The following is a 55,925-nucleotide window of genomic DNA, read 5'->3' as shown; positions in this document are numbered from 1 at the left end:
CTGGAGGCGTTTCGCGGCGTGCTCGACGCCTGGCGCCCGCAGGCGGTGCGCGTGGTGGCGACCTCGGCCCTGCGCATGGCGCGCAACGCTGCGCTGTTCCTGCCCGCGGCCGGCAAGGCGCTGGGCCGGCCGGTCGAACTCATCGCGGGTGACGAAGCCGGTCGCCTGGTCTACCTGGGCGTGGCGGCCACGCTCGGTGCGCAGGACAGCGGGCCGCGGCTGGTGGTGGACATCGGCAGCGGCTCGACCGAGCTGGTGCTGGGGCAGGGCGCCGCGATCCGGCGCATCGAATCGTTCGCCGTGGGCGCCGTGCGCCAGAGCCTGACCTTCTTCGCCGATGGGCGCCTGGACGCCGCCGCCTTCGACGCTGCGGTGCGTTCGAGCCGCAGCCGCTTCGCCGAGGCCAGGCTGGGCGCGCAGCGCTGGCAGCAGGCGGTCGGCGCCTGCGGCACGGTGCGCGCGCTGGCCGAGATCGCGCAGCTGCACGGTGAGGAAGGCGTCTTGGGCCGCGCCGGCCTCGAACGGCTGCGCGCCCACTTCGTCGGGATCGGCCACCTGGCCGGCGTGCGCCGGGCCTATGCGGCGGCCGAACGCGCACCGCACCTGCCGGGCGGGCTGGCGATTCTGATCGGCTTGATGGAAGAACTCGACATCGGCGAGCTGGCGCCGGTGCGGGCCGGCCTGCGCGTGGGCGCGCTATGGGATTTGCACCAGCGGGATGTGCACCAGCAGGACTTGCAGCAGCAGGCGGCGGCGGGCGCCGCCGCGTTGATCGACCCGCTAGCGCGTTCGCTCGGCGTCGCCTGACGCCTCGGCGACCGGCTGCCCGGGCGGCGGCACCGTCAGCAGCGCCGTGCCCGGCGGCTCGTCGCGCAGCCAGCCGAACAGGATCGCCATCATCAGCGGGCCGACGAACAGGCCGATCACGCCCATGGTCGAGACGCCGCCCAGCAGGCCGAACAGCACCGCCAGGAACGGCAGGTTGACGCGCTGCCCGATCAGTTTCGGGCGGATGAATTTATCGACCAGGAACAGCTCGACCGCGCCCCAGGTGAACAGGCCCAGCGCCTCGGCCGAATGGCCCTGGCCGAACAGCAGCAGCGAGACCACGGTGAACGACAGCGGCGCGCCGCCCGGGATCAGGGCCAGGTAGCCGGTGATCACGCCCAGCAGCACCGGGGCCGGGGCGCCGGCCACCCAGTAGGCCACGCCCAGCACGATGCCTTCGAGGATCGCGATCGACCCCAGTCCCAGCGCGGTGCCGCGCACCGACAGCGGCAGCACGCGCCGCAGCTTGGTGTACTGGTCGGGCAGCAGGCGCGCGCCGGCGCGGTCGATGTAGTGCATGACGCTCGAGCCGTGCACGTACAGCACGAACAGCGTGAGCATGGTAAGGAACAGATACAGGGCGTTGGCCAGGATCGTGGAGCCCCAGACGCGCGCGGTATCGGTCAGGTGCGGCATGAAGTCGCCCACCGTGGTGCGCACCAGAGCGTTCAGTCCGCCCGGCACGGCGAGGTGCTCGAGCCACCACTTGACGGCCGGTTCGGCCACCAGCGGCAGGTTGGCCAGCCAGCTCGGCACCGGCACCCCGGTCTGGTTGAAGCTGACGAGCATGCGCTGCAGGCTGGCCAGCTCGTAGGTGAGGGTGTGGAACAGCAGCACCGACGGTCCGACGAAGCTGACGATCAGGAGCAGCAGCATGAAGCTGGCGCTGGCCAGCGGCGCCCAGCCGCGCCGCAGCAGACGCTGGTGCAACGGCCAGGTGATCACCGCGAGCAGGCCGGCCCAGGCGATCGAGCCGAGAAAATGTTGCAACAAGAAGGCCAGGGCGATGGCGAACAGCACCGGCAGGATCAAATGAGCTTTGTTGCGCATACTGGCCCGGATCGAATCACGTTTTCCTCAAAAAATTTCTGCGTCGCGCGGAGTTTACAGCAGAGTTGTCCGCTTGAAAGAATAATACAGGATGCATTCCCAAAAAAGCGGAGTTTACGGAATGAATTCTTCTGAAAAACAGAAGGCCGCCCCTATGGGAATAATATTGTGACACCGATCGGCGCCGGTGGCGACAGGCGCGCGGTATGTACGGCGCGCTGCGGGAAGCGAGTAAATCGTTTATACTGTTTTCCCACTCAACGATGGAGCAGCACCCATGCCACGCAAGCCGGCGGCCGCGCCCGAACCAGCAGCGCGCGCGCAGCGCCCCAGGGCGAACAGCGCCCACCCTCGACCGGCGGCCAGGACCGTGGCCGGGTCTGTGACCAAGCCCGCGGTCAAGCCCGCCGTCAAGCCTGCGGCCAAGCAGATGCCCGCCGCCGCCACACCGACGAAGGGCGGGCTCAGGACGGCGGTCAAGTCGGCCGCCAGGGCGCTCGCGCATCCCCCGCCCAGGAAGTCGGCGGCAAAGTCGGCAGCGAAGCCGACCACGAAGCCAACCACGAAGCCAACCCCGAAGCCAACCCCGAAGCCAACCCCGAAGCCAACCCCAAGGGCCGTGGTGCGCGCGCCGGTCCAGGATGCGCGTCCGGTGCTGGTGCGCGACAGCTTCACCATGCCCGAGCAGGAATACGCGGTGCTGCTCGACGTCAAGCAGGCCTGCCTGCGGGCCGGCATCGACGTCAAGAAGAGTGAACTGCTGCGCATCGGCGTGGCCCTGCTGGGCCAGCTCGACGTGGCCACCCTGCAGGGCGTACTGGCGGCGCTGCCCCAGCTCAAGACCGGGCGACCGCCGCAAGGCTAGGAACCTACCGGGATAGGTTCTAAGTGGCGCCGGGCGCTAATGGATCGCCGACGCGCTGGTCAATTCCTTGAGTTCGCGGATCGGGATGTTCGACTTTTCATGCATGCGCAGCAAGATGGTGGCGCCGACGTTGAGCTTGCGGTGGCGGATCTTGCTGATGATCGGCGGCTGCACTTCGAGCACGCGGCACAGCTCCGCGTCGTTCTTCAGTTGCAGGCGCTCGATCAGGGTGTCGAGCAATTTATTGGGCACGAAACTCGAGGGCTCGAGGGCCCGCGCCCGGTGCATGGCCTCGAGCATTTCCTGTTTTTTCTGTCGTACGCTCATGTCGATTCTCCAATATGAAAACATGATTCAAGACAGATCGACTGTTCTGGAAAATTAGCCCTACCTATTGTGTTGGATTATTCGTGGCGGGTCGTTGTGATAATACTACGATTGTGTTGCGCACGATTCATGAAATTTAACTAAAAATGGCGCAATTGCAGGTTTCTTGCAGGAACTTATGCTAACTTCAGTCCCGAATGCGTCAGCAGCAGCACCTTGTCGGCCATGGCGGCCGCGGCGTGCGAGTGGGTGACCATGATGGCGCCGGCGCCGTGGGCACGGGTTTCGTCGCGCAAGAGCCGGAGGATGCCATTGGCAGTTTCCGGATCGAGATTGCCGGTCGGCTCGTCGGCCAGCAGCAGGGCCGGGCGGTGCACCAGGGCGCGCGCGATCGCCACCCGCTGCAGTTCGCCGCCCGAGAGCTGCCGAGGGAAATCGTCGCCCCGTCCCTGCAGGCCGACGGCGTCCAGCATCGCGGCAGCGCGCTCTGCCGCATGCGCGCCGCGCTCCTTGTTGAGCAGCAGCGGCAGCGCCACGTTCTGGCGCAGGGTCAGGTGCGGCAGCACGTGGAAGGCCTGGAAGATGAAGCCCATGCGGGTGCGCCGCAGGCGCGTGGCGGCATCGTCGTCGAGGCTGGACATCGGCGCGCCGTCCACGATCACCTGGCCGGAGTCAGGGCTGTCGAGGCCCGCGATGAGGTTGAGCAGGGTGGACTTGCCGACGCCCGATTCGCCCATGATCGCCACGAACTCGCCGGCCTGGAACACATGCGACAGCTGGGCGAGCACCGTACGGCCGCCGTAGGATTTGGTGAGCTGGTCGAGTTCGAGCATGCGGATCGTGGATTTGAATAACGGGGCTTGAATAACCGCGGCTTTATCGGGTCAGGGCGCGCCGCAGCAGGTAGCTGGCCGCATCCACCAGCGCCACCAGCACCAGCATCGCGATCACCACGGTGGCCGCGCTGGGCATCTGGAACAGCGACAGGTGGTACTTCAGCATCTGGCCCAGGCCGCCGGCCCCGACCACGCCCAGCACTGCCGCGGCGCGAATATTGTTTTCCCAGCGGTACAGCGTGTACGACAGCATCTGCGGCAGCGCCTGGGGCAGCGTAGCGTACAGGAAGGCCGCCAGCGGCCGCGCGCCGTTGGTGCGCAGGGTCTGCTCGGCATGCGGTTCGACGTTTTCCAGGGCGTCGGCGAACAGCCGTCCCAGCACCCCGGCCGTGTGCGCGGCCAGCGCCAGGGTGCCGGCCATCGGTCCCAGGCCGGCCAGCACCAGCAGCACCGCGGCCCACACCAGCTCCGGAATCGAGCGCAGCATATTGAGCACCAGGCGCGTCGCCAGCCGCGCCGCGCCCCCCAGGCGCCCGGCGCCGGCCAGCGCCAGCGGCAGGCCGACGATGGCGGCGAGCAGGGTGCCGACGGCCGACATGGCCAGCGTCTCCCACAGCGCGCCGAGGGTCTTCAGGAGGAAGGGCGCACTGGTCTCGGGCGGTGCGAAGCCGGCCAGGAATTCGCGGCTCGAATCGATCGCCTCGGCGCTGAAGAAGGCGCTCCACTGCAGCGGCAGCGAGGCGAAGCTGGCCACCACCAGGGCCAGCAGGCCGAGCAGGATCAGCCATGCGCCGGGGTCGCGCGGCGGCGCCGGCGGCGCCTGCGATTGCGTGGATGGCGTCATCCCAGCCTCCGGCGCAGCATCTTCGACACCAGGTCGGCGGCCGCCACCAGCAGCACGAACACGATCAGCATGGTGGCGACCTCGCCGCCGGCCATCATCTTGGTCGATTCGTCCAGGCGCTGACCCAGGCCGCCGGCGCCGACGAAGCCCATCACCGCCGAGCCGCGGATCGCGCACTCCCAGCGGTATACGGTGTACGAGACCAGTTCGGCGCTCGAATCGGGCAGGGCGCCGTACAGCAGCGCCGGCAGGCGGCCGGCGCCATTGGCGAGCAGCGCGTCGGTGGCATGGGCGTCGCTCGACTCGAGGATTTCGGCGTACACCTTGGCCAGCATGCCGCTGTACGACAGGGCGATCGCCAGTACGCCGGCGGTCGGGCCCAGGCCGACGATGCGCACGAACAGCAGGGCCCACACGAGTTCGGGCACCGAACGCAGGATCATCAGGATCCAGCGCAGGCCCTGGCGCACGAGCGCCGCGAGCGGATGCACGCGGCCGGTGCCCAGGCGCGAGATCGACAGGCGCTCGGTGATGACGACGGTGGCGGGAACGGCCACCAGCAGGGCCAGCGTGAGGCCGGCGGTGGCGATGGCCACCGTCTGCCAGGTCTCGCGCAGCACCATGGCCAGGAATTCAGGATCAACGGCCGGCACCAGGAAATCGGACAGGAACATCCCGGCCGCGCGCAGGCTTTGCGCATCGAACAGCAGCCAGGGCTTGAATTCGGCGCCGGCCAGCAGCGGGTACAGCAAAACCGCGAAGATCGCGGCCCACGTGACGCGCGCGCGCCACGCGGGGTCGCGATGAGGCACTGCAATGTCGCTCATCAGAAACAGGTGCTCATCAGAAGCAGGCGCCGACGGCGATCTGGCCGGGTGTGGGGTGCGGGGTATCGGATGCCGGCTCGACCTGCTCGTTGGCGTACAGCTCGGCGATCATGGCGTCGCTGACGTCCTCGCGCGGCGCATCGAACACGATGCGGCCGTCGCGCAGGCCGACCAGGCGCGCGAACTGCTCGCGCGCCAGGTCGACCTGGTGCAGGCTGCACACCAGGGTCGCGCCTCGCTGGCGCGCTTCCTGGCGCAGCGTGGCCAGGGTGTGGCGCGCCAGCGCCGGGTCGAGCGCCGAGATCGGCTCGTCGACCAGCAGCGCTTCGGCGCTTGACAACAGCAGGCGCGCCAGGCCGCAGCGCTGGCGTTCGCCGCCCGACAGGCGGTCGACCCGCGCATACAGCTTGTCGCCCAGCGAAAAGCGCGCCAGCGCGGCGTGGGCGGCGTCGGGATCCTGCGGGCGCACCAGCGAAGCCAGGGCGCGCCACAGCGACCAGTGCGGCAGGCGCGCGGCCAGCACCGCCGTCACCACGCGCTGGCGCGGCGGCAACGGCGGCGCCTGCGGCGCCAGGAACAGGCGCGAGCGCAGGTGGTGGCGCTCGGCCCCGCTCAGCCGCCAGGGATCCTGGCCGAAGACTTCCAGGGTGCCCGCGGCCGGCCGGTGGGCGCAGGCGAGGGTGGCCAGCAAGGTGGTCTTGCCGGCCCCGGAAGGACCGATCAGGGCGACCTGCTCGCCGGCGCGCACCGTGAGGTCGAGCGCGTGCAGGGCCGGCGCGCGGCTGCCGGCCAGGTGGCGCACGGTCAGGCCGTGCAGGCGGTAGGTCGCCATGGCGAAGCGCTTTCCCGGATTACTTCAGCAGGCCCGCGTTGCGTGCGGCGGCTTCGATCGCGCCGTAGTTGGCGGTCTTGGTCGGCACGAACCGGGTGGCGCGCTGCAGGTCGAGAATCTGCTTGCCTTCGGCGGTCGAGCCGTCCAGCGCCAGGAAGGCATCCTGGATCTTCTTCTTGAGCGCCGGGTCCATGTCGCTGCGCACGGTCCAGTTGTAGTCGAAGTAGCCCGGGGTGGTGTAGAACACGCGCACTTGTTTCGGATCGACCTTCTTGCTCTCGACGAGCTTTTCCCAGACCGAGATGTTGAGCGCGCCGGCATCGACCTTGCCGCCGGCCACGGCCGCCACGGTCGCGTCGTGCGCGCCCGAGAAGGCGACGCGCTTCAGGTCGGTGTCCGGGTCGATCTTGGCGGCAAGCAGGAACGAGCGCGGCATCAGGTGGCCCGAGGTCGAGGATTCCGAACCGAAGGCCAGGGTCTTGCCCTTCAAGTCTTCCAGTTTGGTGATGCCCGGCGCGGTGGTGATGAAGACCGAGCGGAATTTCTCGTCTTCCTCGCGCTGCACCAGCGGGGTAACCTGGCCCTTGCTGCGCGCATTGGCCTGCACGAAGGTGAAGCCGCCGAACCAGACCATGTCGATCTTGCGGTTGATCAGGCCTTCGACCGAGGCGGCGTAGTCGGTCACGGGTGTGAACTCGACCTTGAGGCCAGTGGCCTTGGCCAGGTATTCGCCCAGCGGCTTGAACTTGCGCTGCAATTCGGTCGGCGCTTCGTCGGGGATGGCCGAGACGCGCAGCACGCCGTTGCTCTGGGCGGAAGCGGCGCCGGCGAACAGCATCGTGCCGGCAACGGCTGCGCACAGGGTTTTCAGGACGTGACGGCGGAGGGACATGGTCATGACTGGCTCTTATGATGGTGGATTAAATCAGGATACGGATTATAAGTGCTTCACCACTGCAAGTAACTATTCCACGCGGCAAAAGCAGTATACAAATTGCTGTGTCGTGCCGAAGGGCGTCCGGTGCAGTTCGGTGCGGCTCTCGACCAGGCGGAACGCCGGGCCGAATTCGTCATGCAAGCCGTCGGCGTCGTAGCGCACGATGTCCAGGCCGCTGCATGTGGTGGGCCCTTCCGGGCCGAAGGTGGCGACGATCACGCTGCCGCCCGGGCGCATGGCGCGCGCCACCTGGCGCACGTAGGCCGCCCGTTGCGCCGGCTCGAGCAGGAAATGGAACACGGCGCGGTCGTGCCAGACGTCGTAGCGCCGTTCCGGCAAGGTCGTCTGCGTGATGTCGGCGACCAGCCACGCGACCCGGTCCGCCTGCGCGCCAAGACGCGCGCGGGCGACGCTGATCGCCTCGGCCGAGATGTCCAGCACCGACACGTCCGTGCAGCCGCGCGCCAGCAGGTCGTCGACCAGCGTGGCCTGGCCGCCGCCGACGTCGATGATCGCCGCCGAGCGCGCGCCGGCGCTGCGCTCGATCAGGGCGAGCGAGGTGTTCAGGTGCGGGGCGTACCAGCTCACCGCATCCGGCGCCTTGCTGCGGTACACGGTTTCCCAATGAAGTCGCTGGTCCATATTTCAACTTAGAAAGATCGCAGGGCAGGCCCTGCACGCTTGAATTGTCGTGCGCACGACGAAATGGGGGAATCCGCTATGATGGCAAAAACGGCAACGAAAGCGACAACCTCATATGCCATCTCGCATGGTGCGGCGTGGCGGCACGAATGATAAACCTTATGCTGACATCCTGCACATTCGACCCGCAGATGGCCCCCGTGGCCAATGCCCACGACGCGCAAGAGCTGCATGCCGGCCTGCGCGCCGGTGAAGCCTGCATTTCGCCCAAATTCCTGTACGACGCGCTCGGTTCCAAGCTGTTCGAGGCCATCTGCGAATTGCCCGAATACTATCCGACCCGCACCGAGGCCGCGATCTTCGAACGCCACGGCGCCGAGATCGCGCGCGTGGCCGGCCTTGGGGCCACCCTGATCGACCTCGGCGCCGGCAATTGCGCCAAGGCGGCCAGGCTGTTCCCGCTCCTGCAGCCGGCGCAGTACGTGGCGGTCGACATCTCCAGCGAATTCACGCACGACGCCCTGGCGCGCCTGCGCCAGCGCTTCCCGCAGATCGCGATGGAAGCGCTGGGCATGGATTTCTCCAACCGCTTCGAGCTGCCCGACGTGGTGCGCGCCGAGCGCCGCCTGTTCTTCTATCCCGGCTCGTCGCTCGGCAATTTCACGCCCGAGGATGCAGAGGCTTTCCTGGCGCGCCTGCGCGCGCAGTGCGGACCCGATGGCGGCATCCTGATCGGCATCGACCTGGCCAAGGACAAATCCACGCTCGACGCCGCCTATGACGACGCGCTGGGCGTGACTGCCGCCTTCAACCTGAACATCCTGCGCCACGTGAACCGGCTGGTCGACGCCGACTTCGACATCCGCCAGTGGCGCCACCAGGGCTTCTACAACGCCGCGCGCGGCCGCATCGAGATGCACCTCGAGGCGCGCACGGCGCAAGAGGTGCGCTGGCGCGGCGGCGCGCGCCGCTTCGAGGCCGGCGACTGCATCCACACCGAGAACAGCTACAAGTACCAGCAGGCCGACGCCATCGGGCTGCTGGAGCGTGCCGGTTTCGAAGCGACCCGGGTCTGGACCGATCCCCAGCGCTGGTTCGCAGTGATCCACGCACAGGCTATTTCCCTATGAATATGCTGCGCGACGAGGGGCTGCCGCGCACCTTCGCCAGGGTGCGCGGCCGTTCGCTGCACCTGGCAGACAGGCTGTCCGACGAAGATTGCTGCGCGCAGTCGATGCCGGACGCCAGCCCGATCAAGTGGCACCTGGCCCACACCACCTGGTTCTTCGAGACGTTCATCCTCGAGCCGCGCGAACCGGGCTTCGCGCCGTTCCACCCGGCGTTCCGGGTCATTTTCAATTCCTACTACAACGGCGTCGGCGACAAGCATCCGCGCCCGCACCGGGGCCTGCTCACGCGGCCGTCGCTCGGCGAGGTGAAGGCCTACCGCCACGACGTCGACCGCCGCATGGACGCGTTGCTGGAACGCGGCATCGACGACACGCTGGCGGCCCTGGTCGAACTGGGCCTGCAGCACGAGCAGCAGCACCAGGAGCTGATGCTCACCGACGTCAAGCACCTGCTGGCGCAAAGTCCGCTGTATCCGGCCTATGCGGCCGATCCCCTGGCGCCATCCGGGCCGGCGGCGCAGCCGGACTGGCTCGCGTTCGACGGCGGCTTGACCGAGATCGGCCACGCGGGCGCGCTCTTTTGCTTCGACAACGAACTGCCGCGCCATCGCACCTACCTGGCGCCGTTCGCGCTGGCCACGCGCCTCGTCACCAATGGTGAATACCGCGCCTTCATCGAGGCCGGCGGCTACCGCGACCCGAGCCTGTGGCTGGCCGAGGGCTGGGACCGGGTGTGTGCGGGCGAGATCACCCGGCCGCTGTACTGGATCGAACGCGAAGATGGCTGGCACGAGTTCACGCTGCACGGCCTGGCGCCGCTCGACCCCGAGCGTCCCGTCACCCACGTCTCGCTGTACGAAGCCGACGCCTATGCGCGCTGGTGCGGCGCACGCCTGCCGACCGAGGCGGAGTGGGAATTCGCCGCGCTCCAGGCCAACGTCAAGGCGCCCGGCCTGGGCGCGCTGCCGGCGCCTCATTTGGCGCTTCATCCGGCGGCGGCCGGTGGCGCCGGCCTGCAGCAACTGTTCGGCGCCTGCTGGCAGTGGACCAGCAGCAGCTACGCACCCTATCCCGGCTATGCGCCGGCGCCGGGCGCCATCGGCGAATACAACGGCAAGTTCATGGTCAACCAGTACGTGCTGCGCGGCTCGTCGTGCGCCACGCCCGAGGGCCATGCGCGCGCCAGCTACCGCAACTTCTTCCCGACCGGCGCGCGCTGGCAGTTTACCGGCATCCGGCTGGCGCGATGAGCCGCCGGCGTGACTGGCGCGCGCGCCTGAAGGACCAGCGCGCCAATATCTACATCCTGTCGCATCCCCTCAAGTTCGCCCTGCAGGTGCTGAGGGGCTTTCGCGCCAACCAGGGCCTGCTGCTGGCCGGCGCCGTCGCCTATTACGCGCTGCTGTCGATCGTGCCCTTCCTGATGCTGGTGGTGGTGGCGCTGTCGCATTTCATCGACCCGGTGGAATTGCTCGACACCTTGCGCCGCTACCTCGAACTGCTGGTGCCGGGCCAGTCGCGCCCGATCGTGACCGAGGTCGCCAACTTCCTGCAGGATCGCCAGATACTGACCTGGGTGCTGGCGCTCACCATGCTGTTTTTCAGCTCGCTCGCGTTCACCGTGCTGGAAAACGCGATGAGCGTGATCTTCGTGCACCGGGTCGCGGTGCGGCGTCGCCATTTTCTCGTCTCCGCGGTGCTGCCCTATTGCTACATCCTGGCGCTGGGCATCGGCATCATGGTGGTGACCCTGGTTTCCGGCGCGCTGCAGGTGTTGGGCACCGAGAGCGTCTGGCTGTTCAACTACAAGTGGTCGCTGGGCGGGGTGTCGGGGGTGTTGCTGTATCTGCTGGGACTGGCGGGCGAGATCCTGGTGCTGACCTCGATCTACCTGGTGATGCCGGTGGGCCGGCTGTCGATCTGGCACGCCTTCATCGGCGGCGCGACGGCGGCGCTGCTGTGGGAAATCGCGCGCCACGTGCTGGTCTGGTATTTCTCGACGCTGTCGCAGGTGAACCTGGTGTATGGCTCGATGACGACGGCGATCGTGGTGATGTTTTCGCTGGAAATCGCCGCCACGCTGCTGCTGCTGGGCGCCCAGGTGATCGCCGAGTACGAGCGGGTGGGGCAGGCCGGCGGCGGGGAGCCGCCGTCGCAACCGGTGTGCGGCATTCCGCCGCTGGCGCGCGGATAGCAGGGGCGGAAACGACGTGGGGTGGACGGCTTGCCGATTCGGCGTCCCGTCCACCCCACGCTGACTGCTTGCTTCTTACTACTTACTTCTTACTTCACTTCGGCTTTCGGCTTGATCATCAGGCTGGCGATGCAGCTGCCAGCGATCAGCACGGCGACGACGGTCAGCGAAGCCTGCACCGGGATGTGATACCACGGCATGATCAGCATCTTGACGCCGATGAAGGTCAGCACCATCGCCAGGCCATACTTGAGCAGGTGGAAGCGGTCAGCCACGTCGACCAGCAGGAAGTACAGCGCACGCAAGCCCAGGATCGCGAACATGTTCGACGTGAACACGATGAACGGGTCGGTCGTGATCGCGAAGATCGCCGGGATCGAGTCCACCGCGAAGATCAGGTCGGTCACTTCGATCAGGATCAGCACCAGGAACAGCGGCGTCACGTAGCGCAGGCCGTTCTTGTGCACGAAGAACTTCTCGCCATGGTCGCCCTCGGCCACGCGCAGGTGCTTGCGCGCCAGCTTCAGGATCGGGTTGTTGGCCACGTCCGGCTCTTCGTCGACCGCCACCAGCATGCGGATACCGGTGAACAGCAGGAATGCGCCGAACAGGTACAGGACCCAGCTGAATTCGCTCACGACCCATGCGCCTGCGCTGATCATGATGGCGCGCATGATGATCGCACCCAGCACGCCATAGATCAGGACCCGGCGCTGGTATTGCTGCGGCACCTGGAAGGCGGTGAAGATCAGCAGGAACACGAACACGTTGTCGACCGACAGCGCTTTCTCGATCAGGTAGCCCGAGAAGAATTCGAGCGATTTCTGGCTCGCGATTTCGGGGCCGGCGGTGTCTTTCAGGTAGAAGTACAGGGCGGCGTTGAAGATCAGCGCCAGGCTGACCCAGACCAGCGACCAGATGCCGGCTTCCTTGACGCTGACCTTGTGCGCCTTGTTGCCGCCGAACACGAACAGGTCGAGCGCCAGCATGACCAGCACGAAGCCGACGAAGCCGGCCCACATCATGGGGCTTGCGATGGTTTCCAGGCCGTTCATCGGATATTCCTTGCAAATACAATGGAACGAGGGGGCATACAAATCCTCCATTTATGGTAAAACGTCACTATATGATGCCCTAATACCTCGCACAAATCGAATCTTATTTGATGTAACATCGAATTTCTCGATGTTTACGCGAGCTTTCCATGTCGACCCTCAATTACAAGCACCTACGCTACTTCTGGATGGTGGCGAAAACCGGCAGTATCGCCAGGGCGGCCGAGCAGTTGCACCTGACCCCGCACTCGATCTCGGGCCAGCTGTCCGAATTCGCCGACAGCCTGGGCGTCGAGCTGTTTCGCCGGGTTGGGCGCAAGCTCGAGCTGACCGATACCGGGCGCCGCATCGTGAGCTACGCCGAAGACATTTTCAATACCGGCGACGAGCTGCTCGAGGTGGTGCGCGACCACGCCTTCGCCGCCACCTCCTACCGCGTCGGCTGCGCCGATTCGGTGTCCAAGCTGATCGCCTTCGACCTGGTGGAGCCGGCGCTCAAGCTGGAGGAACCCGTCAAGCTGATCTGCCGCGAAGGGCGGCTCGACAGCCTGATCGCCGACCTGGCGGTGCACCGGCTCGACCTGGTCGTCGCCGACCGTCCGATCCCGGCCCACTTCAGCGTGCGCGCCTACAGCCACTTGCTGGGCGAGAGCCCGATGACGGCCTTTTGCACCGAAGCGCTGGCGGCCACCTTCGACCGGCCGTTCCCGGCTTGCCTGCACAACGCGCCGCTGCTGTTGCCGGGCGAGGATTTCGCGATCCACCAGCGCCTGCTGCGCTGGCTCGAGCGCTGCGACGTGCATCCGCGCGTAGTGGGGGAGTTCGACGACAGCGCGATGATCCAGGCATTTGGCCGCTCGGGGGCCGGGGTGTTCTTCGCGCCGAGCGTGATCGCGGCCCAGGTCAGCAGCCAGTACGGACTGGTCGCGCTGGGCGAGGTCGAGTCGGTCGTCGAGCAGGTGTATGCGATCACGACCGAGCGCCGCATGAGCCATCCGGCCACCGTGGCGATCAGCAGGCTGGCGCGCGACAAGCTGTTCGCGCGGGGCGAAGGCCGCGCTGACGGCGGCGACGGGCGACATGACGATGCTGTTGCGCTCAGTCAATCCTAGGTGACGCCTGGAATGGCACAGTATGTTTTGCGCGAAACCAATCGGACGCAAAAAACGAATCGGGAGGAGCCATGAGCACCATTCATGCCGTCACGCTGGCCCTGGCGGCGCGCATCTTGCCGAATCCGGCGCAGCAATCCCATGGCGCGCACCACGGTTGACGGGCGCCGCGCCATGGGACTGCTGCGCGGCTGCGATTCGCCGTTCGCCATCGCGGCCCACGCCGCGTCGCTGCGCCGGCGCGGCATCGACTTCGTCATGCGGCGCTACAGCCGCGATCCATCGATCAATCTCGGCGCCCACGAGGCAGAGCAGTTGTGCGGCGCCGGGCTGCGCATCGGCGCGCTATGGGATGGATGCGTGGCGCGCGACCCGCTCTGGCGCCAGCAGTCGCGCCAGCAGGGCTTGCGCGATGGCGCCGAGGCCTTGCGCCTGGCCCGCGCGGCGGGGCAGCCGCCTGGCAGTGCGATCTATTTCGCGCTGGGCGAGGACGCGACGCCTGCCGATATCGACGGCGGCCTGAAGAGCTATCTCGCCGGCGTGCGCAGCGCGCTGGGCGGCGCCGCGGGCTACCGCATCGGCGTGCACGGCAGTCATGCCTGGTGCCTGAGCCTGGTCGACCGGGGGCTCGGCGCGCTGAGCTGGCTGGTGTCGATGCCGGCCGGCGGCGTCGCGCCGCGCCACAACCTGTTGCAATGGCCGTCGGCACGCCTGGTGCTCGACGGCGCCGAGCTGCGCCTGTCGCCCGTGCTGGGCCAGCCGGGGACGGATCCCGGCCTGTTCCAGCTGGCCGGGCATGGCGAGGCGCTTGGGGTTGGGCGCTGAGCGCCGCTGAGCGCCCCCGGATGCCGCTACGTTCAGGCGCGCACGGTGACGCCGGCGGCGCCGGCTTCGATGCGGCCGACCACCGCCGCGTCGAGGAACCCTTCGCGCGCGAACAGGGCCAGCACCTCGTCGACCGAGGCCGGATCGCAGGCCACCAGCAGCCCGCCCGAGGTTTGCGGATCGGTCAGCAAGGCGCGATGGGCCGGGGTGAGCGCGGCGTCCAGCTGCACATCCCTGCCATAGGCATCCCAGTTGCGGCCTGACGCGCCGGTGAAGATGCCGTCGTGCGCCAGTTGCAGCACGCTGGGCAGCAGCGGGATCGCCGGCATGTCGAGCTGCGCATGCAATTGCGCGCCGCGCGCCAGTTCGAGCAGGTGACCCAGCAGGCCGAAGCCGGTGACGTCGGTCATGGCGTGCACGCCGGGCATGTCGGCCAGCAGGCGGCCCGGCTTGTTCAGCTTGGTGGTGTTGGCGATCATCGCCGCATAGCCTTCCTCGCCCAGCACGCCTTTTTTCAGCGCGGCCGACTGCACGCCCACGCCCAGGGGTTTACCCAGCACCAGCACGTCGCCGGCGCGGGCGGCGCTGTTCTTCTTGACCTTCGACGGGTGCACCAGGCCCATCACCACCAGGCCATAGATCGGCTCGACAGAATCGATCGTATGGCCGCCAGCGATCGGGATGCCGGCTTCGCGGCAGATGGATGCGCCGCCTTCCAGGATCCGGCCGATGGTCTCGAGCGGCAGCTTGTTGATCGGCATGCCGACCAGGGCCAGCGCCATGATCGGGGTGCCGCCCATCGCGTACACGTCCGAGATGGCATTGGTGGCGGCGATGCGGCCGAAGTCGAACGGGTCGTCGACGATCGGCATGAAGAAATCGGTGGTGGCGACCAGCGCCTGCTCGTCGTTGATCTGGTAGACCGCGGCGTCGTCCGAGGTCTCGATGCCTACCATCAGCTCCTTCGGCAGCGGGAAGCCGCCGGAGGATTTCAGGATCTCGGCCAGCACGCCGGGCGCGATCTTGCAGCCGCAGCCGCCGCCGTGCGAGAACGAGGTGAGTTTGATGGGTTGGTCGGTGGTGCTCATGAGGTCATCCGGTTATCGTTGATCGACGAATTATCGCGCAAGTCGGGCACGGATGCTTGGCGCCGGGCCGGCGCCAAAAAAAACGGCTGCCGAAGCAGCCGCTCTTCACTGACGTTCAGTCAGGATCCCCGCCTGCGCGGGGACATGCTTATTCGCCGAACGAACGGCGGGCGCCGTCCATCGAGCGCGGGTGGGCGCCCTTGTAGCCGCCTTCGCGGCGCTGGCCCTGGCCTTCGCGCGGGCCGGCGAAGCGGGCGCCGTCGCGTGGCGCACGGTCGACGGCCGGACGGTCACCTTGTGGGCGCGGTGCGTAAGCTTCACGCGGGCCACGGTCGGCGTAACGGCTCTCGCCGGCAGGGCGGTCGCCCTGCGGACGCGCCGCGAAGCCTTCGCGTGGCGCGCGATCGGCGTAGCCGCCTTGCGGGCCCGACGGCTTGCCGAAGCCGCGCTGGGCCGGCTTGGCGTTGCGGCCGTCGCCCGGCTTCCAGCCCGGACGCGCTGCCGTGCGTGGCGCCGCGCTGCGCTTCGGCTCGAAACCTTCGACCACATTGACCGGGATCGGCTGGCGCGTGAAGCGCTCGATGCGGCGGATGTTCATGTTTTCGGCATGGTTCACCAGCGAGATCGCGGTGCCGTTGCGGCCGGCGCGGCCGGTACGGCCGATACGGTGCACATAGTCCTCGGGGAACTTCGGCAGGTCGTAGTTCACCACGTGGGTGATGGTCGGCACGTCGATGCCGCGCGCGGCGACGTCGGTGGCCACCAGCACGCGCACACTGCCGCGGCGCATGCCGTCGAGCGTGCGGTTGCGGGCGCCCTGGTGCATGTCGCCATGCAGTGCGGCGGCGGCGAAGCCGGCGATGTTCAGGCGGTCGGCGATCATGTCGGCGTCACGCTTGGTGGCGGTGAACACCACGGCCTGGTCCATCGTCTCGTCGCGCAGCAGGTGGTCGAGCAGGCGGTTCTTGTGCGACAGGTCGTCGACAAAGTGCACGCGCTGCACGATGTTCTCGTGACGGTTGCCGGCGCTGACGACCTGGATCGTCATCGGATCGGTGGTGATGCGGCGCGCCATATTGCCCACGATGCCGTCCAGGGTTGCCGAGAACAGCATGGTCTGGCGGGTCGATGGGGTAGCGGCGACGATCTTCTCGATGTCGTCGATGAAGCCCATGTCGAGCATGCGGTCGGCTTCGTCCAGCACCAGGATCTCGAGCTGCGAGAAGTCGATCTTGCCCGATTCCATGTGGTCGATCAGGCGGCCCGGGGTGGCGACCAGGATTTCAGGATTCTTCGCCAGCAGTTGCATCTGCTTCGGATACGGCATGCCGCCCAGGATCGAGACGCAACGCACGCGGCGCATGTGGGCCGTGTATTTTTCGGTATTGCTGGTCACTTGCAGGGCCAGTTCGCGGGTCGGGGTCAGGACCAGCATCTTTGGTTGCGCCGGCTTGAAACGAACGCGCTCGCCGCGGGCCTTGGCAGCCTGCGCTTCTTGCGCAGGGGTCTTGCCGGCAGGCAGAGGCTCGGCGTTCGCCAGGTGGTGCAGGGCCGGCAGCATGAAGGCCGCGGTCTTGCCCGAACCGGTTTGCGACGAGACCAGCAGGTCGCGGCGGGCGATGGCTGCAGGGATGGCTTGCGCCTGGACCGGGGTCGGGGTGGTGTAGCCGGTATCGGCGACTGCCTGGACGATGGACGCGTGCAGGCCTAGGGCTTCAAAACTCATGTGTTCTTTACTTTCAGAATAAATCATGCGTTCGCACATGTGGCGCGAACGTAAAAATGCAACGCGAACCGACAAACGAAATGACTCAGTAATGAAAGAAATTTCGGCACAAAAGCTTTGCGCCGGGACGGTGTCTGGAAACGACACGCAAGGCGGGAGGCTTTGGAAAGGCGCTCTGGTCGAGCTGCCTGGGGTTTGCGTAGCTGCTGGTTGTAGTGCTGGTACTGCTGTGCTGGTACTGCTGTCGCTGCAGTGACTGTCGGCTTGAAAGCGGATCATGTCGCAGCGCACAAACCGTACTATACAGGTTTTTCCGGTTCTCTGCACGACACAACGCAAAACCATGCAGTTTATGCTGCATGGCAATATTCTGGCACGGGCGGCGCGCTCAGCGCTGCTTGCGCTTGGACGAGGTATTGCGCGCGATGCGCTTGCCGTTCTTGCCGGCGTCGGCCTTGGCCTTGAAGCGCGAGGCACTGCGCTTGACCTTGCCGCGGTCGGCTTCGAAGGCCACGACGGCGTTCTCGATGATGTTCTCGGCGATGTCGGCGTGGCCGGAGGCCGAGGTCCTCGGCACCAGGATCGTCGAGCCGGCCTTCAGGCGCGACTGCGGCGGGATGTTGTTGGCCTGGCGAATCACTTCGGGCGTGGTGCCGAACTTCGAGGCCAGCTGGGCGATCGTCACCCGGGCGCCGGTGATCTTGTGCGTGGTCCAGGTAGACAGGGCTTGGCCCCACTGCGCCAGGTTGATGTGAAATTTCTCGGCATTCTCGGTCGGCAGCAGGATCTTGGTGCGCTCGCCGCCGATGATGACCGGCTTCTTGAACTGCGGATTGAGCGCTTTGAATTCGTCCAGCGACATCTCGGCCAGCTGGGCCGCGATGGCCAGGTCGATGTCGCTGGTCTTGTCGATCGTCGTGAAATAAGGCTGGTTGTCGATCGCCGGCAGGGTCACGCCGTACTGGGATGGATTTGCCACCACATTCTTGACTGCCTGCAGCTTGGGGACGTAGTTGCGGGTCTCGGCCGGCATCAGCTCGGCCAGGCTCTCGAAGTCGGTCGGCTTGCCGAGTTCCTGGTTTTTCTTGATGGCACGCTGAACATTGCCTTCGCCCCAGTTATATGCCGCCAGGGCCAGCGGCCAGTCGCCAAACATCGTGTACAGGCGCTGCAGATAGGTCAGGGCGGCGTCGGTCGAGGCAATCACGCCGCGCCGCTCGTCCTTGAACATGTTCTGGCGCAGGTCGAAGTCCTTGCCGGTGCCCGGCACAAATTGCCACAGGCCGGCGGCGTTGGCGCTCGACATGGCCTGCGGATTGAAGGCCGATTCGATGACCGGCAGCAGGGCCAGTTCGGTCGGCATGCCGCGCTTTTCCAGTTCCGACACCACGTGATACAGGTAGGGCGAGGCGCGCCCGGAAATGCGCGACAGGTTGGCCGGGTGCGCCGCATAGGCCTGGGCGTGGCGCGTCACCAGGGCATTGTTCAGGTCGGGAATCGCATAGCCGCTGCGGATGCGGCCCCAGACATCGGTCTCGCGGTAGTCGTCGGCGTCCAGCTTCATCACCGGCAGCGCCGGCGACAGTGCCGGCCGTTCGATGCCCGACGCGGCGCGGGCGCTTGGCGCCGGGGCCGCGTCCAGCGCCTGGCTCAGCGGCGCTGCCGCCAGGAGGGCCAGCGCAGCCAGGGTCAGGATCGAGCGTTTCGTATCGTGCATGGGCTTCATGGTGAGGCGTTTCCAATGTTGCGTCCAGGAACGAAAGAACAGGACAAGGAGGGAGTGTACGTATCAATTGTCGAGTCAGTCAAGAATTAAGTCGCCTCGTTACACTTCGGAAGGCGAACGGAAGATGTCATCCGTAGGCATCAAGAAAACGGAAGATGCTGTACATACCATGCATATTGATGAGAGGGATGTCTCGTTGCCCGACCTGCTGCGCGCATTGCCCTACTCATCATGAATAACGGTCGCGTCTGGCAAACCTTAGCGCCGTGGCGGGGTCGAACTATGAGTCGGCGCAAAGAGTGCGTACAATCCAGGCTTTGCCGTTCGCCTTGCTTTCGAAAGTTGCACCATGAGCACCCCCAATCTGAATGCCGACGATGACGCCATCATCGCCGCCACCCGCAAGTGGCTGGAGCGGGCCGTCATCGGCCTCAATCTCTGTCCCTTCGCCAAGTCGGTCCATGTCAAGGAGCAGGTGCGCTACGTCGTGTCGACTGCCACCACGCCCGAGCAATTGCTTGAGACCTTGATGGACGAGTTGCAGCACCTGTCCGATACCAGCCCGGAGCAGGTCGACACGACCTTGCTGATCCACCCCTTCGTGCTGAATGATTTCGAGGACTACAACGAATTCCTGGACGTGGCCGACGTCGCGGTCGAGGATCTGCAGCTCGACGGCGAGCTGCAGGTGGCTTCCTTCCACCCGGATTACCAGTTCGCGGACACCGACCCGGCCGACATCTCGAACTACACCAACCGCGCCCCGTACCCGATCCTGCACCTGCTGCGCGAAGACAGCATCGCGCGCGCGGTCGAGGCCTTCCCGGAAGCGGACGCGATCTTCGACAAGAATATCGCCACCATGGAAAAGCTCGGCCACGAAGGCTGGGACAAGCTCGATGTCGGCCCGGCCTGAACACGGCGCCGCCGCGCCGGCGCCGTCCGAACGCCCCGACACCCCGTGCGTCGCGGTGTGCTCGACCACCTTCGACGAGGTGTGCCGCGGCTGCGGCCGCACCGTCGCCGAAGTCGCCAACTGGGTGTCGATGGATGCCGCCGCCAAGGAAGTCGTATGGCAGCGCATCCTGGCGCAGGGTTATCCGCGCCGGAATACATAGTCAAGCGCCGCGCGCTCTCAATAGGCGCCGATGAAATCCCGCTTGCCGATCGGGACGCCGTTGTGGCGCAGGATCGCGTACGCCGCCGTCGCGTGGAAGAAGAACTGCGGCAGCGCGAAGTGCGTCAGGTAGCGCGCGCCGTCGTCGAAATGGCGCGCCCGCTCGCCGCTGCCGTGGGTGATGGCGCGGGTGGCGCCGGCTTCCACGTCCGCTTCCTTCAGGCTGTCGATGAAGCCCAGCGTCTTGCTGATGCGTTGCTGCAGCTCGGCGAAGGTGCGCTCGCCATCCTCGTAGCGCGGCGGTTCGATCCCCGCCAGGCGCGCGCCGGCGCCCTTGGCGAAGTCGGTGGCGATCTGGATTTGCCTGGCCAGCGGGAACATGTCGGGATAGAGCCGCGCCTGGAGCAGGGCGTCCGGCTCGATGCGGCGTTCCTGGGCATGGGCCTCGGCCTTTTCCAGCACCGCGGCGAGACTGCCCAGCAGCTGGCGGAATACCGGCACCGAGGCGGCGTACAGGGAATGGCTCATATCGTCTTTCTCCTTAGCTAAAGAATTGGTCCAAAAACGAGGCCGATGATAGCAAGTCTTGTCGCGCGGCGCCGACGGTGGCGCTGGGGACCGGCATGCCGCCGGCCATGATGTTAGTGACTCCAGGCAAGCAACTGTGCATAATCTGACCATCGTTGATGCATCGGGTTCGCCCGTCCAGTCCCGCCTCCATGTCGAGTCCTGCCGCCCGCCCCCCGTCCCGCCTGCGTTCGCTGTACGGCCGTTCGCTGTACGGAGCGTTGCTGCTGGTGGTGTTCGCCGGCCTGCTGGCCCCTGCCGTGGTCGGCAGCTACCTGCTGGTCGGCCTGCAGCAGCGCGCGGGCGCCGGCCCGGACGACGCGCTGCAGGGCAATCATGCGCTGGTGCTGGTGCTGGCGCTGCAGCTGGCGGTGTCGCTGCTCCTGATCGCGCTGCTGCTGCGGCGGCGCCTGCTGTCGCCGCTGCGCAAGCTGATGTGCTTTTCGGACCGCCTGGCGCGTGGCGACTTCGAGACCCCGCTGGCGCTGTCGGCCCAGGACGAGCTGGGACGGCTGGGCGAGCAGATGGAGCGCATGCGCCTGGCGATCCGCGACCTGTTCGCCGACGTCGCGCGCCGCGAGGAACAGTTCCGCACCATCGTGACCCAGGTCCCGGGCGCCGTGTACCGGGTGCGCGCGGGTGGGCCGATCGAATTCGTCAGCGACGAGATCGAGAAGATCACCGGCTACCCGGCGGCGCGCTTCATGCGCGCCACTACCGAGGACTGGGCCGCCATCGTCCATCCGGAAGACCGGCGCGCCTACTACCGCACCGTGCGCGACGCGGCCCGGTCGGGCGCCGCCTACGAGATGGAATACCGGATCATCGACGCCCACGGCATCGAGCGCTGGGTGCAGGAACACGGCCAGCCGCAGGGCGCCCTCGATCCGGCGCTGCATGGGCCGGAAGGCGTGCGGGTGGACGGCATCATCTCGGACATCAGCGAGCGCCGCCACGACGAGATGCGCATCGAGGCGCTGCTGGCCGAGCAGGGCGCGATCCTGGACAACGTCATGTTCGGCGTGCTGTTCGTGCGCCAGCGCCGCATCGTCTCCAGCAACCGTCGCTGCGAAGCGCTGTTCGGCTACGGCGAAGGCGAGATGGTGGGACAGTCGACCGCGATCCTGTATCCGAACCGCGAAGACTACGAACGCACCAGCGTCGAACAGTATCCGCTGCTCGAGAAAAGCATGGACCTGGGCGAGGAGCGCCAGCTGCGCCACCGCGACGGCAGCCTGTTCTGGTGCCTGATGAGCGGCTGCGCGCTCAAGCCGAACCGCGCCAACGAGGGCAGCATCTGGGTGTTCGCCGACATCACCGAGCGCAAGCTGGCCGAGGAGAAGCTGCGCTTGTCGGCCAACGTCCTGGAACACATCGCCGACGGCGTGATGGTGCTCGACGTGCATGGCCGGATCGTGGCCACCAATCCCGCCTTCACCCGCATCACCGGCTACGCCGAGCAGGAAGCGCTGGGGCGGACGTCGAGCCTGTCGGCGCACGGCGGGAGCGCGACCGAAAGCGCAGCAGGCACCCGCAACGATCCCGCCCTGTACCAGGAAATATGGCGCGAGCTCGGCGCATCCGGCTTCTGGCGCGGCGAGATCTGGGACACGCGCAAGGGCGGCGAAGCCTACCTGGAAGCGCTCACGGTGTCGGCGGTGCGCGACGACGACGGCGCCACCACCCACTACGTGTGCGTGTTCAGCGACATCACGGGCGCGCGCGAATCGCAGATCCAGCTCGACCACCTGGCCCACCACGACCCGCTGACCGCGCTGCCCAACCGCCTGCTGTACCACGACCGCCTGCGCCACGCGATGGCGCGCGCCGAGCGCGGCGGCGAGCAGCTGGCGGTGATGTTCATCGACCTCGACCGCTTCAAGAACGTCAACGACACGCTCGGCCACCACGTGGGCGACGAGTTGCTCAAGCAGGCGGCGCAGGCGCTGTCGCGCTGCCTGCGCGAAGGCGACACCCTGGCGCGCCTGGGCGGCGACGAATTCATCGTGCTGCTGGAAGACGTCGACGGCGAGCATGGCGCCACGCGCGTGGCCGACAAGCTGATGGCGATGTTCGAGCAGCCGTTCGACGTCTCGGGCCACGAGCTGTTCGTCACCGGCAGCATCGGCATCAGCCTGTACCCGCAGGACGGGTGCGACATGCACATCCTGATCCGCAACGCCGACGTTGCGATGTACCAGGCCAAGGCGCGCGGCCGCAACGGCTACCGGTTCTATGCGCCGGCGATGAGCGGCGACGGCGCCGTGCGCCTGCGCATGGAGGCGCTGCTGCGGCGCGCGGTCGAGAAGCACGAGATCTATCTGGCCTACCAGCCGCAGGTCGAGATCGACAGCGGCCGCCTGGTCGGGGTCGAGGCCCTGCTGCGCTGGAACAGCCCCGAACTGGGGCAGGTCGCCCCGAGCAGCTTCATTCCGCTGGCCGAGGACACCGGCTTCATCGGCCAGCTGGGCCAGTGGGTGCTGCAGGAAGCCTGCCGCCAGATGGTGGCGTGGGAAGCGCAGGGGCTGTCGGTGCCGAAGATCGCCGTCAACCTGTCGGTGCGCCAGTTCGAGCGCGGCGGCATGGCCGCCGCCGTGGCCGCGGTGCTGGGGGACGCCGGCCTGGCGCCAGAGCGCCTGCAGCTCGAGGTGACGGAATCGGCGATCATGAACACGGGCGACGCGCTGCAGTACGTGAACGACCTGCATGCGATCGGCGTGTGCCTGGCGATCGACGACTTCGGCACCGGCTACTCGTCGCTGGCCTACCTGAAGCAGTTGCCGGTGCAGACCCTCAAGATCGACCGCAGCTTCATCAAGGACATCCCCCAGGATCCGGACGACGGGGCGATCGCGATCGCGATCATCCAGCTCGGCAAGAGCATGAACCTGTCGGTGATCGCGGAAGGCGTAGAGCGCGAGGAACAGGGGGCCTTCCTGCTGGCCCATGGCTGCAACCTGGCCCAGGGCTATTTGTATGGCAAGCCGCTCGCGCACGACGAGATCCTGGCGCGCTGGGGAGGCACGCCGGGTGCCTGAGAAGGTGAACAAGAAGGTCCGTGCGCCGGCGCGCCGTAACTTTTTGCTGGCGGGCCTCGCCGCCGGCGGCGCGCTGCTGATCGGCTGGGGGATGCAGCCGCCGCGCCAGCGCCTGCATCCTTCGCGCCCGCTGGAGCTTGCCGGCGATGAGGTCGCGCTCAATGGCTGGGTCGCGCTCGCGCCCGACGGCGCGGTCTCGGTGGTGGTGCCGCGCAGCGAGATGGGGCAGGGCGTGCACACGGCGCTGCCGATGCTGGTGGCCGAGGAACTCGACGTCGGCCTGGACGCGGTGCGCGTGGTCGCCCCGCCGATCGACAAGATCTATGCCAACGTCACGGTGCTGCGCGAAAACCTGCCGTTCCACCCGGACGACGCCGGCCGCACGGCCCAGGGCGCCCGGTGGCTGATGGAGAAGGTCGGCCGCGAGCTGGGCATCATGTTCACCGGCGGCTCGAGCAGCGTGCGCGATGCCTGGCTGCCGATGCGCGAGGCGGGCGCGGTGGCGCGGGCGATGCTGGTGCGGGCTGCGGCCGATGCGTGGCAGGCGCGGGTGGAAGACTGCCGCACCGAGGACGGCTTCGTGATCCACCTCGACGGCCGCAGCGCCGGCTATGGCGCGCTGGCCGCGCTGGCGGCGCGGGCCGGCGCCGGACTCACCGCCAAGGACGTGCGCCTCAAGCCGCCGTCGGCATTTCGCCTGATCGGCCAGCCGCAGCCGCGCCTGGACAGCCGCGCCAAGGCCGACGGCAGCGCGCGTTTCGGCATCGATGCGCGGCCGGCCGGGATGGTATATGCGGCGCTGGCGATGGCGCCGGCGATCGGCGCCACGGTCGCGGCCTTCGACGCCGACGCGGTGCGCCGGATGCCGGGCGTGCTGGCTGTGGTCGACGTCTCGTCCGCGCTCGTTGGGCGCAGCGGCGCCGGGGCTGCTGCCGCAGCCGCAGCCGGTATAGCGGTAGTGGCGTCGACCTGGTGGCAGGCGCGCCAGGCAGCCCAGGCCTTGCCGGTCACCTGGCAGCCGGGCGCGGGGGCGGCGGTCTCGAGCGCCGCGGTCATGGCCGGCCTGGCGCGCGCGCTCGACGACAAGCAGGGGCATGTCTACCACGAGACCGGCACGCAAGCGGTCGCGGGCGCCGCACCGCACGGGGCAAGAACGCTGCGCGCCGAATACCGCGCGCCGTTCCTGGCCCATGCGGCGCTGGAACCGGTCAACTGCACCGCCCAGGTCATGCGCGGCAAGGTGCGGCTGTGGGCCTCGACCCAGGTGCCGAGCATCGCGCTCGACTGCGCCGCGCGCGTGGCCGGGGTGGCGCGCGAGGACGTGGAAATCGAGGTGATGCTGCTGGGCGGCGGCTTCGGGCGCCGCCTCGAAGTCGACATGGTGGCGCAGGCGGTGGCCATCGCCAAGGCCCTTGGTGGCCAGCCGGTGCAGCTGATCTGGACCCGCGAGCAGGACATGATGCACGACGTCTACCGGCCGGCGGCGCTGGCGCGCTTCACGGCGCAACTGGGCGCGGACGGCGCCATCCTGGCCTGGGACAGCAAGTCGGCCAGCGGCGCCATCGGCCACCAGTACGTCGAGCGCAGCCTGGGCCTGCCGGGCCTGGGGCCGGACAAGACCACCGCCGAGGGAGCGTACGACCATCAATATCCGATCCCGAACCAGCGCGTGGCCCACGTGACGGTCGACAGCCAGGTGCCGATCGGCTACTGGCGCTCGGTCGGGCATTCGCACAACGCCTTCTTCAAGGAGTCGTTCCTGGACGAGGTGGCGCACGCCGGCGGGCACGATCCGGTGGCCCTGCGGCGCACACTCCTGGCGCGTCATCCGCGCGCGCTGGCGGTGCTGGACGCGGCGGTCGGCGCCGCCGGCCAGCCGCCGCCAGGGCGGGCCCACGGCGTGGCGCTGCACCGCTCGTTCGGCAGCACGGTGGCCCAGGTGGCCGAGGTTTCGGTCGAGGATGGCGAGATCCGCGTGCACCGCGTGGTGTGCGCGATCGATTGCGGCCTGGCGGTCAACCCGAACATCGTGGCCCAGCAGGTCGAGTCGGGCGTGGTGTTCGGCCTGTCGGCGGCACTGGCCGGCGAGATCACGATCGAAGAAGGCACGGTCCAGCAATCGAACTTCGGCGACTATCCGCTGCTGCGCATCGCCCAGGCGCCGCAGGTAGAAACCATCGTGATGGCAAGCCGCGCGCATCCGGAAGGCGTCGGCGAGCCGGCCGTGCCGCCGGTGGCGCCGGCGGTGGCGGCGGCGGTGTTCAAGCTGACCGGGCAGCGCCTGCGCAGCTTGCCGCTGAGATTGGGGTGAACCCTTGGGCCGGGCACTGGCCCTCGCCCGCGATACAGGCCGGCAGTTCGTCTGGTATGCCCTTCGGGAACGCTTCCCTCAGGTAGTCGAGGAAGGCCGACACCCTGACGCCGCGCAGGCGCCGAGAGGGAAGCAGCGCGCACAGGGCGACCTGCGGCGCGTATCCACGTCGGATCAGTCCGGCGCGCCGAGCAGCACGCGCAGATTGCACTCCTCCTGCCAGTCGCGGCGCTCTGCGCTCGACTGCGCGAGGCGCGCCAGCTCGTCGTCGCCCAGTTCGGCCTGGGCCTGGATCAGCCGGTCGGCCACGCCGCCGTCCGGCACAATCGTGCCGAAGAAGGCGACGGTGTCGCCGCGCTGCAGCAGCAGCGTCGGGAAATTGTCGACGTCGAGGTCGCCCACCAGGTCGGCCTGGTCTTCGATGTCGATCCAGACGAAGCGCTTGTCGGGATGGCGCAGCGCCAGCTCTTCGAAGGTGGCGCGGTAGGTCGCGCAGGTGCCGCACCAGGCGGCGCACAGGCAGGCGACGGTCCAGCCGTCGCCATGGACGGCGGCGGCGACGGCGTCGCGGGTGGTGGAGTCGAGGGTCAGGCTCTGCATGTGCGGCATTGTACAGCGAGTTGCGGATGGTGTTGCGGCGCGATGTTGCACCGCAATGGCGCAATCCAGCGGCGATTCGCCATGGCGCCATGGAAGCCCTCGGGCCGAGAAGGTAAAATAGCGCAATGCCTAACATCCTTGCTATAGAAACCTCGGCCGAGCTGGCGTCCTGCGCGCTGCTGGCCGGGGACAACGTGATCGTGCGTTCGACTCCCGGCGTGCGCAGCCACTCGCAATCGGTCCTGCCCATGGTGCAGGAACTGCTGAAAGAGGCCGGCATCGCCCTGGCCGACTGCGACGCCATTGCCTTTGGCGCCGGCCCCGGTTCGTTCACCGGCGTGCGCACCGCCTGCGGCGTGGCCCAGGGCCTGGCCTATGGCGCCAGGCTGCCGGTGCTGCCGCTGGTGACCCTGGAAGCGATGGCCGAGGCCTGCCGCGCCGCCACCGGCGCCGATGAGGTGCTGGCCGTGCTCGACGCGCGCATGGGCGAGGTGTACTGGGCCCAGTACCGCTTCGACGGTGGCAAGTGGCTCGAGGTGCTCGCGCCCGCGCTGTCGGCGCCGCAGGACGTGGCGCCGCTCGCGGCGGAAGGTCTGAGGGCTTGCGGCAACGGCTTTGCGGAGTATGCCGACGCCTTCGCCGGCAAGCCGTTCGCGCAAGCCGCCTTGCCCGGCATCGTGCCGCATGCGCGTGAGCTGGCGCTGCTGGCGCGCGGCGCGCTGGCGGCCGGGAAGGGCGTGCCCGCGGCCCAGGCCCAGCCGCTCTACCTGCGCAACAAGGTCGCCTACACCAGCGCCGAGCGCCAGGCGATCAATCAGGCCAGCGCGCAGGCCAGCGCGGCCGCCAGGGCCGGCACATGACGCAGTTGCAGGATACCGGCCTGCACCTGGCCCCGATGACGGCGGCCGACGTGGACGAGGTATGGGCGCTCGAATGCAGCGTCTTTCCCTTTCCCTGGAGCCGCGGCAACTTCGTCGACGCAGTGGAAAGCGGTTACGATTGCTGGACCGTGCGCGACGCAGACGGCGAGCTGGCCGGGTATTACCTGTTGATGTACGCGCTCGACGAGGCGCACCTGCTCGACGTCGCGGTGGCCGGCAAGCGCCAGCGCCAGGGCCTGGGCCGGCGCCTGCTCTACCAGATCGCGGCGCGCGCACGCGGGCACGGCATGGCGTCGATCCTGCTCGAGGTGCGGCCGTCGAACGAACGGGCGCTGGAAGTGTATCGCCGCCATGGCTATGTGCAGATCGGCCGCCGCAAGGGCTATTATCCGGCCGGCGCGGCGGGCCGCGAGGACGCGATCGTGATGAGACTGGATTTATGACGAACCTGAGCCAGCGCGATGCGCTGTTCCTGGCCGAGATGGGCATCGGCCCGCTGTGGCGGCTGCGCGATGCGCCGGCCGTGGCCGATCCGGCGGCCGAGGCGGCCGTCGTCGGGGCGGCGCCGGACGCCGCCGCGCCCGCACCGGCGCCTGCAGCAATGCCCGCAGTGGCGCCAATCTCCGCGCCCGCACCTGCAGCCGCATCCGCGCCGGCCGCGCGCGTCCACACGCCGCTGTCCGCGCCGCCTTACCGCAATCCGCCGCCCGCGCAAGACGAAGCGGCCTGGGACGACGGCGTCGCAACCGAGCCGGCGGCGCCCGACGTCGCCACGATGGATTGGGCCGGGCTGCGCCAGGCGATCGCGGCTTGCAAGGATTGCGCCTGCGGCGACGGTCGCAAGCCGGTGTTTGGCGCCGGCCCGCGCCAGGCGCGCTGGCTGATCGCCGCCGGCACCCCGAGCGCGCTCGACGAAGAAGCCGGCCAGCCGCTGACGGGCGAACCCGGCAAGCTGCTCGACAATATGCTGCACGCGGTCGGGTTGTCGCGTGAGCGCGATGCCTACGTCACGCCGCTGGTCAAGTGCCGGCCGCTGAACGCGAAGGGGGGCGAGCGCGCGCCGACCCCCGGCGAGATTGCCGCCTGCCGTCCTTTCGTCGAACGCGAACTGGCGCTCACCCGGGCCTCGACCGTGCTGACTCTGGGCCAGGTCGCGACCAACGGCTTGCTGGGCCGCGCGCTGCAGGAGCCCCTGGCCGGTGCGCGCGGCGAGGTCCATCAGCTGAACGAGGTGCCGCTGGTGGCGACCCTGCATCCGGGCGAGTTGCTGCTGCGCGGCGACAATAAGGCGCTGGCCTGGGCCGACCTGTGCCGGGCACGCTCCCTTGGACCACGCGACTAGCGCCCATCAGGCGGCCTTCCACCGCCGCTGGGGTCACCTGCGGCGGGCGCCGGTGCGCGCGCTGGCCTGGCTGCTCGATTCTCCCGACCTGCTGGACGCCGCGGCTTCGGCGTGGGCGGGCCGCATTGCCACGCTCGGCCCGGTCACGCCGGACGTGGGCGACTGGCTGGCGCAACTCGACCGGGACCCGTCCAGGCTCGAGGCGGCGCTGGGCGGCAAGACGTACACCCGCCTCGGGCTGTATGCCGAGAAGTTGATGGCCTTCTATTTCGCCGAACAGGGCCGCCTGGTGCGCCACGGCCTGCAGGTGCGCGCCAGCCGCAACGACACGGTGGGCGAGTTCGACTTTTTGCTCGAGCGCGGCGCGGACGCACTGACCCATATCGAGTTCGCCACCAAGTTCTATCTGCTCGATGGCGGCGCCGCGAACGAATTCGATGCCCTGGTGGGGCCCAACCTGGCCGACAGCCTGGGCGCCAAGATGCGCAAGGTATTCGAGCGCCAGCTCGCGCTGGGCGAGCATCCGGCGGCGCAGGCGCTGCTGCCGCGCCCGGTGACCCAGGCGCTGGCCCTCGTCAAGGGCTGGCTGTTCTATCCCGCCGGCAACTGGCCGGCAATGCAGGGCATCACGGCCGGCCACTGCCGCGGCTTCTGGTGCGCGCTCGACGAACTGGACGCCATCCCCGGTGAGGATTTCCTGATCCTGCCGAAGCTGGAATGGCTGGCGCCGTGCCTGGCGCAATCGAGCGCGCATCGGCTGCTGACCCGTACCGAGCTCGGCGCCGCGCTGGCGCAAGCTTTCGCCACGTCCGGCACGCCGCTGCTGGTGGCGACCGTGCGCCGCCGGGACGATCTCATCGAAGAAACCGACCGCGGCTTCATCGTCCCCAACGACTGGCGCGCCCGCGCCGCTCAGGCGCGCACGCCAACATAGCCCAGCCCTCAATGAGGGTCAGCGTCGAATTGTTTGACAACTTTCCGCAGCGCGCAATAAGTCGCCCCCGAGTCATCCTTTTTCCGCTGGCCAGCTCGACAGTAAATAAATAGGGTCGGAGTCGAATTGTTTGACAACTTTGAGGAATTGCCCAATAAGTCGACTCTGACCCTCATTATTTTTTTGCCGGTGGGATCTGTTTATGTGAAGGTAAGGCAAGGAATACGAAGAATGCCGAGACGCGGCGGAATGCGCTGAACAGCCGCTGCTTCCTTGGCTTAAATTTCATTGCAAAACAATGAGGGTCAGAGTCGACTTATTGAGCAATTTTTCGCATGGAGGCGAAATTGGGGACAGAGTGCGCTGTCCGAGCAAGTGCTTGGGATAATCAGCTAGCTGGTTCGCGCGTTGAGCAATGGCTGGGGCGAAACGTTGTCAAACAATTCGACACTGACCCTATGGTAGGGGTCAGGGTCAGTGTTTGCCTTCGCCGATCAGTCCGAGCGAATCGTGTTCGCGCTGGTTGAGGGTGTGGCGGCGCTGGATCAGGAGCATGATGCCGGCGACCGACAGGCCGAAGATGACGATGATGATGTCCAGGTCCAGGTTCAGCGTGATCATGACCGCGTAGGCGGCCAGCATCACCAGGATCGACAGGTTCTCGTTGAAGTTCTGCACCGCGATCGAGTGCCCCGCGCTCATCAGGACGTGGCCGCGGTGCTGCAGCAGCGCGTTCATCGGCACCACAAAGAAGCCCGACAGGAAGCCGATCAGGGCCAGCAGCGGATAGGCCACCGACACCGAATGCACGAACACCATGCTGGTCACGACCAGGCCCATGATGATGCCCATCGGGATCACGCTCAAGGACTTGCGCAGCGGGATCATGCGCGCCGCCATCGCCGCGCCCAGCGCCACGCCGATCGCGACCACGCCGATCAGGTTCGTGGCCTTGTCCAGCGGCAGGCCGAGCGAGCGCTCGGCCCATTTCAGCACGATGAATTGCAGAGTGGCGCCGGCGCCCCAGAACAGGGTCGTCACCGCCAGCGAAATCTGGCCCAGCTTGTCGCGCCACAGGGTGGCCGAGCAGTTGGCGAAGTCGGTGATTAGCTTGATGGGGTTGCGTTCCTGGTGCTCGTAGCGCGCGCCGGTGTCCGGGATGCGCAGGTTGAACAGGGCAGCCAGCATGTAGATGCCGACCACCACCGCCATCGCCGCTTCGGCGCCGGTCGTGATGCCCAGGGCCGTAAAGGCGTCAAACGACAGCAGGAAGTTCACGCCGCGCTCGCTCACCAGGGTGCCGCCGAGCACGGTGCCGAAGATGATCGACATCACGGTCAGTCCCTCGATCCAGCCATTGGCAGGCACGAGCTTCTCGGGCGGCAGCAGTTCGGTCAGGATGCCGTACTTGGCGGGCGAATACACGGCCGCGCCGAAGCCGACCACGGCATACGCGATCAGGGGGTGGACGGTGAAGAACATCAGGGCGCAGCCGGCGACCTTGATGATGTTCGCGATGAACATCACGCGCCCCTTGGGCAGCGCATCGGCGAAGGCGCCCACGAAAGCGGCGAGCAGGACGTAGAACAGCACGAATGACAGCTTCAGCAACGGAGTCAGCGATGCCGGGGCGTCCATTGCGACGAGCAGGCTGATCGCGACAAACAGGAGCGCGTTATCCGCCAGCGACGAGAAGAACTGCGCCGCCATGATGGTATAGAAACCACGGTTCATTCGAGAATTCACAAATCTGGTCCGGGTTGCTTTATACCATGAATGCATAGACCGGCGAAACCGGAAACGCGGACGCGGCGGCAGCGCGCGGCCCGCTCCGGTAGAATAGACACCTGACGTCTTATACCGGATCGCCTCCGTTTTTCTTTAAAAGCTTGCCATGCCGCGTCCGCTCTTCGCCACCATCCACCTCGATTCGATGCAGCACAACCTGGCCCAGGCGCGCAGCTGCGCGCCGCTGGCGAAGATCTGGGCCGTCGTGAAAGCCGATGCCTACGGCCACGGCCTTGAACGCGCGATGCGCGGCTTCGCCACTGCCGACGGCCTGGCGCTGGTCGAGCTGGAAAGCGCGATCCGCCTGCGCGAACTCGGCTGGATCAAGCCGATTCTTTTATTAGAGGGATTCTTCGAAGCGGCCGACGTGCCCATGCTGGCCGAGCACAATATCGCCACCGCCGTGCACAGCATCGAGCAGGTCAAGCTGCTCGAGTACACGCAGCTGTACCGCCCGATCGACGTCTACCTGAAGATGAACACGGGGATGAACCGCCTGGGTTTTCCGCCCGCCCAGTACGGCGCCGCCTACCAGCGCCTGCGCGCGATCCGCGACGTGCGCTCGATCACCCACATGACCCATTTCGCCAATGCCGACGAGCTGGAGCATCCGCGCCTGACGATCGCCGAGCAGGTGCGGCGTTTCCAGCTGGGGGCCGCCGACCTGGCCGGCGAGCGCAGCCTGTCCAATTCGGGCGGCGTGCTGCACCAGGCCGAACTCGCCGACCAGTTGTCGAACGACTGGGTCCGCCCCGGCATCATGCTCTACGGCGGCACGCCGGGCGGGCGCAGCGCCCGGGATTTCGGCCTGCGCCCCACCATGACCCTGCGCTCGGAAGTGATCGGCATCCAGCATATCGGGCCGGGCGACACGGTCGGCTACGGCAGCCGCTTCGAGGCCGAAGGCCCGATGACGATCGGCGTGGTGGCCTGCGGCTATGCCGACGGCTACCCGCGCAGCGCGCCGCACGGCACGCCGGTGCTCGTCGACGGCGTGCGCACGACGCTCGTCGGCCGGGTCTCCATGGACATGATGACCGTCGACCTGACGCCGGTTCCCAACGCCCGCATCGGCAGCAAGGTCACCCTGTGGGGCGACGGGTTGCCGATCGACGAAGTGGCGCAGGCCGCGGGCACCATCGGCTACGAGCTGATGTGCGCCCTGGCGCCGCGCGTGCGCGTCACCGAAGGCCGTCTCGGCACCGACGGTTGAGTGCCAGTTGAGCGCCGGTTGAACACCGGCCCGACCAACCCCATATCGACATGATGGCAAAAGCAAAAACCAATTACACCTGCAGCGAGTGCGGCGCGATCGCCAGCCGCTGGACCGGCCAGTGCGCCGATTGCAAGGCCTGGAACACGATGGTCGAGACCGTCGTCGACACGCCGGGCGTCAACCGCATGTCGCAGACCCCGCACCGCAGCCTGGCGCAGACGGCGCCGGTACTGTCCCTGGCCGACATCGAGGCGATCGACGTGCCGCGCTTCGGCACCGGCATCGAGGAATTCGACCGCGTGCTGGGCGGGGGCCTGGTGGCCGGCGGCGTGGTCCTGATCGGCGGCGACCCCGGCATCGGCAAGTCGACCCTGCTGCTGCAGGCGCTGTCGAGCCTGTCCACCATCCGCAGCACCCTCTACGTCAGCGGCGAGGAATCCGGCGCCCAGATCGCGCTGCGCGCGCGCCGCCTGGCGGTGGATGCGAAAGACCTGAAACTGCAGGCCGAGATCCAGCTCGAGAAAATCCTCGGCACCATCGCCGACCTCAAGCCCGAGGTGGTGGTGATCGACTCGATCCAGACCATGTATTCCGATGCGCTGACGTCGGCTCCCGGCTCGGTGGCCCAGGTGCGCGAATGCGCGGCCCAGCTCACGCGGGTGGCCAAGCAGACCGGCGTGACCATCATCCTGGTCGGCCACGTCACCAAGGAAGGCGCGCTGGCCGGCCCGCGCGTGCTGGAACACATCGTCGATACCGTGCTGTACTTCGAAGGCGATACGCAATCGAGCTATCGCCTGGTGCGGGCGATCAAGAACCGCTTCGGCGCGGTGAACGAACTGGGCGTGTTCGCGATGACCGAAAAGGGCCTGAAGGGCGTCTCGAATCCTTCCGCCCTGTTCCTGTCCCAGCACGACAGCCAGGTGCCCGGCTCCTGCGTCATGGTGACGCAGGAGGGAACGCGGCCTTTGCTGGTCGAGATCCAGGCGCTGGTCGACACCAGCCACCTGCCCAACGCGCGCCGCCTGTCGGTCGGCCTGGAACAGAACCGCCTGGCGATGCTGCTGGCGGTCCTGCACCGCCACGCCGGCATCGCGGCCTTCGACCAGGACGTGTTCATCAATGCGGTCGGCGGCGTCAAGATCACCGAACCGGCGGCCGACCTGGCGGTGCTCCTGGCGATCAACTCGTCGATGCGCAACAAGCCGCTGCCGCGCGGGCTGGTGGTGTTTGGCGAGGTCGGCCTGGCCGGCGAAATCCGGCCCGCGCCACGCGGCCAGGAACGCTTGCGCGAAGCGGCCAAGCTGGGCTTCTCGCTGGCGGTGATCCCGAAATCGAATACGCCGAAGGCCAGGATCGAGGGCATGACCATCATCGCGGTCGAACGCATCGACGAGGCGTTCAACAAGTTGCGCGAAATCGACTGACGGTCGATCGCGGTCCGCGACTACCTGTCGGATTTTCCGGTAGATTCTATAATCGTGCCTTGTTCACTGTATTCGGGTAAACACGTGTTCCAAGACCAAAGGAAATCTCCACGCAAGGCGTACCGTACCAAGGCCCTGCTCGCCATCGACGGCCAGCCCCCCATCGCCGGCAAGACCAGCGACGTCGGCGCCAACGGCGTGAGCATCAGCCTGGCCGATCCGCTGGCGGTCGGGCAGGGCGGGCAAGTGGCCTTCGACTTGCTGGTCGAGGGCAGCATCGTCACCATCCAGACGCGGGCCAAGGTGTCATACTGTATTTTCAGCAGTGGCGAGTTCAAGGTAGGCTTTCAGTTCCTGCAGCCCGACCTGGCGGCGGTGACGGCCCTGGCGCGCTTCATGCGATGAAGTCGACGGTGCGCTGCCGGCGCCTGGTACACCCCCCAAATATGACAAACGGCGAGCGCCATCGGGCCCGCCGCCTGCTGTATCGGCCCGCCGAGCGGGCCGTGCGCTATTCGTGATAGCGGTCGTGCAACTTGGAGGAACTGCCGCGGACTTCCTGGTAAATCTCGAACGCCACGAGGGCGGCCAGGCCGGTCAGAATCCCCATCACCATCAGCTCTAACATTTGAAACAAAACGCCTCTCGGCATCCCCTCCATGTCATGACTACCCTCTCAGGATAGCAGGCAATGGTGTATTTACAAGCGTCGCGGTGCGGAACATGGCATGATTCGGTCGACGCCGATGGCCATTCGCGCGCCGCGCCATTCCCGTGGATGACATCCTTGCGCGCGTGTCATGTTGATGTCACATTCGCCAATATGTCATGAACCTGTCATATTCGCCCGTTAGACTGCGCCACATCGTCAGCGGGACCGTCCCGTGGTGTCACTTCCAAAGGATCCGATATGCGCATGAAGCACTTCTTCGTCTCGATCGCCCTGGCTGCAACGGCATTCTCCGCCAGCGCCCAGAACGCCAACATCACCGGCGCCGGCGCGACCTTCCCGTACCCGATCTATGCCAAGTGGGCCGAGCTGTACAAGGCGGCTAGCGGGGTCGGCCTGAACTACCAGTCGGTCGGTTCGGGCGCCGGCATCAAGCAGATCAAGGCCAAGACCGTCGACTTCGGCGCATCCGACATGCCGCTGGCGGCCAATGAGCTCAATGCCGCGGGGCTGTTCCAGTTCCCGGCCGTGATGGGCGGCGTGGTGCCGATCGTGAACCTGAACGGCATCGCCCCGGGCCAGCTGAAGCTGAGCGGCGCGGTCATCGCCGACATCTACATGGGCAAGATCACCAAGTGGAACGCGCCGCAGATCGCCGCGCTGAACCCGGGCGTCAAGCTGCCAACCAACGACATCACCGTCGTGCGCCGCGCCGACAGCTCGGGCACCTCGTTCCTGTGGACCGACTACCTGAGCAAGGTCAGCCCGGCCTGGAAATCGACCATCGGCGTCGGCACCACCGTCAAGTGGGCGGTCGGCGTGGGCGGCAAGGGCAACGAGGGCGTGGCCGCCAACGTGCAGCGCATCAAGGGCAGCATCGGCTATGTCGAGTGGGCCTATGCCAAGAAGAACAAGATGGCGCACACCCAGCTGCAGGGCGCCGACGGCGCCTGGCTGCAGCCGTCGGACGACGCCTTCAAGGCCGCCGCCGCCAGCGCCGACTGGAAAGGCACCCCGGGCTTCGCCGTCATCCTGACCAACCAGGCCGGCAAGGGCGCCTGGCCGGTCACCGGCGCCTCGTACATCCTGGTGCACAAGACCCAGGACGCCGCCAAGGGCCGGCAAGTGCTGAAGTTCTTCGACTGGGCCTTCAAGAACGGCGCGCCTGCCGCCGCCGATCTGGACTACGTGCCGATGCCGGCCGATGTGACCAAGCTGATGCAGGACGCCTGGCGCGCCAACCTGAAGGACGCGAGCGGCAAGGCGCTCTGGTAAACCAACCACCTGACAAGAAAAGGCCGGCCATGCCGGTCTTTCTGTATGCCAGCGCTATTGACAAAACGATATTGATAACAAAACCATGAGCGTCCAACCATCCATGTCCGTGAACGATCTGCCCGAGAAAGCAGCGCCAGACGCCGACCTCTACCAGTCCGCCGCCATGCGCAACACCATGCGCAACCAGCGCATTCAGGACTTCTTCTTCCACAAGGTCACGCTGCTGTTCGCCGCCTCGGTGCTGGCGGTCCTGGTCGGGATCATCATCTCGCTGGCGATCGGCGCGGCCCCGGCCTTCAAGGAATTCGGTCTCGGCTTCATCACCCGCGTGGAGTGGGATCCGGTCAACGACCAGTACGGCGCCATGATCGCGATCTACGGCACCCTGGCCACCTCGATCATCGCGCTGGCGGTGGCGTTCCCGATCAGCTTCGGCATCGCGCTGTTCCTGACCGAGATCTGCCCGGCCTGGCTGCGCCGCCCGCTGGGCACCGCGGTCGAACTGCTGGCCGGCGTGCCGTCGATCATCTACGGCATGTGGGGCCTGTTCGTGTTCGCGCCGCTGTTCGCCGAATACGTGCAGCCCGCCCTCAAGGAAACCATCGGCCAGCTGCCGGTGATCGGCGCGATCTTCCAGGGCCCGGTGATGGGCATCGGCATCCTGACCGCCGGCCTGATCCTGGCGATCATGATCATCCCCTTCATCGCTTCGGTGATGCGCGACGTGTTCGAGATCGTCCCGACCGTGTTGAAGGAATCGGCGTACGGCCTGGGCTGCACCAAGTGGGAAGTGATGCGCAAGGTGGTGCTGCCGTACACCCGCAACGGCGTGGTCGGCGGCGTGATGCTGGGCCTGGGCCGCGCGCTGGGCGAGACGATGGCGGTGACCTTCGTGATCGGCAACGCCCACGACCTGTCGGCCTCGCTGTTCTCGGCCGGCAACTCGATCTCGTCGACCCTGGCCAATGAATTCGCCGAAGCGGCCACCGAGCTGCACTCGTCGTCGCTGTTCGCCCTGGCGCTGATCCTGTTTGCGATCACCTTCGTCGTGCTGTCGGCCGCAAAGCTGATGCTGGTCGGCATGTCCCGCAACGAAGGCACCAAGTAAAAGAAGGCTACCGAGATGAACAACGCAATCAAGAACCCCGTCTATCGCAAGCGCCTGCTGGCGCACCGCGTCGGCATCACCCTGTCGGTCGTGGCCATGGGCATCGGCCTGGCCTTCCTGGCCTGGATCCTGGGCACCTTGCTGTACAACGGTGTCGGCGCACTGGCCGGGACCCTGTTCACCAACGACACGCCGGCGCCGGGCACCCCGGGCGGCGGCCTGCGCAACGCCATCGTCGGTTCGCTGATGATGGTCGGCCTGTCGACCCTGGTGAGCACCCCGATCGGCATCCTGGCCGGCATCTACCTGGCCGAATATGGCGAGAACAACAAGTTCGCTCAGGTGACCCGCTTCGTGACCGACATCATGCTGTCGGCCCCGTCGATCGTGATCGGCCTGTTCGTGTATGCGATCTACGTCGCCAACGTGAAGCATTTCTCCGGCTACGCCGGTTCGATCGCGCTTGCCCTGATTGCGATTCCGGTCGTGGTGCGCACCACCGACAACATGCTGCGCCTGGTGCCGTCGAGCTTGCTGGAAGCGGCGTATGCCCTCGGCGCACCGCACTGGAAGGTGGCGACGACGGTGCGCCTGCGCGCCGTGAAGGCCGGCGTCGTGACCGGCGTGCTGCTGGCTGTGGCCCGCGTCTCGGGCGAGACCGCGCCGCTGCTGTTCACCGCGCTGAACAACCAGTTCTACAGCCACGACATGAACGCGCCGCTGGCCAACCTGCCGGTCGTGATCTACCAGTTCGCGATGAGCCCGTACGACGACTGGCGTTCGCTGGCCTGGGGCGGCGCACTGCTGGTGACCGCGACCGTGCTGCTGCTCAACATCATTTCGCGCACCATGTTCGCCCAAAAAACTCCGCGTTAATCCAATTGTTAAAAGATAAAGCGATGAACCAAGCCATGCTCAATACGACTCCAGCGCCGGCCGCTGCCAAGGCCAAGACGATCGAAATCCAGGGCCTGAACTTCTTTTACGGCAAAACGCAGAGTCTGAAAAATGTCTCGCTCGACATCCACGCCAAGCAGGTAACGGCCTTCATCGGCCCGTCGGGCTGCGGCAAGTCGACCCTGCTGCGCACGCTGAACCGGATGTACGACCTGTACCCGGGCCAGCGCGCCGAAGGTTCGATCATGTACCGCGGCCGCAATATCCTGGAGCCGGGCGTCGACGTCAACATGCTGCGCGCCAAGGTCGGCATGGTGTTCCAGAAGCCGACCCCATTCCCGATGTCGATCTACGACAATATCGCCTTCGGCGTGCGCCTGTACGAAAACCTGTCGAAGGGCGAGATGGACGAGCGCGTCGAATGGGCGCTGAAAAAGGCGGCGCTGTGGGAAGAAGCCAAGGATAAGCTGAACAAGAGCGGCCTGTCGCTGTCGGGCGGCCAGCAGCAGCGCCTGTGCATCGCGCGCGGCGTGGCGGTCAAGCCTGACGTGTTGCTGCTCGATGAACCGACCTCGGCGCTGGACCCGATCTCGACCGCCAAGATCGAGGAACTGATCAGCGAACTGAAGCAGGATTACACGATCACCATCGTGACCCACAATATGCAGCAAGCGGCGCGTTGCTCGGACTACACGGCCTACATGTATCTTGGCGAGCTGGTCGAATTCGGCGAGACCGACCAGATCTTCATGAACCCGGCGCGCAAGGAAACGCAAGACTATATTACCGGCCGCTTCGGCTGATTTCACCCGGTAGTTCATTTTGCCGGCCCCGCCGGCTTCACAGAATATTTGACGGAGAAGTTATGACAGGCGAGCATTCATCCAAGCAGTACGATCAGGAACTCGAGGGCATCCGTTCCCAGGTGTTGCTGATGGGCGGCATGGTGGAAACCCAGTTCGAGGAGGCGCTCGAGTGCTTCCGCATCGGCGACATCGCGCGCGCCGAGCGCGTGATGGCCGAAGACCAGGCCGTCAACCAGCTCGAAGTCTCGCTCGACGACGCCTGCAGCCACCTGATCGTCAAGCGTCAGCCGACCGCCAACGACTTGCGCACCGTGATGGCGACCATCAAGGTCATCACCGACCTGGAGCGCATCGGCGACGAGGCGACCAAGGTCGCGCGCACCGCGAAAAGCCTGCACGAGCGCGGCGTCACCGGCTTTGGCCACTACGACATGATCCGCACCATCGCCAAGGCGACCTCGGAACTGCTGCACGATTCGCTGGACGCGTTCGCGCGCCTGGACGGCAAGCAGGCCTTGCAGATCATCGCCGGCGACGAGGTGGTCGACCACGAGTTCCGCACCATCCTGCGCAGCATGGTCACCTACATGATGGAAGACCCGCGCACGATCTCGTCGGCGCTGGACACGCTGTGGGTGGCGAAGGCGATCGAGCGCATCGGCGACCATGCGAAGAACATCGCCGAATACGTGATCTACGTGGTCGAAGGCCGTGACATCCGCCACAGCAAGGTGATTCTCGACGGCCAGCCGGCGGCTTGAGCATGGCGGACAACACCTCCGTCCTGGTGGTCGAAGACGAGCCGGCGATCGTCGAGCTGGTGACCTATTCCCTGCGCGAGGCGGGCTGGGACATCCGTAGCGCCGACACCACCGCCAGCGCCTGGGACAGCATCCGCCAAAGCAAGCCCGACCTGCTGCTGCTGGACTGGATGCTGCCCGACCAGAGCGGGCTGCGCCTGCTGTCGCGCCTGCGCGCCGACCGCGACTTCCAGGACCTGCCGGTGATCATGCTGACGGCAAAGAGCATGGAAGAGGACAAGCTGGCGGGCCTGAACACCGGCGCCGACGACTACATCACCAAGCCGTTCTCGCCGCGCGAGCTGCTGGCGCGCGCGCGTGCGCTGCTGCGCCGCAAGAGTCCGCACCTGGCCGAGGCGCCGCTGCGCGCCGGCGCGGTGACGCTCGACCCGAACAGCTGCACCGTGACGGTCGAGGACCAGCAGATCGACATCGGCAATGCGGAGTACAAGCTCTTGAAGTACCTGATGGCGCATCGGGAGCGCGTGTTCTCGCGCGCCCAGCTGCTCGACAAGGTGTGGGGCGACCATGCGGTGATCGAGGAGCGCACGGTGGACGTGCACGTGCTGCGGTTGAGGAAGGCATTGAAAAGCGCTGATGGCTTGATCCGCACCGTGCGCAGCGTCGGCTATATGCTGTCCGAAAAATAACACGGTATCGAAGGACGCGATGAATCCGAAGCTGCTGTTCTGGGTGCCGGCGCTGCTGCGCACGGCGCTGTTGTTCGCCGTGGCCGGCGTGGTGTGGTGGTGGTCTGGCCCCGTGGCCGGGCTGGCGCTGGCGCTGGCCGGCATGGCGGTGGCGGTATTTATCCAGCTGTCGTACCTGTACAAGCTCGGCCAGTGGCTGGAAGAGCCGCACAGCACGCGCCTGCCGGACGGCTGGGGCGCCTGGACCAATGCCTTCGCGCGCCTGTATCGCCTGCGGCGCGACGACGAGCGCCATCAGACCGAACTGACCGAATGGCTGGCGCGTTTTCGCCAGGCGATGCACCTGCTGCCGGAAGGCGTGGCCATCATGGACGACGTGCTGTTCCTGGAGTGGTGCAATCCGGCGGCCGAGCGCCACCTGGGGCTGACGATGGAACGCGACAAGGGGCTGCGCGTGACGAACCTGGTGCGCCACCCCGACTTCATCGACTACATCGTGCTGGGGCGCTACGAGCAGCCGCTGACGCTGTCGCTGCGTGGCCGCAAGCTGGAATGCCGCATCATCCCGTTCGAGAACCGGCGCCAGATCCTGGTGACGCACGACGCCACCGACACCGAGCGCATCGAGGCGATGCGGCGCGACTTCATCGCCAACGCCTCGCACGAGCTGCGCACGCCGCTGACGGTGATCGTGGGCTTCCTCGAGATCGCGCTGTCCGATCCGGGCATCGACGTCGCCACGCGGATGGCGCACCTGAACCTGATGACCGAGCAGGCGCGCCGCATGCAGCGCCTGATCCAGGACATGCTGACCCTGTCGCGGCTGGAGTCGGACGAATTTCCCATGAGGCGCGAGCGGGTGGACATACGCAGCCTGATCGACTCGATCGCCCTCGAGGCGCGCGCGCTGTCGGGCGGCCGGCACCAGATCGAGGTGGCGGTCGACGGCCCGGACGTCATGGGCAGCATGGAAGAGCTGCGCAGCGCCTTCGCCAACCTGGCGTCGAACGCGGTGCGCTACTCGCCGAACGGCGGCACGATCCGCCTGGCCTGGACGCGCGGCCCCGATGCGCTGAGCTTTGCCGTGACCGATTGCGGCATCGGTATCGCCCCCGAACACATCCCGCGCCTGACCGAGCGTTTCTACCGCGTCGACAAGAGCCGTTCGCGCGACACCCAGGGCACCGGCCTGGGCCTGGCGATCGTCAAGCACGTCCTGCTGCGCCACGGCGGCAAGCTGACGATCACCTCGCAGCCGGGCAAGGGCAGCACCTTCTCCGCCATGCTCCCGAATACCTCGCTGCCGGCTTGATCCCAGGCTGACCAGGGCCGGCGCCGAGTTGTTCGACAACTTCGGGAACGACTGGAAGAGGGCGCCGGCCGGCGGGGGGGCGGATCTCGTGCCCCAGGGGAACCAGCCGAGGTACAATCTCTGCCTTGTTCTCTTCGGCACATTTCATGCTCTCTCGTCGTACCTCTCTCGCGGCGTGCGCCGCACTGCTCTTGAGCGCTTGCGGCGGCACGCCGCTGCAGACGCCGGCCACCCCGGTCGCCGCCGCCCCGGCGGCTGCGCCACTGCCGCCCAGGAAAATCCGCATCGGCCTGGCCCTTGGCGGCGGCGCCGCGCGCGGCTTCGCCCACATCGGCGTGATCAAGGCCCTCGAAGCCCAGGGCATCTATCCCGAGATCGTGGTCGGCACCAGCGCCGGTTCGGTGGTCGGCTCGCTGTATGCATCGGGCCTGAACGGCTTCGCCCTGCAAAAGACGGCCCTTGCCATGGACGAGGCCACCATTTCGGACTGGGCGCTGCCGTGGCTCGGCAAATCCACTGGCCTGCTCAAGGGCGAGGCGCTGCAGAATTATGTGAACAAGGCTGTTGGCAATGTGCCGATGGAAAAGCTCAAGTTGCGCTTCGGCGCCGTGGCCACCGACCTCAAGACCGGCCAGCCGATCCTGTTCAACCGCGGCAATACCGGCATGGCGGTGCGCGCGTCGTCGAGCGTGCCGAGCGTATTCCAGCCAGTTAAAATCGGCAACAAGGAATACGTCGACGGCGGCCTGGTGGCGCCGGTGCCGGTGCGTTTCGTGCGCGAGATGGGCGCCGATTTCATTATCGCCGTCAATATCTCGAGCGCGACCGAGGGTGCGGCCACGGCCAGCTCGCTCGACGTCCTGATGCAGACGTTCAGCATCATGGGTCAGCGCCTGAACCATTTCGAATTGAAGGACGCCGACATCGTGATCACGCCGGCGCTCGGCAATATGGGATCGGGCGATTTCGGCGGACGCAATCTCGCCATCCTGGCCGGCGAGCAGGCCGCCGCCGCGGCCATGCCGCAGATCAAGGCCAAGTTGAAGCTCAACGTATCGCAACCCACATCATCGCAAACTGCGCAAGGAAAACCATGAACACCAAACCCTACCTGACCCTGCTTGATGCCAAGAAGATCGGCGCCGCCGCCGAAGCCGAGGCCGTGCAAAACGGCTGGGCCGTGTCGATCGCGATCGTCGACGACGGCGGCCACCTGCTGTGGCAGCAGCGCCTGGACGGCGCGCCGCCCGTGTCGTCGTATATCGCGCCGGCGAAAGCCAATACCGCCGCCCTCGGCCGGCGCGAATCGAAGATCTACGAAGACGTGGTCAACAATGGCCGCATGTCCTTCCTGAGCGCGCCGAAGCTGGAAGGCATGCTCGAAGGCGGCGTGCCGGTGATCGTCGACGGCCACGTGATCGGCGCGGTTGGCGTGTCGGGCGTCAAGTCGGACCAGGACGTGCAGATCGCCCGCGCAGGGATTGCCGCACTGAACGCCGCCTGAAGGCCGCCTAATCGCAAGTTGCGGGTGAGATATTGCACTCGCAACATATGTTTCAGCAGGGCAGGGAAGATGGCGTGGCATGTCATCTTCAGCAAATTTGCTAGCGGTTATGTGGCGGCGCCGCATTGCCGAACATCAGAGTTCGCGCTATAATTCGGAAGTTTATCTAATTCAAACTTAGCCGTAGCGCATACCCACCATCCCTCATTCAACATGACCTCCAACACCGGGCGGCTTCACCACGCCCAGGACAGTTGGATGTCGGTCTGACGTGGCGAAGCTACGGCAACTTTTTCGGGAGTTGCCCTTGCCGCCATTTTTTTCTGGCCCCTCCGTTCCAGCCATCCTGGCACTTGCTGACGGGACCATCTTCAAAGGAATTTCCATCGGTGCCGTCGGTCATACGACGGGCGAAGTGGTGTTCAACACCGCGATCACCGGCTACCAGGAAATCCTGACCGACCCGAGCTACTCGCGTCAAATCGTCACCCTGACCTATCCGCACATCGGCAACTACGGCGTGAACAGCGCCGACGTCGAAGCGGGCAAGGTGCACGCCGCCGGCCTCATCATCCGTGACCTGCCGCTCCTGGCGTCGAACTTCCGTTCGACCCAATCGCTGGGCGACTACCTCAAGCAGGAAAACGTGGTTGCCATCGCCGGCATCGATACCCGCAAGCTCACCCGCATCCTGCGCGAAAAAGGCGCCCAGGCCGGCGCGATCCTGACCGCGGCGCAAGGCGTCGAGCCGTCGCCGGCCCAGGCGCTGGAACTGGCGCGCTCGTTCCCGGGCCTGGCCGGCATGGACCTGGCCAAGGTGGTGTCCGTCACCGAACCCTACGAGTTCACCGAGACCGAATGGAAGCTCGGCGAAGGCTACGGCAAGCAGACCGATCCCAAGTACCACGTGGTCGCCTTCGACTACGGCGTCAAGCGCAACATCCTGCGCATGCTGGCCGAACGCGGCTGCAAGGTCACGGTGCTGCCGGCGCAATCGACCGCCGCCGACGCGCTGGCCCTGAACCCTGACGGCATCTTCCTGGCCAACGGTCCGGGCGACCCCGAGCCTTGCGACTACGCGATCCAGGCATCGCGCGAGCTGATCGAAAAGGGCATCCCGACCTTCGGCATCTGCCTCGGCCACCAGATCATGGCGCTGGCTTCCGGCGCCAAGACCATGAAGATGAAGTTCGGCCACCATGGCGCCAACCACCCGGTGCAGGACCTGGACAGCAAGAAGGTCTTGATCACCTCGCAGAACCACGGCTTCGCGGTCGACCCGGAAACCTTGCCGGACAACTGCCGCGTGACCCACGTCTCGCTGTTCGACGGCTCGCTGCAGGGCTTCGCCCGCACGGACAAGCCGGCGTTCTGCTTCCAGGGCCACCCGGAAGCCTCGCCTGGCCCGACCGACGTCGCCTACCTGTTTGACCGCTTCATCGGCCTGATGCAAGCAGCGGAGAAAAAATAATATGCCAAAACGTAGTGATATCAAAAGCATCCTGATCATCGGCGCCGGCCCGATCGTCATCGGCCAGGCAGTCGAATTCGACTACTCCGGCGCCCAGGCCTGCAAGGCCTTGCGTGAAGAAGGCTACAAGGTCATCCTGGTCAACTCGAACCCGGCGACCATCATGACCGACCCGGAAACGGCGGACGTGACCTACATCGAGCCGATCACCTGGAAGGTCGTCGAGCGCATCATCGAGAAAGAGCGTCCCGACGCGATCCTGCCGACCATGGGCGGCCAGACCGCGCTGAACTGCGCGCTCGACCTGCACCGCAACGGCGTGCTGGACAAATACAAGGTCGAGCTGATCGGCGCGACCCCGGAAGCCATCGACAAGGCCGAAGACCGTTCGAAGTTCAAGGACGCGATGACCAAGATCGGCCTGGGCTCGGCGCGTTCGGGCGTGGCCCACTCGATGGAAGAGGCGTGGAGCGTGCAGCGCGAGCTGGGCTTCCCGACCATCATCCGTCCTTCGTTCACCATGGGCGGCAGCGGCGGCGGCATCGCCTACAACGAAGAAGAATTCGAGCAGATCTGCAAGCGCGGCCTGGAAGCATCGCCCACCAACGAGCTGTTGATCGAAGAATCTCTGTTGGGCTGGAAAGAGTACGAGATGGAAGTCGTTCGCGACAAGAACGACAACTGCATCATCATCTGCTCGATCGAGAACCTGGATCCGATGGGCGTGCACACCGGCGACTCGATCACCGTGGCGCCGGCGCAGACCCTGACCGACAAGGAATACCAGATCATGCGCAATGCGTCGATCGACGTGCTGCGCGAGATCGGCGTCGACACCGGCGGCTCGAACGTGCAGTTCTCGATCAACCCGAAAGACGGCCGCATGATCGTCATCGAGATGAACCCGCGCGTGTCGCGTTCGTCGGCGCTGGCCTCGAAAGCCACCGGCTTCCCGATCGCCAAGGTCGCTGCAAAGCTCGCGGTCGGCTTCACGCTGGATGAGCTCCGCAACGAGATCACCGGCGGCGCGACCCCGGCCTCGTTCGAGCCGTCGATCGACTACGTCGTCACCAAGATCCCGCGCTTCACGTTCGAAAAATTCCCGACCGCCGACAAGCACCTGACCACGCAAATGAAGTCGGTCGGTGAAGTCATGGCGATGGGCCGCACCTTCCAGGAATCGTTCCAGAAAGCGCTGCGCGGCCTGGAAGTCGGCGTCGACGGCCTGAACGAAAAGACCCGCGACCGCGAAAAGATCGAGGAAGAACTGGGCGAGCCGGGTCCGGAACGCATCTGGTACGTGGGCGACGCCTTCGCCCAGGGCTTCACCCTGGAAGAAGTGCACAACCTGACCAAGATCGATCCATGGTTCCTGGTGCAGATCAAGGAGATCGTGGACATCGAGCTGTGGCTCGAGACCCAGACCCTGGAGTCGCTCGACAAGAACGTGCTGTACAAGCTCAAGCAAAAGGGCTTCTCGGACCGCCGCATGGCCTTCCTGCTCAAGGTCGAGCCAAGCGCCGTGCGCGAGCGCCGCCACGCGCTGGGCATCCGCCCGGTGTACAAGCGCGTCGACACCTGCGCCGCCGAGTTCGCGACCAACACCGCCTACATGTACTCGACGTACGACGAAGAGTGCGAATCGAACCCGACCGACAAGAAGAAGATCATGGTGCTGGGCGGTGGCCCGAACCGCATCGGCCAGGGCATCGAGTTCGACTACTGCTGCGTGCACGCGGCCCTCGCCATGCGCGAAGACGGCTACGAGACCATCATGGTCAACTGCAACCCCGAGACCGTATCGACCGACTACGATACCTCGGACCGCCTGTACTTCGAGTCGCTGACCCTGGAAGACGTGCTCGAGATCGTGGAGCTGGAAAAGCCGGTGGGCGTGATCGTCCAGTACGGCGGCCAGACCCCACTGAAACTCGCGCTGGACCTGGAAGCGAACGGCGTGCCGATCATCGGCACCTCGCCGGACATGATCGACGCCGCCGAAGACCGCGAGCGTTTCCAGCAGCTGCTTCAGACATTGAATCTGCGCCAGCCGCCGAACCGCACCGCGCGCACCGAAGCCGACGCGCTGGCGTTGGCCGAAGAGATCGGCTACCCGCTGGTGGTGCGTCCTTCCTACGTGCTGGGCGGCCGCGCGATGGAGATCGTGCACGAGCAGCGCGACCTGGAGCGCTACATGCGCGAAGCGGTCAAGGTCTCGCACGATTCGCCGGTGCTGCTCGACCGCTTCCTGAACGACGCCATCGAAGTCGACGTCGACTGCATCTCGGACGGCGAAGCCACCTTCATCGGCGGCGTGATGGAACACATCGAACAGGCCGGCGTGCACTCGGGCGACTCGGCCTGCTCGCTGCCGCCGTACTCGCTGTCGCAAGCGACCATCGATGAACTCAAGCGCCAGACCTCGCTGATGGCCAAGGCCCTGAACGTGGTCGGCCTGATGAACGTCCAGTTCGCGATCCAGCAGTCGGAACAGGACGGCCAGACCGTGGACACCGTGTATGTTCTGGAAGTGAACCCGCGCGCCTCGCGTACCGTGCCGTTCGTCTCGAAGGCGACCGGCCTGCAGCTGGCCAAGATCGCGGCGCGCTGCATGGTCGGCCAGACCCTCGCGCAGCAGGGCATCACCCGCGAAGTCGTGCCGCCGTTCTACAGCGTCAAGGAAGTCGTGTTCCCGTTCGTGAAGTTCCCGGGCGTCGACACCATCCTGGGGCCGGAAATGAAATCGACCGGCGAAGTGATGGGCGTGGGCACCACCTTCGGCGAAGCGTTCGTGAAATCGCAGCTCGCGGCCGGCATCAAGCTGCCGAAGTCGGGCACCGTGTTCCTGTCGGTGAAATCCTCGGACAAGCCGCGCGCGGTCGGCGTGGCGCGCGACCTGGTCAAGCTGGGCTTCGACCTGGTGGCGACCAAGGGCACCGCCGCCGTGATCTCGGCGGCCGGCATCCCGGTGCGTTCGGTGAACAAGGTGCTGGAAGGCCGTCCGCACGTGGTCGACATGATCAAGAACCATGAGATCGTCATGGTCGTGAACACGGTCGAGGAAAAGCGCAGCGCGATCACCGACTCGCGCGCGATCCGTACCTCGGCACTGGCCTCGCACGTGGTGACCTACACCACGATCGCCGGCGCCGAAGCGGCGATCGAGGGCATGCCGCACATCGACGAACTGCGCGTGTACGATTTACAAGGCCTACATAAAACCTTACACTAAGCACACGCAGTACCCGTAAGACAGTCAAACCACAGAGCTCGCGCGGCCTTGGCCGCGTGCCTCTGTGGTTTTCGCTTTGAGACGCTACGGGTGTCCCGTACAACACCAACAGCAGAAAACCATGAACACTCCACTGACCAAATTCGGCGCAGAACTCCTGAAAGAAGAGCTGCACCAGCTCAAGACCAAGGAGCGCCGCATCGTGATCGACGCGATCGCCGAGGCGCGTTCGCATGGCGACCTGTCCGAAAATGCCGAGTACGACGCCGCCAAGGAGCGCCAGTCCTTCGTCGAAGGCCGCATCGCCGAGCTCGAGGGCAAGCTCTCCACCGCCCAGGTCATCGATCCGTCCACGCTCGACGCCGACGGCCGCGTGGTGTTCGGCGCCACCGTCGACCTCGAAGACCTGGAATCGGGCCAGAAGGTCACCTACCAGATCGTCGGCATCGATGAAGCCGACCTGAAACTGAACAAGGTCTCGGTGACCTCGCCGATCGCGCGCGCGCTGATCGGCAAGTTTGCCGCAGACGTGGTCGAAGTGCAGGCCCCGTCGGGCCCGCGCGAGTACGAAATCCTCGAAGTACGCTACGTCTGATGGGAGGCGCGGCGGGCGGCACCGTGCGGGGGCGTTTGCCGGCGGCGCGCCTGCTGGTGGCCGCGCTGTGGGCCGGCACGCTGTGGGCGCTCGGCTATGTGGCGGCGCCGGCCGCGTTCGCGGTCCTGGACAGCGGCCAGGCGGGCGACCTGGTCGCGGTGCTGCTCACGCGCCAGGCCTGGTTGTCGATCGCCTGCGCCGTCGTGCTGCTGGTCTTGCTGCGGATGTCGGCCGACCTGGCGCCGCCGCGCCGCCGCTTCCTGAGCCTGCTGGTGCTGGCGATGCTGGCGTGCGCCCTGGTGATCTTCGTCGGCCTGCAGCCGGCCATGGCGCAGCTGCGCGAGCTGGCCGGGCCGGGCGGGGTGCGGGCGTCGCCGTACTGGACCGAGTTCGCCGTGATGCATGGCGTGTCGCAGTTGTTCCACATCGTCCAGAGCTTGCTGGGGGCGTGGCTGATCGTGAGGATCCGGTAGGTGGCAGCGCGCGACGGATGAAAAAAAACCGGGTTGCCCCGGTTTTTTGTTCACTTGTTGAGCGAATTTTTCTTGGAGCTGGTCTGGCGCGGCTTGGCGCGCTTGATGTTGCCGCCTGCGGTGACGCGTTCGTTCCCCTTCAGCATGACCTTGGTGACGCTCGGCTTCTTGGTGCCGCTGGCGCTGGCCTTGACGATGGTGACTTCGCGCATGCCCGGGCCCGATTTGCCGCTGCGTTCCTTGACCGCCTCTTTCTTGGGACGGTAGAGGACCAGCAGCTTGCCGATGTGCTGGACCGGCGCCGCCTCGAGATCGGCGCAGATCTGCTCGTACATGGCGACGCGCGCTTCGCGGTCGTCGCCGAACACGCGCACCTTGATCAGGCCGTGTGCGTCGAGGCTGGCCGAGATTTCCTTGACGACGGATTCAGTGAGGCCGGCTTCGCCGATCATGACGACTGGATTGAGCCCGTGTGCTTCTGCGCGCAGGGCGCTGCGCTCAGCCGGTGTAAGTTTGATCATAATAATTCTTTTTTGATGTACCAATAAAAGCAGTATTCTACGCGAATGGCCAAGAACAAATTAAACAAAAACTGGTTGCATGACCACATTAACGATCCGTATGTCAAACTTGCCCAGAAAGATGGCTTCCGCGCACGCGCCGCCTACAAGCTCAAGGAAATCGACGAGCAGGAAAAGCTGATCAAGCCCGGCCAGGTGATCGTCGACCTCGGCTGCACCCCGGGCAGCTGGGCCCAGTACACGCGGCGCAAGCTGGCCGGCGCCGACGGCGGCGGCATCAACGGCACCATCATTGGCCTCGACATCCTGCCGATGGAGCCGATCGCGGATGTGCAAATGATTCAGGGTGACTTCCGCGAGGAAGAAGTGCTGACGCAGCTCGACGAAGTCCTGTCCGGTCGCAAGGCCGACCTTGTGCTATCCGATATGGCGCCCAATTTGTCGGGTATTAGTCATGCCGATGCAGCGCGCATGGAACATTTGATCGACCTCGCGATCGAATTTTCGCAGCTGCATTTGAAGCCGGGTGGGGCGCTTGTGGTTAAATGTTTTAAAGACATGGGTTTTACTCAAGTCCTAGAAAAATTCCGGATGGAATTCAAGACCGTGAAGCAGATCAAGCCGAAGGCCAGCCGCGATAAATCGTCCGAGATCTTCCTGCTCGGCCGTGGCCTGAAGAATCCGGCGGCATGAGGGCGGGGAGTCAGCCATCAGAGGGTAGAATTTCCTCTTGAAATCTCCGCGTGTGCCCATACATCTGCCGCGTGATCTTCCGCTCGGCGCAACGGTTTTGTATGCAATGGGCCGGCGGGATGTAAAAAGATAGTATTTCGGCACTATTGCTGGCGCCGCGTGGCGGTGTCGGCTTATTGCGAGTAAAATCGGAATACTGAAATCGGTATAGATGCAATTGCATCGGAGGAGTGCTCGTGAATAATATGTTTTCCAAATCCGCCATCTGGGTGGTCGTCGCGCTGCTGTTGTTCATGCTGTTCAAGCAGTTCGACACCCATAGCGTCGCCGGCGGCAGCAAGACCATCGCTTATTCCGAGCTGCTCGATGAGATCAAACAGCGTCGCATCAAGGATGTGACGATCGAAGGCTCGAACATCACCGCCACGCGCAGCGACGATTCCAAGGTGCGCGCGACCGCGACCATCCTGGACCGCGGCCTGATCGGCGACCTGCGTGAAAACGGCGTGCGCTTCGACGTGAGGCCGCCCGAGGAACCGTCGTTCCTGCAGCAGGTATTCATTTCCTGGTTCCCGATGCTGCTCCTGATCGGCGTCTGGGTGTTCTTCATGCGCCAGATGCAGGGTGGCGGCAAGGGCGGCGCTTTCTCCTTCGGCAAGTCGAAGGCGCGCATGCTCGATGAAACCAACAACACCGTCACCTTCGCCGACGTCGCCGGTTGCGATGAGGCGAAAGAAGAAGTGTCGGAAATCGTCGACTTCCTGAAAGACCCGACCAAGTTCCAGAAACTGGGCGGCCGCATTCCACGCGGCGTGCTGATGGTCGGTCCTCCGGGTACCGGCAAGACGCTGCTGGCGCGCGCCATCGCCGGCGAAGCCAAGGTGCCGTTCTTCTCGATCTCGGGTTCCGACTTCGTCGAAATGTTCGTCGGCGTGGGCGCAAGCCGCGTACGCGACATGTTCGAGAACGCGAAGAAGCATTCGCCTTGCATCATCTTCATCGACGAGATCGACGCGGTCGGCCGTCACCGCGGCGCCGGCATGGGCGGCGGCAACGACGAGCGCGAACAGACCCTGAACCAGCTGCTGGTCGAGATGGACGGTTTCGAAGCCCAGTCGGGCGTGATCGTGATCGCCGCAACCAACCGCGCCGACGTGCTCGACAAGGCGCTGCTGCGTCCGGGCCGTTTCGACCGCCAGGTGATGGTGGGCCTGCCGGACATCCGCGGCCGCGAGCAGATCCTCAACGTGCACATGCGTAAAGTGCCGATCGGCACCGACGTCAAGGCCGACATCCTGGCGCGCGGCACCCCGGGCTTCTCGGGCGCCGACCTGGCCAACCTGGTCAACGAAGCCGCGCTGTTCGCCGCACGCCGCAGCAAGCGCCTGGTCGAGATGATCGACTTCGAAGACGCCAAGGACAAGATCTACATGGGTCCGGAGCGCAAGTCGATGGTCATGCGCGAAGAAGAGCGCCGCAACACGGCCTACCATGAGTCGGGCCACGCGGTCATCGCCAAACTGTTGCCGAAAGCGGACCCGGTGCACAAGGTCACGATCATGCCGCGCGGCTTTGCCCTCGGCCTGACCTGGCAGCTGCCCGAGCATGATGCGTTGTCCGGCTACAAGGACAAGATGCTGGAAGAAATCTCGATCCTGTTCGGCGGCCGTATCGCCGAAGAGATCTTCGTCGGCCAGATGTCGACCGGCGCCTCGAACGACTTCTCCCGCGCCACCAAGCTGGCCCGTTCGATGGTGACCCGCTTCGGCATGTCCGAGAGCATGGGCGTGATGGTCTACGAAGACAGCGAGAACGAAGGCTTCTTCGGCGGCGCCACCAAGACCATCTCGGAAGCGACGCAGCAGAAGGTCGACGCCGAGATCCGCAACATCCTCGACACGCAGTACGCGCTGGCACGGCGTCTGCTGGAAGAGAATCGCGACAAGGTCGAGATGATGACCAAGGCGCTGCTCGACTGGGAAACCATCGATTCCGAGCAGATCAACGACATCATGGCCGGCCGCGAGCCGCGCCAGCCGAAGACCGTGCTGACCAAGCGCACGCCGCCAGGCGACAGCGGCTCGGGCGGTGTGGCGCCGAACGCCACCGCACCGGCCTGACGCTGTCTCTCCCCGCAAAGGCACCCGTCAGGGTGCCTTTTTTGTTTGCCCACGTGGCGCCATCACGTTGTCCCTATGACCAAGAAACTGCAGTGCGGCCATTTCAGCTTCGCGCTGGATGGGCCTGAAGCGACCCATCCCGTCGTGATGGGCATCCTTAACATCACCCCCGATTCCTTTTCCGATGGCGGCCGCTACCAGGGCCTCGAATTCGCGCTGACCCATGCCGAGACGATGATCAAGGACGGCGCCGCGATGATCGACATCGGCGGCGAATCGACCCGGCCCGGTTCGCCGAGCGTGCCGCTCGACGAAGAACTGCGGCGCGTGATGCCGGCCCTGTATGCGCTGCGTACGCTCGACGTGGCGCTGTCGGTCGACACCTGCAAGCCCGACGTCATGCGCGAAGCGCTGATCGCCGGCGCCGACATGATCAACGACATCAATGGCTTTCGCGCGCCGGGCGCCATCGCCGCGGTGCAGGACAGTGATTGCGGCCTGTGCGTGATGCACATGCAGGCTACGCCACAGACCATGCAGCAGGCGCCGCAGTACGACGACGTGGTGGGGGAGGTGATCGCCTTCCTGCGCGAACGGGTCGATGCCTTGACCGCGGCCGGCATCGAACGCGAACGCATCTGCGTCGATCCCGGCTTCGGTTTCGGCAAGACGGTCGAGCATAACTATGCCTTGCTGGGTGGCCTGCCGCGCATGCGCGCCGAACTCGATCTGCCAGTGCTGGCCGGCATGTCGCGCAAATCCATGATCGGCGCCGTGACCGGCCGTCCGGTCGAACAGCGGACGGCCGGCAGCATCGGCGCGGCATTGGCTGCGGTAGCGCATGGCGCTAGAATCGTGCGTGTGCATGATGTGGCTGAGACTGTCGATGCCCTGAAGGTGTGGCATGCCGCGATGCATCCACCTTCGGTCCTGTAAAAAACGTTTCAATAAGAGAAAAGAGAACTAGATGGCACGGAAATATTTCGGCACCGATGGCGTGCGCGGCACGGTGGGCGTTGCGCCAATTACTCCTGAATTCGTGATGCGTCTCGGCTACGCCGCCGGCACCGTCCTGGCCAAGGGCCGCAAGTCGAGCAGCGGCCGTCCGGTGGTCCTGATCGGCAAGGACACCCGCATCTCGGGCTATATGCTCGAAGCGGCGCTGGAAGCCGGCCTTTCCGCCGCCGGCGTCGATTCGATGCTGGCCGGCCCGATGCCGACCCCGGCCATCGCCTACCTGACCCGCGCGCTGCGCCTGCAGGCCGGCGTCGTGATCTCGGCCTCGCACAATCCGTTCCAGGACAACGGCATCAAGTTCTTCTCCGAGCACGGCACCAAGCTGCCCGACGCCGTCGAGCTCGAGATCGAAGAGGCGATCGATCAGCCGATGGGCTGCGTCGCCTCCGATAAACTCGGTCGTGCGACGCGCTTGCGCGACGCCCAGGGCCGCTACATCGAATTCTGCAAAAGCACGTTCCCGAACGAACTCGACCTGCGCGGCCTGAAGATCGTGGTCGACAGCGCCCACGGCGCCGCCTACAACATCGCGCCGCACGTGTTCCACGAACTCGGCGCCGAAGTGATCTCGATCGGCGCCCAGCCGGACGGCTTCAATATCAACGCCGGCTTTGGCGCCACCGCGCCGAAGGCGCTGTCCGAAGCCGTGGTGGCCAACAAGGCCCACCTCGGCATCGCGCTGGACGGCGACGCCGACCGCCTGATCATGGTCGACGCCAACGGCCGCGTCTACAACGGCGACGAACTGCTGTACGTGATGGTGCGCGACCGCATGAGCACCGGCCCGGTGGCGGGCGCCGTCGGCACCCTGATGACGAATATGGCGCTCGAAGTCGCCTTCAAGGAGATGGGCATCGGCTTCGCGCGCGCCAAGGTCGGCGACCGCTACGTGCTCGAGGTGATGCAGGAGCGCGGCTGGCTGTTCGGCGGCGAAGGCTCGGGCCACCTGCTGGCGCTGGACAAGCACAGCACCGGCGACGGCATCGTGTCGGCGCTGCAAGTGCTGTCGGCCCTGGTGCGCGGCAACAAGTCGCTGGCGGAATGCTGCAGCGAACTGCAACTGTTCCCGCAGACCCTGATCAACAAGAAGGTCGCGCCCGGCTTCGACTGGACCCTTGATCCGGCCCTGGTGGCCGAGAAGGAAGCGGTCGAGCGCGAGCTGGGCGACAACGGCCGCGTGTTGATCCGCGCATCCGGCACTGAACCATTGATTCGCGTGATGGTGGAAGCGAAAGAGGCGGCCATGGCCGAGAGCATGGCGCGCCGCATCGCGGACAAGCTGGCTGCCTGATCGACACGCCATTGCAGCCAGGTGCAGGCCGGGGCTGGCGCTTGGCGCCGCCATCGCGTATAATGTTTCTCACGGCGGAGTGTAGCGCAGCCCGGTAGCGCACCTGGTTTGGGACCAGGGGGTCCAAGGTTCGAATCCTTGTACTCCGACCACAAGATTCATCAAAACAGGCCGTCATCGACGGCCTGTTTTGTTTATGGGACGTTCTGTTTCTCGGCCTGTTTGTTCATGGGACCTGCTGAATGTTACCGGCCCCATGTTCTTTCAGTATCGCTACGATCACCGGTTTCCGAGTGGTCATATTGCAAGCATCGATGCTCGCGGTTTATAGTAGCGCCTCTTCCAAGACCGCCCTTAGCTCAGTTGGATAGAGCAACAGCCTTCTAAGCTGTGGGTCGGGGGTTCGATTCCCTCAGGGCGGGCCAATTTACTCCAGCATTTCAACCACTTGCCGCGCCCGCGAGCCGCCTGTATTTCAGGCATTGCGCTATTCAATTGGCACCTTCCCGGTCCAGCGCGCGATCAAGGATGGTCCAGTACCGCTGGGTCACGGCATCCACGTCCCCCGGCGCCCGACCATGCACCCCGGCGAATTCCTCGGTTTCCAGAAAGCGGCCGTGACCGTGTACATACGCATGCCCTCCGGCATATGACCGAGCCAGAAGCCGAGTCCGCTTAGTCCGCTTAGTCTGGTTTAGTACGGCTGGCGTCTGAATGCCGCCTGGAACCGCCGACAGGCTCCGACACATAGCCGTCGGTCTCGAAGGAGATCCAGCCGTCGGTGAATCAGATGCGATCGATGTTTTTGTGCCTGTCGGCGACGTACGGATCGAGGTGGGTGCGTGCAGCGACCCGAACCCCCGGCCTGGTTCACCAGACCCTTCCTGAAGGCGACCAGTATGCCGACGACGTATGGCGGGCAAACGGGCGCGAGATGGTGCGATGACCGCGCGCCCAGCTCGACCGCCGGCAATAACTGTCTGCTATGGAGGGACAACATCGCGCAGCATCCGCGATGTTGTCCATTACCCAACGCCTGACAATGGTGTGGTGCGTGCAGGGCAGGCCCGCACATTGCCTCGCACGTCGTCAATCGGCGTAGGCGCCTGCCTTCTTGTAGATCGGTCCCCACTTGTCGATCTCGGCCTTCAGATGCGTGCGCAAGCCTTCCGGCGTGGCCTTTTCGGCCGGGACCGGTTCCGTGCCGAGCTCGGCAAACCGGGCCTTGACGTTGGGATCCTTCAGCGCCTCGCGCAGCGCTGTCCCGAGCCGGTCGACGACCGCCTTTGGCGTCCCCTTCGGCGCGTACATGCCGTGCCACACATACAGGCCACCTCGAATAACCCGCTCTCGGCGTGAGCAGAGCCAGGCGAAACGTGAGTCCGCGCTCCAGCATCGCTCAGTAGCGTGATTTTCAAAGCG

52 protein-coding genes and 2 tRNA genes (1 of these 54 running past the window's edge) are annotated in these 55,925 nt (G+C 66.1%); 37 read left to right on the top strand and 17 right to left on the bottom strand.

What is annotated here, in order from left to right:
- A protein-coding gene (locus ABIB38_RS20120) for a hypothetical protein (RefSeq protein WP_429206475.1) crosses the window boundary here: on the top strand, window positions 1–807 show its 3' portion. The gene continues 207 nt to the left of window position 1, outside the view; the window shows 807 of its 1,014 coding nt (coding positions 208–1,014); the start codon falls outside the window, past its left edge; its stop codon occupies window positions 805–807.
- On the opposite strand, the gene ABIB38_RS20115 is transcribed toward ABIB38_RS20120, so the two are convergent.
- Complete coding sequence (locus tag ABIB38_RS20115; RefSeq protein ID WP_429206474.1) at window positions 781–1,878, bottom strand: AI-2E family transporter; 1,098 nt, start codon at window positions 1,876–1,878, stop codon at window positions 781–783. The genes ABIB38_RS20120 and ABIB38_RS20115 overlap by 27 nt on opposite strands.
- A gap of 277 nt (window positions 1,879–2,155) precedes the next feature.
- On the opposite strand from ABIB38_RS20115, the gene ABIB38_RS20110 reads away from it, so the two are divergent.
- Window positions 2,156–2,743, top strand: a complete 588-nt coding sequence (locus tag ABIB38_RS20110) for a hypothetical protein (RefSeq protein WP_429206473.1) — start codon at window positions 2,156–2,158, stop codon at window positions 2,741–2,743.
- A gap of 36 nt (window positions 2,744–2,779) precedes the next feature.
- Here ABIB38_RS20110 and ABIB38_RS20105 read toward each other — a convergent pair whose 3' ends face one another.
- The 7 genes from ABIB38_RS20105 to ABIB38_RS20075 all read right to left on the bottom strand — a co-directional run bounded on the left by ABIB38_RS20105 (window position 2,780) and on the right by ABIB38_RS20075 (window position 7,988).
- The gene (locus ABIB38_RS20105; protein WP_005669661.1) at window positions 2,780–3,070 is read right to left on the bottom strand and encodes a hypothetical protein; all 291 of its coding nucleotides are present in this window, start codon (window positions 3,068–3,070) and stop codon (window positions 2,780–2,782) included.
- 176 nt (window positions 3,071–3,246) lie between these two features.
- A complete protein-coding gene (locus ABIB38_RS20100; protein ID WP_429206472.1) occupies window positions 3,247–3,903 on the bottom strand; it encodes an ABC transporter ATP-binding protein in 657 nt (218 codons plus the stop codon).
- Between the two features lie 43 nt (window positions 3,904–3,946).
- Entirely contained in the window at window positions 3,947–4,750 is an 804-nt protein-coding gene (gene phnE / locus ABIB38_RS20095; protein ID WP_429206471.1) for a phosphonate ABC transporter, permease protein PhnE, read from the bottom strand.
- Complete coding sequence (locus tag ABIB38_RS20090; protein ID WP_429206470.1) at window positions 4,747–5,577, bottom strand: PhnE/PtxC family ABC transporter permease; 831 nt, start codon at window positions 5,575–5,577, stop codon at window positions 4,747–4,749. The genes phnE and ABIB38_RS20090 overlap by 4 nt, the downstream gene beginning before the upstream one ends.
- A gap of 16 nt (window positions 5,578–5,593) precedes the next feature.
- On the bottom strand, window positions 5,594–6,409 hold the full coding sequence (locus ABIB38_RS20085) for a phosphonate ABC transporter ATP-binding protein (protein WP_429206469.1): 816 nt from the start codon (window positions 6,407–6,409) through the stop codon (window positions 5,594–5,596).
- Between the two features lie 19 nt (window positions 6,410–6,428).
- Window positions 6,429–7,307, bottom strand: a complete 879-nt coding sequence (locus ABIB38_RS20080; RefSeq protein WP_429206468.1) for a putative selenate ABC transporter substrate-binding protein — start codon at window positions 7,305–7,307, stop codon at window positions 6,429–6,431.
- Between the two features lie 66 nt (window positions 7,308–7,373).
- The gene (locus ABIB38_RS20075) at window positions 7,374–7,988 is read right to left on the bottom strand and encodes a class I SAM-dependent methyltransferase (protein ID WP_429206467.1); all 615 of its coding nucleotides are present in this window, start codon (window positions 7,986–7,988) and stop codon (window positions 7,374–7,376) included.
- 191 nt (window positions 7,989–8,179) lie between these two features.
- On the opposite strand from ABIB38_RS20075, the gene egtD reads away from it, so the two are divergent.
- Genes egtD through ABIB38_RS20060 form a run of 3 tightly spaced genes read left to right on the top strand, consistent with a single transcriptional unit; the run spans window position 8,180 to window position 11,312 of the window.
- Window positions 8,180–9,118 carry an L-histidine N(alpha)-methyltransferase gene (gene egtD / locus ABIB38_RS20070; protein WP_429206510.1) on the top strand — a complete coding sequence of 313 codons (939 nt, stop codon included), beginning with the start codon at window positions 8,180–8,182 and terminating at the stop codon, window positions 9,116–9,118.
- Window positions 9,115–10,368: an ergothioneine biosynthesis protein EgtB gene (gene egtB / locus ABIB38_RS20065; RefSeq protein WP_429206466.1), complete on the top strand. Its 1,254-nt coding sequence runs from the start codon at window positions 9,115–9,117 to the stop codon at window positions 10,366–10,368. The genes egtD and egtB overlap by 4 nt, the downstream gene beginning before the upstream one ends.
- Window positions 10,365–11,312, top strand: a complete 948-nt coding sequence (locus ABIB38_RS20060) for a YihY/virulence factor BrkB family protein (RefSeq protein WP_429206465.1) — start codon at window positions 10,365–10,367, stop codon at window positions 11,310–11,312. Before egtB ends, ABIB38_RS20060 begins: the two co-directional genes overlap by 4 nt.
- A gap of 89 nt (window positions 11,313–11,401) precedes the next feature.
- Here the strand turns inward: ABIB38_RS20060 and ABIB38_RS20055 are convergent, their stop codons facing one another.
- Window positions 11,402–12,367, bottom strand: a complete 966-nt coding sequence (locus ABIB38_RS20055; protein WP_429206464.1) for a TerC family protein — start codon at window positions 12,365–12,367, stop codon at window positions 11,402–11,404.
- 149 nt (window positions 12,368–12,516) lie between these two features.
- Between ABIB38_RS20055 and nhaR the strand changes: the two genes are divergently transcribed.
- Both nhaR and ABIB38_RS20045 read left to right on the top strand, forming a co-directional pair.
- On the top strand, window positions 12,517–13,479 hold the full coding sequence (gene nhaR, locus ABIB38_RS20050; protein ID WP_429206463.1) for a transcriptional activator NhaR: 963 nt from the start codon (window positions 12,517–12,519) through the stop codon (window positions 13,477–13,479).
- A 141-nt stretch (window positions 13,480–13,620) separates the two neighbouring features.
- Window positions 13,621–14,304 (top strand): glycoside hydrolase domain-containing protein, encoded by a 684-nt coding sequence (locus ABIB38_RS20045; protein ID WP_429206462.1) that lies wholly within the window; start codon window positions 13,621–13,623, stop codon window positions 14,302–14,304.
- A gap of 32 nt (window positions 14,305–14,336) precedes the next feature.
- Here the strand turns inward: ABIB38_RS20045 and selD are convergent, their stop codons facing one another.
- The 3 genes from selD to ABIB38_RS20030 form a co-directional block, all read right to left on the bottom strand.
- Complete coding sequence (gene selD / locus ABIB38_RS20040) at window positions 14,337–15,392, bottom strand: selenide, water dikinase SelD (protein ID WP_429206461.1); 1,056 nt, start codon at window positions 15,390–15,392, stop codon at window positions 14,337–14,339.
- Window positions 15,393–15,540: 148 nt separating this feature from the next.
- Complete coding sequence (locus ABIB38_RS20035; protein WP_429206460.1) at window positions 15,541–17,118, bottom strand: DEAD/DEAH box helicase; 1,578 nt, start codon at window positions 17,116–17,118, stop codon at window positions 15,541–15,543.
- A gap of 388 nt (window positions 17,119–17,506) precedes the next feature.
- A complete protein-coding gene (locus ABIB38_RS20030; RefSeq protein ID WP_429206459.1) occupies window positions 17,507–18,844 on the bottom strand; it encodes a transglycosylase SLT domain-containing protein in 1,338 nt (445 codons plus the stop codon).
- A 349-nt stretch (window positions 18,845–19,193) separates the two neighbouring features.
- Between ABIB38_RS20030 and ABIB38_RS20025 the strand changes: the two genes are divergently transcribed.
- Complete coding sequence (locus ABIB38_RS20025; RefSeq protein ID WP_429206458.1) at window positions 19,194–19,760, top strand: DUF1415 domain-containing protein; 567 nt, start codon at window positions 19,194–19,196, stop codon at window positions 19,758–19,760.
- Complete coding sequence (locus ABIB38_RS20020; protein WP_429206457.1) at window positions 19,744–19,962, top strand: DUF1289 domain-containing protein; 219 nt, start codon at window positions 19,744–19,746, stop codon at window positions 19,960–19,962. Before ABIB38_RS20025 ends, ABIB38_RS20020 begins: the two co-directional genes overlap by 17 nt.
- 17 nt (window positions 19,963–19,979) lie before the next feature.
- Here the strand turns inward: ABIB38_RS20020 and ABIB38_RS20015 are convergent, their stop codons facing one another.
- Window positions 19,980–20,489: a DUF1993 domain-containing protein gene (locus ABIB38_RS20015; RefSeq protein WP_429206456.1), complete on the bottom strand. Its 510-nt coding sequence runs from the start codon at window positions 20,487–20,489 to the stop codon at window positions 19,980–19,982.
- Between the two features lie 191 nt (window positions 20,490–20,680).
- Between ABIB38_RS20015 and ABIB38_RS20010 the strand changes: the two genes are divergently transcribed.
- Window positions 20,681–23,566, top strand: coding sequence for a bifunctional diguanylate cyclase/phosphodiesterase (locus ABIB38_RS20010; RefSeq protein WP_429206455.1), 2,886 nt, complete (start codon window positions 20,681–20,683; stop codon window positions 23,564–23,566).
- A 91-nt stretch (window positions 23,567–23,657) separates the two neighbouring features.
- The gene (locus ABIB38_RS20005) at window positions 23,658–25,877 is read left to right on the top strand and encodes a molybdopterin cofactor-binding domain-containing protein (protein WP_429206509.1); all 2,220 of its coding nucleotides are present in this window, start codon (window positions 23,658–23,660) and stop codon (window positions 25,875–25,877) included.
- 174 nt (window positions 25,878–26,051) lie between these two features.
- On the opposite strand, the gene ABIB38_RS20000 is transcribed toward ABIB38_RS20005, so the two are convergent.
- Window positions 26,052–26,477 carry a thioredoxin family protein gene (locus ABIB38_RS20000; protein WP_429206454.1) on the bottom strand — a complete coding sequence of 142 codons (426 nt, stop codon included), beginning with the start codon at window positions 26,475–26,477 and terminating at the stop codon, window positions 26,052–26,054.
- Between the two features lie 125 nt (window positions 26,478–26,602).
- Here ABIB38_RS20000 and tsaB point away from each other — a divergent pair, with 125 nt between their 5' ends.
- The 4 genes from tsaB to ABIB38_RS19980 are packed head-to-tail and all read left to right on the top strand — an operon-like array spanning window position 26,603 to window position 29,634.
- Window positions 26,603–27,337 carry a tRNA (adenosine(37)-N6)-threonylcarbamoyltransferase complex dimerization subunit type 1 TsaB gene (gene tsaB / locus ABIB38_RS19995; RefSeq protein ID WP_429206453.1) on the top strand — a complete coding sequence of 245 codons (735 nt, stop codon included), beginning with the start codon at window positions 26,603–26,605 and terminating at the stop codon, window positions 27,335–27,337.
- A complete protein-coding gene (gene rimI, locus ABIB38_RS19990) occupies window positions 27,334–27,801 on the top strand; it encodes a ribosomal protein S18-alanine N-acetyltransferase (protein ID WP_429206452.1) in 468 nt (155 codons plus the stop codon). Before tsaB ends, rimI begins: the two co-directional genes overlap by 4 nt.
- Entirely contained in the window at window positions 27,798–28,700 is a 903-nt protein-coding gene (locus tag ABIB38_RS19985) for a uracil-DNA glycosylase (protein ID WP_429206451.1), read from the top strand. The genes rimI and ABIB38_RS19985 overlap by 4 nt, the downstream gene beginning before the upstream one ends.
- Window positions 28,684–29,634 (top strand): DUF1853 family protein, encoded by a 951-nt coding sequence (locus tag ABIB38_RS19980; protein WP_429206450.1) that lies wholly within the window; start codon window positions 28,684–28,686, stop codon window positions 29,632–29,634. Before ABIB38_RS19985 ends, ABIB38_RS19980 begins: the two co-directional genes overlap by 17 nt.
- 474 nt (window positions 29,635–30,108) lie before the next feature.
- Here the strand turns inward: ABIB38_RS19980 and lplT are convergent, their stop codons facing one another.
- On the bottom strand, window positions 30,109–31,368 hold the full coding sequence (gene lplT, locus ABIB38_RS19975) for a lysophospholipid transporter LplT (protein ID WP_429206449.1): 1,260 nt from the start codon (window positions 31,366–31,368) through the stop codon (window positions 30,109–30,111).
- 160 nt (window positions 31,369–31,528) lie between these two features.
- On the opposite strand from lplT, the gene alr reads away from it, so the two are divergent.
- From alr to ABIB38_RS19895, 16 genes are all read left to right on the top strand, one after another.
- Window positions 31,529–32,635: an alanine racemase gene (alr, locus tag ABIB38_RS19970; RefSeq protein WP_429206448.1), complete on the top strand. Its 1,107-nt coding sequence runs from the start codon at window positions 31,529–31,531 to the stop codon at window positions 32,633–32,635.
- A 53-nt stretch (window positions 32,636–32,688) separates the two neighbouring features.
- Window positions 32,689–34,065, top strand: a complete 1,377-nt coding sequence (gene radA / locus ABIB38_RS19965; RefSeq protein WP_429206447.1) for a DNA repair protein RadA — start codon at window positions 32,689–32,691, stop codon at window positions 34,063–34,065.
- 84 nt (window positions 34,066–34,149) lie between these two features.
- Window positions 34,150–34,470 (top strand): PilZ domain-containing protein, encoded by a 321-nt coding sequence (locus ABIB38_RS19960; protein ID WP_429206446.1) that lies wholly within the window; start codon window positions 34,150–34,152, stop codon window positions 34,468–34,470.
- Window positions 34,471–34,975: 505 nt separating this feature from the next.
- Window positions 34,976–36,010 (top strand): phosphate ABC transporter substrate-binding protein PstS, encoded by a 1,035-nt coding sequence (gene pstS, locus ABIB38_RS19955; protein ID WP_429206445.1) that lies wholly within the window; start codon window positions 34,976–34,978, stop codon window positions 36,008–36,010.
- 103 nt (window positions 36,011–36,113) lie between these two features.
- Window positions 36,114–37,121: a phosphate ABC transporter permease subunit PstC gene (gene pstC / locus ABIB38_RS19950; protein ID WP_429206444.1), complete on the top strand. Its 1,008-nt coding sequence runs from the start codon at window positions 36,114–36,116 to the stop codon at window positions 37,119–37,121.
- 15 nt (window positions 37,122–37,136) lie between these two features.
- On the top strand, window positions 37,137–37,997 hold the full coding sequence (gene pstA, locus ABIB38_RS19945) for a phosphate ABC transporter permease PstA (RefSeq protein WP_429206443.1): 861 nt from the start codon (window positions 37,137–37,139) through the stop codon (window positions 37,995–37,997).
- Between the two features lie 23 nt (window positions 37,998–38,020).
- Window positions 38,021–38,821: a phosphate ABC transporter ATP-binding protein PstB gene (gene pstB / locus ABIB38_RS19940; protein WP_208280752.1), complete on the top strand. Its 801-nt coding sequence runs from the start codon at window positions 38,021–38,023 to the stop codon at window positions 38,819–38,821.
- A 62-nt stretch (window positions 38,822–38,883) separates the two neighbouring features.
- Window positions 38,884–39,585, top strand: a complete 702-nt coding sequence (gene phoU / locus ABIB38_RS19935; RefSeq protein WP_429206442.1) for a phosphate signaling complex protein PhoU — start codon at window positions 38,884–38,886, stop codon at window positions 39,583–39,585.
- 2 nt (window positions 39,586–39,587) lie between these two features.
- A complete protein-coding gene (locus ABIB38_RS19930) occupies window positions 39,588–40,274 on the top strand; it encodes a response regulator (protein ID WP_429206441.1) in 687 nt (228 codons plus the stop codon).
- 19 nt (window positions 40,275–40,293) lie between these two features.
- Window positions 40,294–41,586 (top strand): phosphate regulon sensor histidine kinase PhoR, encoded by a 1,293-nt coding sequence (gene phoR, locus ABIB38_RS19925; protein ID WP_429206440.1) that lies wholly within the window; start codon window positions 40,294–40,296, stop codon window positions 41,584–41,586.
- A 146-nt stretch (window positions 41,587–41,732) separates the two neighbouring features.
- Window positions 41,733–42,683 (top strand): patatin-like phospholipase family protein, encoded by a 951-nt coding sequence (locus ABIB38_RS19920; protein WP_429206439.1) that lies wholly within the window; start codon window positions 41,733–41,735, stop codon window positions 42,681–42,683.
- Complete coding sequence (locus tag ABIB38_RS19915) at window positions 42,680–43,090, top strand: GlcG/HbpS family heme-binding protein (RefSeq protein ID WP_429206438.1); 411 nt, start codon at window positions 42,680–42,682, stop codon at window positions 43,088–43,090. Before ABIB38_RS19920 ends, ABIB38_RS19915 begins: the two co-directional genes overlap by 4 nt.
- Window positions 43,091–43,397: 307 nt before the next feature.
- Window positions 43,398–44,561: a glutamine-hydrolyzing carbamoyl-phosphate synthase small subunit gene (gene carA / locus ABIB38_RS19910; protein WP_429206437.1), complete on the top strand. Its 1,164-nt coding sequence runs from the start codon at window positions 43,398–43,400 to the stop codon at window positions 44,559–44,561.
- A gap of 1 nt (window position 44,562) precedes the next feature.
- Entirely contained in the window at window positions 44,563–47,793 is a 3,231-nt protein-coding gene (gene carB, locus ABIB38_RS19905; protein WP_429206436.1) for a carbamoyl-phosphate synthase large subunit, read from the top strand.
- 121 nt (window positions 47,794–47,914) lie between these two features.
- Window positions 47,915–48,388 (top strand): transcription elongation factor GreA, encoded by a 474-nt coding sequence (greA, locus tag ABIB38_RS19900; RefSeq protein WP_429206435.1) that lies wholly within the window; start codon window positions 47,915–47,917, stop codon window positions 48,386–48,388.
- Window positions 48,388–48,861 carry a DUF4149 domain-containing protein gene (locus ABIB38_RS19895; RefSeq protein WP_429206434.1) on the top strand — a complete coding sequence of 158 codons (474 nt, stop codon included), beginning with the start codon at window positions 48,388–48,390 and terminating at the stop codon, window positions 48,859–48,861. The genes greA and ABIB38_RS19895 overlap by 1 nt, the downstream gene beginning before the upstream one ends.
- Before the next feature lie 50 nt (window positions 48,862–48,911).
- Here the strand turns inward: ABIB38_RS19895 and yhbY are convergent, their stop codons facing one another.
- Window positions 48,912–49,382: a ribosome assembly RNA-binding protein YhbY gene (gene yhbY / locus ABIB38_RS19890; protein ID WP_109344022.1), complete on the bottom strand. Its 471-nt coding sequence runs from the start codon at window positions 49,380–49,382 to the stop codon at window positions 48,912–48,914.
- A 45-nt stretch (window positions 49,383–49,427) separates the two neighbouring features.
- Here yhbY and ABIB38_RS19885 point away from each other — a divergent pair, with 45 nt between their 5' ends.
- From ABIB38_RS19885 to ABIB38_RS19860, 6 genes are all read left to right on the top strand, one after another.
- A complete protein-coding gene (locus tag ABIB38_RS19885; RefSeq protein ID WP_429206433.1) occupies window positions 49,428–50,075 on the top strand; it encodes an RlmE family RNA methyltransferase in 648 nt (215 codons plus the stop codon).
- A 236-nt stretch (window positions 50,076–50,311) separates the two neighbouring features.
- Window positions 50,312–52,195: an ATP-dependent zinc metalloprotease FtsH gene (ftsH, locus tag ABIB38_RS19880; protein ID WP_429206432.1), complete on the top strand. Its 1,884-nt coding sequence runs from the start codon at window positions 50,312–50,314 to the stop codon at window positions 52,193–52,195.
- 75 nt (window positions 52,196–52,270) lie between these two features.
- Window positions 52,271–53,131: a dihydropteroate synthase gene (gene folP, locus ABIB38_RS19875; RefSeq protein ID WP_429206431.1), complete on the top strand. Its 861-nt coding sequence runs from the start codon at window positions 52,271–52,273 to the stop codon at window positions 53,129–53,131.
- Between the two features lie 31 nt (window positions 53,132–53,162).
- Window positions 53,163–54,503, top strand: coding sequence for a phosphoglucosamine mutase (glmM, locus tag ABIB38_RS19870; RefSeq protein WP_429206430.1), 1,341 nt, complete (start codon window positions 53,163–53,165; stop codon window positions 54,501–54,503).
- A 75-nt stretch (window positions 54,504–54,578) separates the two neighbouring features.
- Window positions 54,579–54,655, top strand: a tRNA-Pro gene (locus tag ABIB38_RS19865).
- Window positions 54,656–54,851: 196 nt separating this feature from the next.
- Window positions 54,852–54,928 (top strand) — tRNA-Arg (locus tag ABIB38_RS19860).
- Between the two features lie 664 nt (window positions 54,929–55,592).
- Here the strand turns inward: ABIB38_RS19860 and ABIB38_RS19855 are convergent.
- The coding region (locus ABIB38_RS19855; protein ID WP_429206429.1) for a tripartite tricarboxylate transporter substrate-binding protein at window positions 55,593–55,925 on the bottom strand (333 nt) is incomplete at its 5' end.

This window comes from Massilia sp. UYP11, from assembly GCF_050434805.1.
Taxonomy (GTDB): domain Bacteria; phylum Pseudomonadota; class Gammaproteobacteria; order Burkholderiales; family Burkholderiaceae_D; genus Telluria.
Note: the sequence above shows the minus strand (reverse complement) of the source record. Positions and strands in the feature narration are given on the sequence as shown.

Coding starts and splice junctions, on each gene's coding strand:
- ABIB38_RS20055 (WP_429206464.1), bottom strand. CDS start 12,367: ATGAACGGCCTGGAAACCATCGCAAGCCCCATGATGTGGGCCGGCTTC.
- alr (WP_429206448.1), top strand. CDS start 31,529: ATGCCGCGTCCGCTCTTCGCCACCATCCACCTCGATTCGATGCAGCAC.
- nhaR (WP_429206463.1), top strand. CDS start 12,517: ATGTCGACCCTCAATTACAAGCACCTACGCTACTTCTGGATGGTGGCG.
- pstS (WP_429206445.1), top strand. CDS start 34,976: ATGCGCATGAAGCACTTCTTCGTCTCGATCGCCCTGGCTGCAACGGCA.
- ABIB38_RS19915 (WP_429206438.1), top strand. CDS start 42,680: ATGAACACCAAACCCTACCTGACCCTGCTTGATGCCAAGAAGATCGGC.
- ABIB38_RS19985 (WP_429206451.1), top strand. CDS start 27,798: ATGACGAACCTGAGCCAGCGCGATGCGCTGTTCCTGGCCGAGATGGGC.
- ABIB38_RS20105 (WP_005669661.1), bottom strand. CDS start 3,070: ATGAGCGTACGACAGAAAAAACAGGAAATGCTCGAGGCCATGCACCGG.
- glmM (WP_429206430.1), top strand. CDS start 53,163: ATGGCACGGAAATATTTCGGCACCGATGGCGTGCGCGGCACGGTGGGC.
- ABIB38_RS20075 (WP_429206467.1), bottom strand. CDS start 7,988: ATGGACCAGCGACTTCATTGGGAAACCGTGTACCGCAGCAAGGCGCCG.
- ABIB38_RS20115 (WP_429206474.1), bottom strand. CDS start 1,878: ATGCGCAACAAAGCTCATTTGATCCTGCCGGTGCTGTTCGCCATCGCC.
- ABIB38_RS19920 (WP_429206439.1), top strand. CDS start 41,733: ATGCTCTCTCGTCGTACCTCTCTCGCGGCGTGCGCCGCACTGCTCTTG.
- ABIB38_RS20025 (WP_429206458.1), top strand. CDS start 19,194: ATGAGCACCCCCAATCTGAATGCCGACGATGACGCCATCATCGCCGCC.
- greA (WP_429206435.1), top strand. CDS start 47,915: ATGAACACTCCACTGACCAAATTCGGCGCAGAACTCCTGAAAGAAGAG.
- pstB (WP_208280752.1), top strand. CDS start 38,021: ATGAACCAAGCCATGCTCAATACGACTCCAGCGCCGGCCGCTGCCAAG.
- ABIB38_RS20045 (WP_429206462.1), top strand. CDS start 13,621: ATGGCGCGCACCACGGTTGACGGGCGCCGCGCCATGGGACTGCTGCGC.
- ABIB38_RS19895 (WP_429206434.1), top strand. CDS start 48,388: ATGGGAGGCGCGGCGGGCGGCACCGTGCGGGGGCGTTTGCCGGCGGCG.
- egtB (WP_429206466.1), top strand. CDS start 9,115: ATGAATATGCTGCGCGACGAGGGGCTGCCGCGCACCTTCGCCAGGGTG.
- phoR (WP_429206440.1), top strand. CDS start 40,294: ATGAATCCGAAGCTGCTGTTCTGGGTGCCGGCGCTGCTGCGCACGGCG.
- ABIB38_RS20005 (WP_429206509.1), top strand. CDS start 23,658: ATGCAGCCGCCGCGCCAGCGCCTGCATCCTTCGCGCCCGCTGGAGCTT.
- ABIB38_RS20060 (WP_429206465.1), top strand. CDS start 10,365: ATGAGCCGCCGGCGTGACTGGCGCGCGCGCCTGAAGGACCAGCGCGCC.
- ABIB38_RS20000 (WP_429206454.1), bottom strand. CDS start 26,477: ATGCAGAGCCTGACCCTCGACTCCACCACCCGCGACGCCGTCGCCGCC.
- ABIB38_RS20020 (WP_429206457.1), top strand. CDS start 19,744: ATGTCGGCCCGGCCTGAACACGGCGCCGCCGCGCCGGCGCCGTCCGAA.
- ABIB38_RS20090 (WP_429206470.1), bottom strand. CDS start 5,577: ATGAGCGACATTGCAGTGCCTCATCGCGACCCCGCGTGGCGCGCGCGC.
- tsaB (WP_429206453.1), top strand. CDS start 26,603: ATGCCTAACATCCTTGCTATAGAAACCTCGGCCGAGCTGGCGTCCTGC.
- ABIB38_RS19930 (WP_429206441.1), top strand. CDS start 39,588: ATGGCGGACAACACCTCCGTCCTGGTGGTCGAAGACGAGCCGGCGATC.
- ABIB38_RS20085 (WP_429206469.1), bottom strand. CDS start 6,409: ATGGCGACCTACCGCCTGCACGGCCTGACCGTGCGCCACCTGGCCGGC.
- phoU (WP_429206442.1), top strand. CDS start 38,884: ATGACAGGCGAGCATTCATCCAAGCAGTACGATCAGGAACTCGAGGGC.
- ABIB38_RS20080 (WP_429206468.1), bottom strand. CDS start 7,307: ATGACCATGTCCCTCCGCCGTCACGTCCTGAAAACCCTGTGCGCAGCC.
- ABIB38_RS20015 (WP_429206456.1), bottom strand. CDS start 20,489: ATGAGCCATTCCCTGTACGCCGCCTCGGTGCCGGTATTCCGCCAGCTG.
- radA (WP_429206447.1), top strand. CDS start 32,689: ATGGCAAAAGCAAAAACCAATTACACCTGCAGCGAGTGCGGCGCGATC.
- ABIB38_RS20030 (WP_429206459.1), bottom strand. CDS start 18,844: ATGAAGCCCATGCACGATACGAAACGCTCGATCCTGACCCTGGCTGCG.
- phnE (WP_429206471.1), bottom strand. CDS start 4,750: ATGACGCCATCCACGCAATCGCAGGCGCCGCCGGCGCCGCCGCGCGAC.
- pstC (WP_429206444.1), top strand. CDS start 36,114: ATGTCCGTGAACGATCTGCCCGAGAAAGCAGCGCCAGACGCCGACCTC.
- ABIB38_RS20100 (WP_429206472.1), bottom strand. CDS start 3,903: ATGCTCGAACTCGACCAGCTCACCAAATCCTACGGCGGCCGTACGGTG.
- egtD (WP_429206510.1), top strand. CDS start 8,180: ATGGCCCCCGTGGCCAATGCCCACGACGCGCAAGAGCTGCATGCCGGC.
- yhbY (WP_109344022.1), bottom strand. CDS start 49,382: ATGATCAAACTTACACCGGCTGAGCGCAGCGCCCTGCGCGCAGAAGCA.
- selD (WP_429206461.1), bottom strand. CDS start 15,392: ATGAGCACCACCGACCAACCCATCAAACTCACCTCGTTCTCGCACGGC.
- ABIB38_RS19885 (WP_429206433.1), top strand. CDS start 49,428: ATGGCCAAGAACAAATTAAACAAAAACTGGTTGCATGACCACATTAAC.
- carB (WP_429206436.1), top strand. CDS start 44,563: ATGCCAAAACGTAGTGATATCAAAAGCATCCTGATCATCGGCGCCGGC.
- lplT (WP_429206449.1), bottom strand. CDS start 31,368: ATGAACCGTGGTTTCTATACCATCATGGCGGCGCAGTTCTTCTCGTCG.
- ABIB38_RS20010 (WP_429206455.1), top strand. CDS start 20,681: ATGTCGAGTCCTGCCGCCCGCCCCCCGTCCCGCCTGCGTTCGCTGTAC.
- rimI (WP_429206452.1), top strand. CDS start 27,334: ATGACGCAGTTGCAGGATACCGGCCTGCACCTGGCCCCGATGACGGCG.
- ABIB38_RS20110 (WP_429206473.1), top strand. CDS start 2,156: ATGCCACGCAAGCCGGCGGCCGCGCCCGAACCAGCAGCGCGCGCGCAG.
- folP (WP_429206431.1), top strand. CDS start 52,271: ATGACCAAGAAACTGCAGTGCGGCCATTTCAGCTTCGCGCTGGATGGG.
- pstA (WP_429206443.1), top strand. CDS start 37,137: ATGAACAACGCAATCAAGAACCCCGTCTATCGCAAGCGCCTGCTGGCG.
- ABIB38_RS20035 (WP_429206460.1), bottom strand. CDS start 17,118: ATGAGTTTTGAAGCCCTAGGCCTGCACGCGTCCATCGTCCAGGCAGTC.